General features: G+C 53.8%; 58 protein-coding genes and 2 pseudogenes (1 of these 60 cut by a window edge). 22 read left to right on the plus strand and 38 right to left on the minus strand.

Annotated features, from left to right (window positions below; all coding sequences use genetic code 11):
* Positions 1-421: 421 nt before the first annotated feature.
* The 5 genes from QN215_RS09540 to QN215_RS09560 are packed head-to-tail and all read right to left on the minus strand — an operon-like array spanning position 422 to position 4365.
* Positions 422-1228 carry an ABC transporter permease gene (locus QN215_RS09540; protein WP_273202362.1) on the minus strand — a complete coding sequence of 269 codons (807 nt, stop codon included), beginning with the start codon at positions 1226-1228 and terminating at the stop codon, positions 422-424.
* The gene (locus QN215_RS09545) at positions 1225-1929 is read right to left on the minus strand and encodes an ATP-binding cassette domain-containing protein (protein ID WP_369344053.1); all 705 of its coding nucleotides are present in this window, start codon (positions 1927-1929) and stop codon (positions 1225-1227) included. The genes QN215_RS09540 and QN215_RS09545 overlap by 4 nt, the downstream gene beginning before the upstream one ends.
* Positions 1926-2960 carry a sensor histidine kinase gene (locus tag QN215_RS09550; RefSeq protein ID WP_369344054.1) on the minus strand — a complete coding sequence of 345 codons (1035 nt, stop codon included), beginning with the start codon at positions 2958-2960 and terminating at the stop codon, positions 1926-1928. Before QN215_RS09550 ends, QN215_RS09545 begins: the two co-directional genes overlap by 4 nt.
* Positions 2957-3688, minus strand: a complete 732-nt coding sequence (locus tag QN215_RS09555; protein WP_331343301.1) for a response regulator transcription factor — start codon at positions 3686-3688, stop codon at positions 2957-2959. The genes QN215_RS09550 and QN215_RS09555 overlap by 4 nt, the downstream gene beginning before the upstream one ends.
* A 26-nt stretch (positions 3689-3714) precedes the next feature.
* Positions 3715-4365 carry a DedA family protein gene (locus tag QN215_RS09560; RefSeq protein WP_369344055.1) on the minus strand — a complete coding sequence of 217 codons (651 nt, stop codon included), beginning with the start codon at positions 4363-4365 and terminating at the stop codon, positions 3715-3717.
* A 153-nt stretch (positions 4366-4518) separates the two neighbouring features.
* Between QN215_RS09560 and QN215_RS09565 the strand changes: the two genes are divergently transcribed.
* The 12 genes and pseudogenes from QN215_RS09565 (at position 4519) to QN215_RS09620 (ending at position 17195) form a co-directional block, all read left to right on the plus strand.
* On the plus strand, positions 4519-5211 hold the full coding sequence (locus QN215_RS09565; protein WP_369344056.1) for a phosphatase PAP2 family protein: 693 nt from the start codon (positions 4519-4521) through the stop codon (positions 5209-5211).
* 703 nt (positions 5212-5914) lie between these two features.
* On the plus strand, positions 5915-6352 hold the full coding sequence (locus QN215_RS09570; protein ID WP_369344057.1) for a transposase: 438 nt from the start codon (positions 5915-5917) through the stop codon (positions 6350-6352).
* A gap of 57 nt (positions 6353-6409) precedes the next feature.
* Positions 6410-7156, plus strand: coding sequence for an IS3 family transposase (locus QN215_RS09575; RefSeq protein ID WP_369344058.1), 747 nt, complete (start codon positions 6410-6412; stop codon positions 7154-7156).
* Positions 7157-7471: 315 nt separating this feature from the next.
* A pseudogene (locus QN215_RS10100) lies at positions 7472-7834 on the plus strand (IS30 family transposase); the annotation flags it as partial.
* 570 nt (positions 7835-8404) lie between these two features.
* Positions 8405-9649 carry a tyrosine-type recombinase/integrase gene (locus tag QN215_RS09585; RefSeq protein ID WP_369344059.1) on the plus strand — a complete coding sequence of 415 codons (1245 nt, stop codon included), beginning with the start codon at positions 8405-8407 and terminating at the stop codon, positions 9647-9649.
* Between the two features lie 334 nt (positions 9650-9983).
* Complete coding sequence (locus QN215_RS09590) at positions 9984-10118, plus strand: hypothetical protein (protein ID WP_369344060.1); 135 nt, start codon at positions 9984-9986, stop codon at positions 10116-10118.
* Between the two features lie 442 nt (positions 10119-10560).
* Positions 10561-10725: a hypothetical protein gene (locus tag QN215_RS09595; protein WP_369344061.1), complete on the plus strand. Its 165-nt coding sequence runs from the start codon at positions 10561-10563 to the stop codon at positions 10723-10725.
* Between the two features lie 1267 nt (positions 10726-11992).
* Positions 11993-12136: a hypothetical protein gene (locus tag QN215_RS09600; protein WP_369344062.1), complete on the plus strand. Its 144-nt coding sequence runs from the start codon at positions 11993-11995 to the stop codon at positions 12134-12136.
* A 159-nt stretch (positions 12137-12295) separates the two neighbouring features.
* Positions 12296-12481 (plus strand): type II toxin-antitoxin system RelB/DinJ family antitoxin, encoded by a 186-nt coding sequence (locus QN215_RS09605; RefSeq protein WP_369344063.1) that lies wholly within the window; start codon positions 12296-12298, stop codon positions 12479-12481.
* A complete protein-coding gene (locus QN215_RS09610) occupies positions 12481-14559 on the plus strand; it encodes a class I SAM-dependent DNA methyltransferase (protein ID WP_369344064.1) in 2079 nt (692 codons plus the stop codon). Before QN215_RS09605 ends, QN215_RS09610 begins: the two co-directional genes overlap by 1 nt.
* Positions 14556-15581 carry a restriction endonuclease subunit S gene (locus tag QN215_RS09615; RefSeq protein ID WP_369344065.1) on the plus strand — a complete coding sequence of 342 codons (1026 nt, stop codon included), beginning with the start codon at positions 14556-14558 and terminating at the stop codon, positions 15579-15581. Before QN215_RS09610 ends, QN215_RS09615 begins: the two co-directional genes overlap by 4 nt.
* A 267-nt stretch (positions 15582-15848) precedes the next feature.
* Entirely contained in the window at positions 15849-17195 is a 1347-nt protein-coding gene (locus tag QN215_RS09620) for an IS3 family transposase (protein ID WP_369344066.1), read from the plus strand.
* Between the two features lie 208 nt (positions 17196-17403).
* Here the strand turns inward: QN215_RS09620 and QN215_RS09625 are convergent, their stop codons facing one another.
* From QN215_RS09625 to QN215_RS09645, 5 genes are all read right to left on the minus strand, one after another.
* A complete protein-coding gene (locus tag QN215_RS09625) occupies positions 17404-17601 on the minus strand; it encodes a hypothetical protein (protein ID WP_404978494.1) in 198 nt (65 codons plus the stop codon).
* Entirely contained in the window at positions 17537-17713 is a 177-nt protein-coding gene (locus QN215_RS09630) for a hypothetical protein (RefSeq protein WP_369344068.1), read from the minus strand. The genes QN215_RS09625 and QN215_RS09630 overlap by 65 nt, the downstream gene beginning before the upstream one ends.
* A gap of 127 nt (positions 17714-17840) precedes the next feature.
* Positions 17841-18173, minus strand: a complete 333-nt coding sequence (locus QN215_RS09635; protein ID WP_369344070.1) for a hypothetical protein — start codon at positions 18171-18173, stop codon at positions 17841-17843.
* Between the two features lie 17 nt (positions 18174-18190).
* Positions 18191-18451 (minus strand): hypothetical protein, encoded by a 261-nt coding sequence (locus QN215_RS09640; protein ID WP_369344071.1) that lies wholly within the window; start codon positions 18449-18451, stop codon positions 18191-18193.
* A gap of 182 nt (positions 18452-18633) precedes the next feature.
* Positions 18634-19572 (minus strand): NAD-dependent epimerase/dehydratase family protein, encoded by a 939-nt coding sequence (locus QN215_RS09645; protein WP_369344072.1) that lies wholly within the window; start codon positions 19570-19572, stop codon positions 18634-18636.
* Between the two features lie 106 nt (positions 19573-19678).
* On the opposite strand from QN215_RS09645, the gene QN215_RS09650 reads away from it, so the two are divergent.
* Positions 19679-20017 (plus strand): winged helix-turn-helix transcriptional regulator, encoded by a 339-nt coding sequence (locus QN215_RS09650; RefSeq protein ID WP_369344073.1) that lies wholly within the window; start codon positions 19679-19681, stop codon positions 20015-20017.
* Positions 20018-20363: 346 nt separating this feature from the next.
* On the opposite strand, the gene QN215_RS09655 is transcribed toward QN215_RS09650, so the two are convergent.
* The 5 genes from QN215_RS09655 to QN215_RS09675 all read right to left on the minus strand — a co-directional run bounded on the left by QN215_RS09655 (position 20364) and on the right by QN215_RS09675 (position 23096).
* Complete coding sequence (locus tag QN215_RS09655; RefSeq protein WP_369344074.1) at positions 20364-20723, minus strand: MerR family transcriptional regulator; 360 nt, start codon at positions 20721-20723, stop codon at positions 20364-20366.
* Between the two features lie 788 nt (positions 20724-21511).
* The gene (locus QN215_RS09660; RefSeq protein WP_369344075.1) at positions 21512-21874 is read right to left on the minus strand and encodes a DUF488 domain-containing protein; all 363 of its coding nucleotides are present in this window, start codon (positions 21872-21874) and stop codon (positions 21512-21514) included.
* 277 nt (positions 21875-22151) lie between these two features.
* Positions 22152-22634, minus strand: a complete 483-nt coding sequence (locus QN215_RS09665; protein ID WP_369344076.1) for a cysteine hydrolase family protein — start codon at positions 22632-22634, stop codon at positions 22152-22154.
* Positions 22565-22795: a hypothetical protein gene (locus QN215_RS09670; RefSeq protein WP_369345138.1), complete on the minus strand. Its 231-nt coding sequence runs from the start codon at positions 22793-22795 to the stop codon at positions 22565-22567. The genes QN215_RS09665 and QN215_RS09670 overlap by 70 nt, the downstream gene beginning before the upstream one ends.
* Positions 22796-22952: 157 nt before the next feature.
* Complete coding sequence (locus tag QN215_RS09675; RefSeq protein WP_369344077.1) at positions 22953-23096, minus strand: hypothetical protein; 144 nt, start codon at positions 23094-23096, stop codon at positions 22953-22955.
* Positions 23097-23269: 173 nt separating this feature from the next.
* On the opposite strand from QN215_RS09675, the gene QN215_RS09680 reads away from it, so the two are divergent.
* Positions 23270-25159: an InlB B-repeat-containing protein gene (locus tag QN215_RS09680; RefSeq protein WP_369344078.1), complete on the plus strand. Its 1890-nt coding sequence runs from the start codon at positions 23270-23272 to the stop codon at positions 25157-25159.
* 73 nt (positions 25160-25232) lie between these two features.
* Here the strand turns inward: QN215_RS09680 and QN215_RS09685 are convergent, their stop codons facing one another.
* Together QN215_RS09685 and QN215_RS09690 are read right to left on the minus strand one after the other, a co-directional pair.
* The gene (locus tag QN215_RS09685) at positions 25233-25604 is read right to left on the minus strand and encodes a hypothetical protein (RefSeq protein WP_369344079.1); all 372 of its coding nucleotides are present in this window, start codon (positions 25602-25604) and stop codon (positions 25233-25235) included.
* Between the two features lie 2 nt (positions 25605-25606).
* Positions 25607-26026, minus strand: coding sequence for a helix-turn-helix domain-containing protein (locus QN215_RS09690; RefSeq protein ID WP_369344080.1), 420 nt, complete (start codon positions 26024-26026; stop codon positions 25607-25609).
* Between the two features lie 170 nt (positions 26027-26196).
* Between QN215_RS09690 and QN215_RS09695 the strand changes: the two genes are divergently transcribed.
* Both QN215_RS09695 and QN215_RS09700 read left to right on the plus strand, forming a co-directional pair.
* Positions 26197-26679: a MerR family transcriptional regulator gene (locus QN215_RS09695; protein ID WP_369344081.1), complete on the plus strand. Its 483-nt coding sequence runs from the start codon at positions 26197-26199 to the stop codon at positions 26677-26679.
* Positions 26660-27829: an MFS transporter gene (locus QN215_RS09700; protein ID WP_369344082.1), complete on the plus strand. Its 1170-nt coding sequence runs from the start codon at positions 26660-26662 to the stop codon at positions 27827-27829. Before QN215_RS09695 ends, QN215_RS09700 begins: the two co-directional genes overlap by 20 nt.
* 9 nt (positions 27830-27838) lie before the next feature.
* Here QN215_RS09700 and QN215_RS09705 read toward each other — a convergent pair whose 3' ends face one another.
* On the minus strand, positions 27839-28702 hold the full coding sequence (locus tag QN215_RS09705; protein ID WP_369344083.1) for a class I SAM-dependent methyltransferase: 864 nt from the start codon (positions 28700-28702) through the stop codon (positions 27839-27841).
* 142 nt (positions 28703-28844) lie between these two features.
* Positions 28845-29114: a CopG family transcriptional regulator gene (locus tag QN215_RS09710; RefSeq protein ID WP_369344084.1), complete on the minus strand. Its 270-nt coding sequence runs from the start codon at positions 29112-29114 to the stop codon at positions 28845-28847.
* 55 nt (positions 29115-29169) lie between these two features.
* Between QN215_RS09710 and QN215_RS09715 the strand changes: the two genes are divergently transcribed.
* The gene (locus tag QN215_RS09715) at positions 29170-29976 is read left to right on the plus strand and encodes a sugar O-acetyltransferase (protein ID WP_369344085.1); all 807 of its coding nucleotides are present in this window, start codon (positions 29170-29172) and stop codon (positions 29974-29976) included.
* A 179-nt stretch (positions 29977-30155) separates the two neighbouring features.
* On the opposite strand, the gene QN215_RS09720 is transcribed toward QN215_RS09715, so the two are convergent.
* Together QN215_RS09720 and QN215_RS09725 are read right to left on the minus strand one after the other, a co-directional pair.
* Complete coding sequence (locus QN215_RS09720) at positions 30156-31076, minus strand: nucleotidyl transferase AbiEii/AbiGii toxin family protein (protein ID WP_369344086.1); 921 nt, start codon at positions 31074-31076, stop codon at positions 30156-30158.
* 23 nt (positions 31077-31099) lie between these two features.
* Positions 31100-31984 (minus strand): type IV toxin-antitoxin system AbiEi family antitoxin domain-containing protein, encoded by an 885-nt coding sequence (locus QN215_RS09725; protein WP_369344087.1) that lies wholly within the window; start codon positions 31982-31984, stop codon positions 31100-31102.
* 250 nt (positions 31985-32234) lie between these two features.
* Here QN215_RS09725 and QN215_RS09730 point away from each other — a divergent pair, with 250 nt between their 5' ends.
* Positions 32235-32678 (plus strand): YjdF family protein, encoded by a 444-nt coding sequence (locus QN215_RS09730; RefSeq protein WP_369344088.1) that lies wholly within the window; start codon positions 32235-32237, stop codon positions 32676-32678.
* A 178-nt stretch (positions 32679-32856) separates the two neighbouring features.
* Here the strand turns inward: QN215_RS09730 and QN215_RS09735 are convergent, their stop codons facing one another.
* The 3 genes from QN215_RS09735 to QN215_RS09745 all read right to left on the minus strand — a co-directional run bounded on the left by QN215_RS09735 (position 32857) and on the right by QN215_RS09745 (position 35129).
* Positions 32857-33201 (minus strand): hypothetical protein, encoded by a 345-nt coding sequence (locus tag QN215_RS09735; RefSeq protein ID WP_369344089.1) that lies wholly within the window; start codon positions 33199-33201, stop codon positions 32857-32859.
* Positions 33202-33228: 27 nt separating this feature from the next.
* Complete coding sequence (locus tag QN215_RS09740) at positions 33229-33489, minus strand: hypothetical protein (protein WP_369344090.1); 261 nt, start codon at positions 33487-33489, stop codon at positions 33229-33231.
* A 122-nt stretch (positions 33490-33611) separates the two neighbouring features.
* Entirely contained in the window at positions 33612-35129 is a 1518-nt protein-coding gene (locus tag QN215_RS09745) for an MDR family MFS transporter (RefSeq protein ID WP_369344091.1), read from the minus strand.
* A 71-nt stretch (positions 35130-35200) separates the two neighbouring features.
* Here QN215_RS09745 and QN215_RS09750 point away from each other — a divergent pair, with 71 nt between their 5' ends.
* Positions 35201-35806, plus strand: a complete 606-nt coding sequence (locus QN215_RS09750; protein WP_369344092.1) for a TetR/AcrR family transcriptional regulator — start codon at positions 35201-35203, stop codon at positions 35804-35806.
* Between the two features lie 40 nt (positions 35807-35846).
* Here the strand turns inward: QN215_RS09750 and QN215_RS09755 are convergent, their stop codons facing one another.
* The 6 genes and pseudogenes from QN215_RS09755 to QN215_RS09780 all read right to left on the minus strand — a co-directional run bounded on the left by QN215_RS09755 (position 35847) and on the right by QN215_RS09780 (position 46574).
* Entirely contained in the window at positions 35847-36779 is a 933-nt protein-coding gene (locus tag QN215_RS09755; protein WP_369344093.1) for a lytic transglycosylase domain-containing protein, read from the minus strand.
* Between the two features lie 178 nt (positions 36780-36957).
* Positions 36958-37800, minus strand: a pseudogene (locus tag QN215_RS09760) (anchored repeat-type ABC transporter permease subunit); the annotation flags it as partial.
* The gene (locus QN215_RS09765; RefSeq protein WP_369344094.1) at positions 37797-38630 is read right to left on the minus strand and encodes an anchored repeat-type ABC transporter ATP-binding subunit; all 834 of its coding nucleotides are present in this window, start codon (positions 38628-38630) and stop codon (positions 37797-37799) included. The pseudogene QN215_RS09760 and the gene QN215_RS09765, both read right to left, overlap by 4 nt.
* Positions 38627-39736: a choice-of-anchor M domain-containing protein gene (locus QN215_RS09770; protein WP_369344095.1), complete on the minus strand. Its 1110-nt coding sequence runs from the start codon at positions 39734-39736 to the stop codon at positions 38627-38629. Before QN215_RS09770 ends, QN215_RS09765 begins: the two co-directional genes overlap by 4 nt.
* Positions 39733-41313: an anchored repeat ABC transporter, substrate-binding protein gene (locus QN215_RS09775; RefSeq protein ID WP_369344096.1), complete on the minus strand. Its 1581-nt coding sequence runs from the start codon at positions 41311-41313 to the stop codon at positions 39733-39735. Before QN215_RS09775 ends, QN215_RS09770 begins: the two co-directional genes overlap by 4 nt.
* A 92-nt stretch (positions 41314-41405) precedes the next feature.
* Positions 41406-46574 carry a TIGR03773 family transporter-associated surface protein gene (locus QN215_RS09780; RefSeq protein ID WP_369344097.1) on the minus strand — a complete coding sequence of 1723 codons (5169 nt, stop codon included), beginning with the start codon at positions 46572-46574 and terminating at the stop codon, positions 41406-41408.
* 172 nt (positions 46575-46746) lie between these two features.
* Here QN215_RS09780 and QN215_RS09785 point away from each other — a divergent pair, with 172 nt between their 5' ends.
* The 3 genes from QN215_RS09785 (at position 46747) to QN215_RS09795 (ending at position 49080) form a co-directional block, all read left to right on the plus strand.
* Positions 46747-46914, plus strand: coding sequence for a hypothetical protein (locus tag QN215_RS09785; RefSeq protein ID WP_369344098.1), 168 nt, complete (start codon positions 46747-46749; stop codon positions 46912-46914).
* A gap of 434 nt (positions 46915-47348) precedes the next feature.
* Positions 47349-47807, plus strand: coding sequence for a hypothetical protein (locus tag QN215_RS09790; protein WP_369344099.1), 459 nt, complete (start codon positions 47349-47351; stop codon positions 47805-47807).
* An 85-nt stretch (positions 47808-47892) separates the two neighbouring features.
* Positions 47893-49080: a HipA domain-containing protein gene (locus tag QN215_RS09795; protein WP_369344100.1), complete on the plus strand. Its 1188-nt coding sequence runs from the start codon at positions 47893-47895 to the stop codon at positions 49078-49080.
* A 196-nt stretch (positions 49081-49276) separates the two neighbouring features.
* Here the strand turns inward: QN215_RS09795 and QN215_RS09800 are convergent, their stop codons facing one another.
* The 8 genes from QN215_RS09800 to QN215_RS09835 all read right to left on the minus strand — a co-directional run.
* Complete coding sequence (locus QN215_RS09800; RefSeq protein WP_369345134.1) at positions 49277-50143, minus strand: PTS transporter subunit IIC; 867 nt, start codon at positions 50141-50143, stop codon at positions 49277-49279.
* Positions 50061-50537, minus strand: coding sequence for a PTS transporter subunit IIC (locus QN215_RS09805; RefSeq protein WP_369344101.1), 477 nt, complete (start codon positions 50535-50537; stop codon positions 50061-50063). The genes QN215_RS09800 and QN215_RS09805 overlap by 83 nt, the downstream gene beginning before the upstream one ends.
* A 235-nt stretch (positions 50538-50772) precedes the next feature.
* Positions 50773-52305, minus strand: coding sequence for a xylulokinase (gene xylB, locus QN215_RS09810; RefSeq protein WP_369344102.1), 1533 nt, complete (start codon positions 52303-52305; stop codon positions 50773-50775).
* A gap of 383 nt (positions 52306-52688) precedes the next feature.
* On the minus strand, positions 52689-53300 hold the full coding sequence (locus QN215_RS09815) for an SIS domain-containing protein (protein WP_369344103.1): 612 nt from the start codon (positions 53298-53300) through the stop codon (positions 52689-52691).
* Positions 53301-53658: 358 nt separating this feature from the next.
* Positions 53659-55185 (minus strand): sugar ABC transporter ATP-binding protein, encoded by a 1527-nt coding sequence (locus tag QN215_RS09820; RefSeq protein WP_369344104.1) that lies wholly within the window; start codon positions 55183-55185, stop codon positions 53659-53661.
* The gene (locus QN215_RS09825; RefSeq protein WP_369344105.1) at positions 55185-56183 is read right to left on the minus strand and encodes a substrate-binding domain-containing protein; all 999 of its coding nucleotides are present in this window, start codon (positions 56181-56183) and stop codon (positions 55185-55187) included. The genes QN215_RS09820 and QN215_RS09825 overlap by 1 nt, the downstream gene beginning before the upstream one ends.
* A 33-nt stretch (positions 56184-56216) precedes the next feature.
* Positions 56217-57257: an ABC transporter permease gene (locus tag QN215_RS09830; RefSeq protein ID WP_369344106.1), complete on the minus strand. Its 1041-nt coding sequence runs from the start codon at positions 57255-57257 to the stop codon at positions 56217-56219.
* A 285-nt stretch (positions 57258-57542) separates the two neighbouring features.
* On the minus strand, positions 57543-57671 hold the end of the coding sequence (locus QN215_RS09835) for an MIP/aquaporin family protein (protein ID WP_369344107.1). 579 nt of this gene lie beyond the right edge of the window; only the last 129 of its 708 coding nucleotides appear in the window; its start codon lies off the right edge, out of view; it ends in the stop codon at positions 57543-57545.

Here is a 57671-nt window from a genome sequence, read left to right on the forward strand (position 1 = left end):
ATGTAGTGCACGAGCGGTATTGTTCTCGGCATCGAAGTTGCGTTATAAATGTTTCGAAACGGTATCATTCATAAACAATGCTTGACCATTATTAATCACGGCGAATGTTCGGTGATACTTTATGGGCAATCTCCTTAGCATATCAATATTGTTTAAGAATGGTTTTAGCCAATTTTTAATGGTCATATGGTTGTTGACTGATTTGTCAATTTCATCCTGATCGAGATGTTCAACCCTGATCATAGATGCATTGAGCTCAGCATGTTCCATTATTGGAGAGGAGGGGCGCTCAGTCAAAGATTGATGAGTATTTATTGCTTTAGGGATTCTTGGAGAATTGATCGAAGTCCTCGACGCGGCTTGCAACTTGGCCGTTGACATTGTTCCGGCATAATGTTGGTTTGGGAGCAGGATTGACTGTTTAGACCGTGCGTGGCTCGAACTGGTCAAGTTCGGTGAAGCAGCGTCTGTATATCAGTATCATGATCAGGGTGTCTCCGATTATGGTGATCGAGCTGAGTGCGGCAAGGACGACGAACTGGTATTTTGCCGCTTCGAGTGGATCTCCTCCTGCCATGATCTGGCCCGCCATCATTCCCGGTATGAGTACGATGCCGCTTGAAGCAAGCTGTGCGATCGTAGGGATGAGACCCAGTTTCGCCGAGGCGATGATTGATGGTTTCGCTGCCTCGAAGGGGGTCGCACCCATGCTGAGGTAGACCTCAACCTCATATTCCCGGGCTTTCATATCGGAGAAGAATCGGCTCATAGCAACGGCGATTGCGGCGACGAGATTGCCAAGCATCATGCCGGTCACAGGAATCAGAATCTGCGGGGCGTACCATGGCGATGGCGCGATGATGAGTTCGCTGACGACGCTGTCGACGATGAGCACACTCACCATCAAGGTCAGCAGCACTGGCATCACCAGGCCTCGCGGAATTCCATCTGCACGGGTGAGCGTGATCTGCACGGCGGCGATGACCATGAAAACCATCAGTGCCAGGACAATCCACGGGTTGTTGGCTTCGATGACGTATTTGATGATGTAGCCCATGGCCAGTAGCTGCAGTAGTGAGCGCAGGGTCGACCAGATCATGGATTTCGCCATTCCCAGTCTCATGACGACGGTCAGGATGGCAGCCAGGGCGACCAGCAGAAAAGTCACGGAGAGTCCGAATATGTTGATGTCATACACGGCGCCTGCAGTATGCGAAGCGATAATCATTCCATCTCCTGTCGTGACAGCCTGCCATGTGCGAGGCTAAGAATCCTGGAGGCCCGTCCATCTGAATTTCTGTGCCGGACTCGCAACACCGCCATTCCCGTGTGAGTTGCCGCGTTTTGCAGCATGGCGCCGACCTTGTCGGAACTATCTGGATCTAACCCCGCATCCACCTCGTCACTGAGCAGGACTTTCGGCTGGAGCATCAGGCTGCGCAGCAGACACACCCGTGCCTGCTGCCCAACGGATAGCATTGCGGGGTTGCGGACAAGCTCCACATCATCCAACCCCAGTTCGTCCAACCCATTTCTGATCTGCTTGGCAACAGGCTTTGCCGTTTGCGGTCTCAAGCCTTTAGCGTTCCTGTTGATGGAAAAGCCGAAGGGAAGCAGCACCGCATCAAGAACGGTATCAGAAGTCAGCACAGGCCTTTGGGGGAGATATACGACATTGCGCCTCCAGCTTTCGGGTGTGAAGCTGCTGCTGTCTCTCCCCTCGAGTGTCAGCTTCGCTGAAGCATGTGGGTCAAGCAGTGCCAATGCCATGAGCACATGTGATTTGCCCGAACCAGAGGGTCCCGTGAGATCGACGATCTCGCCTCGCTCAAGATGAAGAGACAGGTTGGAGAACAGGGTTTTCCCGTTCTGTTGTGATGAATCCTGTTTAAACACGCAAGACAGGGCATTCGCCGAGAAGTAGCTCACTTGTTGTTTCCTTTCGATTCGGTCGGATCGACTGTCAATCGCAGCGTAATCTCCATCGTCGTTCCGGATGATGATGTTGAAAGAACACGAATGGTTCCTTGGTAGCGGGACAAGATATCGCGCGTCAGGGCCAGTCCCAGACCATACCCTTGGTGTTCGGATTCCGCATCGGAACGTGCAAAGCGCGCGAACCACTGTTCGGGATTTCCTTCCATTCCCGTTCCTTGGTCCCGAACCGTCACGACTGCTTTGTCTTGTGCAGCATGCAGTGTCACTTCTATGTTCGTGTGATGCGGTGAATGGACGATTGCATTGTCAAGCACGGCGACAAGACAACGTTCGATTCCCGTTTCTTCGCACAAGACGAGAACGGTGGCTGAGGGTGATGCGAAATGGATCGCAACCTCACGCTGCTCAGCAAGCACATCGATTGACTCTAGGGCGTGTGTGATTGCCTGGGATAGATTCACTGCGTGCGGGCTGGTAGCGCCGCGTGCCGCCAGCAATAGGTCGTTGATGATGATGTCCATTCGTGACACGTCATTTGTCAATTCCTTCAGCAGAGGATCGATGGGTTTTCCGAGTCGCAGGCGACGCTCGATGAGTTCGCTACGAGCGTTGATTATTGCAAGTGGCGTTTTCAATTCGTGACTCGCGTCTGCTACGAAGTTACGTTGCAGCCGTATGGCCTGATCCAACGGCCTGATCTCTTCGCGGGATAGAAACCATGCAACCATCCCTGTGGTGATGATGATTCCAGCGACAAAGAGAATGATGAAGATTATTGCCTTTTCGGAGTCTATGATCAAGCTGCCGTGGAAGAGAGCTCCCGAGGTTACGTCGTTGGGGCTGAAGCCGCGTTCGCTGAGTTCATGTCGCGAACCTAGAATGACGCCAATGACCAGCAGAAGTGCTCCGAGAATCGCAATTGCACTCATTGCCAGCATCATCCGTATGCTGATTGATCGTATGGCTTTCATCCCGGATGTCTTGCGCTCGACCTGTGCATCTGATTCGTTATTAAATCTCATATGGGGTCGCTTTCCATGGGATTGCCGAGGCAATATCCCTTTCCTCGAACTGTCATGATCAATCCTTTGACTGTCTTCTGTCTGATATAGGAAACATAGGTATCAATGGTTCCCTCCCCAGCATCACGGCTGAAAGCAGCCATGAGCAATTCTTTTCTTGTGAAGACCCGGTCAGGATTGATGCACAGCGCCTTCAGCAATGAAGCTTCCGCAGGAGATAACTGGATGTTTATTCCCGACGGCGACTCGATGAGCCCTCGGTGCTCCTTGAATGTCCAATCGCCAATCGCGTGACTCTGCTGCTGTGCCTGATATCCGCGCAGCAATGATCGTATGCGTGCGTTGAGTTCCTCGAAACGGAATGGTTTGGAAAGATAATCATTGGCACCTGCATCCAATCCTGAGACGATCTCTTCCGTACTTGAAAGAGCGGTGAGCATCAGCATGGGAACGGTGATGCCTTCCCTCCGTGCCGAACGCACAAAATCCAACCCATCCATATCAGGCAGTCGTCGATCGACAATCACTGCATCATAGGGATTCATGCCAAACTCGTGGATGGCTGCCTTTCCCGTTGTAACCCAATGCGCACGGTAATCGTCCTCAAGGAGTTCCATGAGAATCCCTCCCATCTGCGGATCGTCCTCAATGAGCAGAAGGCTGGGTTGGAGCAGCTTGATCGGGTCTGACAATGCGTACCGGTTGTGACTATCATCAAGTTCATTCATATTTCAGCCCTCCACCGATGACGGTATTACTTCGTTTCGATTTCTTCACTTCTTGACGGCCAAGACGTAAAAGCCTTGAATGCCAATGGAAGAATCGAAATGAGCAAGATGCACAAGCACACTATTTCGATATGATTCGATATCAGCGGGATACGACCAAGAGCATACCCCATGCTTGGAAGTGCAACGCCCCAGATAACTGCCCCGACAAGGTTCGCGATGATGAAACGGCGATGATTGAAATGCGTCATGCCTATGATGAAGGGAACAAAGGTTCTCAATATGGGCACGAATCTCGCCAGGATGATCGCCCGGCTGCCGTAATCATCGAAGAAGCGCTGTGCTCGCTTGATGCGATTTCTATTTTTCCCCTGCACCCAGGATTTAATCCGGCGAATGTTTCCGCTGTGCTTCCCGGTCTCATACCCGGCTTGGTCTCCGGTGAAGGCAGCCACCGATACTATGAGACAGATGATCCACAATGGCATTCCTGATACGGGTGAGTCAGCCAGCGTCATTGACGCGGGAACCATGCCAAGCAGGAAAACTAGGGAATCTCCGGGAAGAAAAAATCCTATCAGCAGACCGGATTCTGCGAAGATGATGAATGAGCAGGCTGCAAGTGCCCAATGCCCTGCTGCTGCAATAACGAATGCCGGGCTAAGAAAAGATAGCATGTTCAAGTCCTTCTTGAGTACCTTTTATACTGTCACCGACATAATCCCAGTATGGAGCTAAGCAAACGCTAAGAATTGAATGCCAGACAGTGCAGTCACGTACAGAAATGATTCTTGGAGAATTCTTGGTATTTCAATGCAACACTTGAACGCATGAATAATCCTTTCGTCATGTCGTTGTCTCGGCTGCCTTGGACCAGGCGGCTGCTCCTCTTAGTGACAGCATTGGCTCTCATTTGCATCATTCCTATCGGAGACGCATTGAAAAGAAGTCAGTCTATCACGAATCACGAGATGAAGATACTTGAACAATTCCAAAAAGCTCCACATTTGTTGCTGGCTATCTCAACAGGCTTTGGACAGGCTTTCTCGATCGCGGGGACTGCACTGATAGTTTCACTTTCTCTGCTCTATTTGGTTTGGACCCAGCGTGGCTGGGTCCAACCTTTGAGGGGTGCCATAATCGCCGTCACTCCAATGATGGTGACGCTCGTGGTAAAGGTTATCGTCAATCGTAGCCGTCCAGGAACATCCCTCGGGAATCTGGAGAACGATCCAAGCTTTCCAAGCGGGCATGTCGCGGCTTCGATATGCTGCGTGGCGCTGCTGTTTCTGATCATGCAGTTGCGTCATGTCCGCGAATCGTCAAGAGGGAACAGATATTTTCTGAGGCTCGCCGTATCGGTGATTCTGATGCTCATTCCAGTGATGACTGCAGTCTCCAGACTGATATTGGGCGTCCACTATCCCAGCGATGTAGTGGCTTCTCTGATTCTCAACGCCCTGCTGGCAGCAAGCATGGGAGTCATAACACAACAAGAGATAATGGCAGGTCCACTGCATTAATATCGATGGATAAAACGACACAACCGACAAAATTATCTTAAGATCTCAGGTGAAACTAACAGAGTAGTACATTATACGGTGATAATCATATCCAGCCAAAGCGGAATTCAATTTAACTACGTATAACCTACATGCATTCTTGATATGTTTCATCCCCCGCTTCTAAATCGAATCTGGATGATGAGGTTCGATGCAAATCCACATGTAGCCGTTGGATCCGCTGGCTGCTGTTTACCAGACATTAAGAACAGGGATATCTGGGTCTGAATCTTGGCTGATTCGACTCCTTACTTTACTCAAGTGCGCTATTTCTGCCTGCCAGCTTCTTACGGGCGTCAGTGGTTCTCACTGCTCTTTTCCACCCATCTTTCGGAATGGTTCACCATCGTACTCAGAACTGGCTATCTCATATTTCTTAGTATCAATATTCTCTTTATTCTTCATCTTCCATTGTTTTTGAGTGGACCAATCTGTTTTCCAACGTGGTGATGCCCTCATTGGTAACATCTGGTGAATTGCTCTGGATTCCTCGTGTATGAGTTCTGACCAATCCTGTGAGAGGAAGAACTGGCATCAGGAAACCAGGCGACGGTGGCTTTCCCTGTTGCCAGAACAAAGCCATAGTAATAGTCATGATCACTGCCAAATGTGATATGGACTGGTTTTTGTTCCTGATTTCCCCTAGATAGGGAATGATGGGATTATGAGCATACAATTTAGCGATGAGTTCAAGGATCGGGCCGTGAGATTGTTGGCCGAGTCGTGGGAGAATTATTCGTCGCAGACGAAGGCGCTGCAGGGTGTGGCCAGGAGCCTCTGGGTCGCCACGCAGTCGCTGCGCCGCTGGCAGGAACAGGCCGATGCGAACGGTACGGCCGGTCCTGGCGAGTCTGCGGAGTTGAAACGGCTGCGCTGGGAGAATGCGGAGCTACGTCGCAGCAACGAGATACTTTCCTCGGCCTCGGTTTTTTCGCCTCAAGGCTCGACCCTACACGGCGTTGATGGTAGCGTACATCGACCGTCATCGCGCACGGTTCGGGGTCGGGCCAATCTGCTGGACGTTGAGGGTCTCGTTGGATGGCGGGTTCATCACGTCTCGCGCGTACTGGCAGACGAAGGCACATACCGTCTCCACCGGTAAGGGCTCGTCACGAGACGCTGGCGCGTGGCATTGGCGGGCATGCACGCGCACCGGTTCATGGCGGTGTACGGGTACAGGAAAGTGCATCGTCAGCTGATCCGTCAGGGTTGGATTGGAATCGGGCGCGACCAGGTGCTGCATGTCATACTCTCCCTTGGGATTCAAGGCATACGTCGGGGTCGGATCCCTATCCCCACGCGGTCCGTGAGGAGTACGGGCGGGCGCCCGGACCTAGTGGAGCGCCGGTTCAGCGCAGCCGCTCCCGGTCGTCTGCATGTGGCTGATATCACCTACGTGCATCTGAGCGATGGAAGTTTCGCTTATGTGGCGTTCGTGACCGACGCTTACGCCAGAAGGATTGTGGGCTGGGCCGTGAGCGCGAGCCAGCCCACCAAGGATCTGCCCCTGCTCACGTTGGACCAGTCCACCGGCTGGGCAGCCCGGCACGGTGATACGCGTGGACTCGTGCATCACTCGAATCACGGCACCCAGTACATCAGTGTTCTCTACGGCTCGCACCTTAACGAGCATGACATCCTCGCGTCCACCGGCAGCGTGGGTGACTCCTACGACAACGCCCTCGGGGAAACTGTCAACAGTGCGTACAAGACCGAGCTGATCCATCGCGGCAGGCCCATCGACCGCGTGAAGGCACTGGAACAAGCCACCTTCCAGTGGGCGTTCTGGTGGAGCCAGAAACGTTTTCATGAAACTCTGAACTACCTGACACCAGCCGAAGTGGAAGCACGTTACTATAAATCACAAGTGATACCAATCACCCCAAAAACCAATAAAACAGTGTGAACAAAATCCAGTCCACTTCAAATGGCTTAAAAGATCGGTTTGGTTCTAGTGGTGGTTGCGGCATCTGTCTTTCTGGGAGGAATGGATGTCGCAATACGAGTATCGGGGCTCGGTCTATCCGCCCCGGCGTGCGATGTGCCAGGCAAGACGCGCCCACTATGTTGAGCTGTTGAATCAGGGTATGAACTTCACCCAGGCTGCCCGCATGGTCGGGGTGTCCAAACGCACGGGAAAGCTTGGCGCAAGGGGCGAGCCAGAAGCACTGACAGGAACGAACGGCCCCGGGTCGACTGGTATCGTCATGACATGGACCAGCCCGACCGCCATGACGCCCAGAGCGTGCAGCACGCCAGTATCGCCAAGATGCGTCACCTGCCCAAGCTCCTGCGCAACACCCTGACACCTGGGGCGAACTCGCCCTGCACCGCACAATCAGCACCAGCCTGGGCATGCAGGTCTACTTCTCCCGACCTGCACAGCCCCTGGCAGCGCGGCACCAACGAGAACACCAACGGACTAATGCGCCAATACTTTCCCAAAGGCACCGACCTGAGCATCTACCCCGAGAAATATCTCGACGCCGTCGCCGAGGAGCTCAACGACCGCCCGAGAAAAACCCTCGACTACATGAAACCCAACGAAAAAATCATCGAACTCATCAACCAAACCGCATATTAGAAACCACCAACACACCACCAACCGTTACAACCACCACTAGAAACCGCCGGGCTGCGGCCTTTTTCTGGGAGGCGTCGAAGTAAGATGGACACGATGCTGCGGCTACCGCCGTTTGTCTCAAGCCCGGTGCTTGTGATAATTGGCATGACACTATCGGCGAACAATGCACTCGTGCTATAAGCCTTCCCTGAGTGTATGGGGGCATACCGTATCTACCGTTCAAGAAACAGTCACGAGTCATCGGCATTGATTGCTCCGTCCTCATTGATGTGGTAATTGGCGGGGTAAAGGAGAATGTAGTCCATACTTTTGCTTGTACTTTCAAGCATCTACACAGAATCTTTGCACTCTCCCTAGCTCCACAGTCAGGGTTTTCGTTGTTTTGCCGAAAGCCCTTCTTTTGTGCGATTTCCGTTGGCATTTCGCCGTTTTAGTCTTTTTTCGAGTTGTCGTTTGGTCGTATGTTTCCGCAGCTTTCCGTATGATTGTGGTCTAGATAGGTGCATGGTTAGGTGCACCCGAATGGGCGGACAGCGAGGTACGTTATGGCCAGACGCAAAGAGCAACGCAATGACTGGGGGCACGATCCTCACACGCAAGAACGCCCGTGGCGAGGTGACGGCCTATCAGGCGAGGTATGTGCATCCTTTGAATGCGTCGAAACGGGTGCAGCGGAATTTCAAACCCGATCAGAAACTTCGCGCCGAGAACTGGCTGGAGGACGAGCACCGGCTGGTGACCGCCCACGAACTCGGCAAAGCCACATGGACACATCCTAGCGAACGCGAACATGCCGAAAAACAATCATCCGTAATATTCTCCGAGTATGCCAAGTCGTTTCTTGACGGGTATCTTGGGGCGGATGGCAAGGCGCTCACATCGTCCTCGTTGCGAAAGAAGCGTGAGGCCATAGTCCACCTGAACCGGTATTTCGGCGGCACGCGTCTGGTGGATATCGATGCCAAATCTGTCAACACCTGGCTTGACGGCGAATATGTGGATGGTATCCATGCTCTGCGTCGCGCTTATCAGGTGTTCAAGGCCATCATGAAGCAGGCGAGCACGGCACATGACGGGCAGCCGTCGATCATCGAACGCAATCCCTGCACCCGCGCCAACCTTCGTCTGCCCAAATCGAAGCAGGCGCTGATACCAGCGGCAACGGCGAACGAGTTGCAAACCATCTACGAGCAGATGCCGGAGTATTCACACATCTCGATATACCTGGGCGCGGTGTTTGGCCTGCGCATCAGCGAGATCTGCGCCTTGCAACGGCGGGATATCGATATCACCCACCGATGCCTCTACGTGCGGCACTCGATAGGCCGGAGCGCAGGCGACAAGGGAGCCTTAGTGCTTAAGGAGCCTAAAACCGAGTCCAGTGCAGACTACCAGATCATCCCGGAAGCCTTCATCCCTATCCTGCAACACCACATGACCGCGCATTGTGCCAAGGAAGCCGACGCGCAGCTCATCACGCCACGCACCACGGCGATCATGAACCCCAACAGTCTGCGAGGACAGTTCGAGAAAGCCCGGATGACAGCCAACCGACCCGACCTGCACTTCCACGCCCTGAGGGCCACCGCCATCACCGCAGCCGCCCAACAAGGAGGGACCCCCAAAGAGGTGCAACGCTACGGCCGTCACGCCGACGCGGAGATCAGCCTTGCCCTTTCCAACGCGCCACCGAGGAAGGGTCCACCAGCCTCGCCGACCGTGTCTTCGAGGCCCTGGTCACACTCGACATCCAACACACGGAACGCACCAGCGCAACTGTCAAAGCGGAACTCAGCCAAGCCAAGAACGCTCTAGAAGCGCTGAAACGCCAAAGGCAAGAACTCGAACGCCGCATCAGTGATCTGCAACAGGAACTCGCCAAACACGCCAACCAGCCCGAACCACCCGACGATCCCACATAGGAGACTGTGAACGGAGCGAAACATGCCCCCCCCCCTCAAACAGGCAAACGAGCATCGCCATGCGACCTATAACCGAAACCCTTACCATTCCTTAGACGATGAGCATATTGGAATGCTCATGTTCCTATGCGGAGAAGCTCGTGAATACCCTTGCTTGTGAGTACACGACGACACAATATTAGCTGTTGTAAGTTCAAGAGGATTCGGCCATGAGCAGTGAGATCGCAATGAAGAAACATAAGATCAGCAAGCGCCTGCCGGTGGTCATTTGCGTATGTGCGGTTATGGTCATGTGCTTGGGTGTAGGAGGTGAAGTGCTCTCCTACAAGAGACTCAAGGGCGCAAAGCCCGCCTGTCTGTAGGTGCAAACACTACTAGATCAGCCTTCGCAAGGTCATTGATTCGACCACGGAGCTGAATGCTTCCGCTGACAAACAGGTCAAAGATGAGAAGACTCGTACCGACCTGAGTGCCTCAATTAAGAAGGCCACTGAGGTTCTGGGCATTAAGCTCAAGCAGACCAATCCTTCTGGACTCAAGGAATAGCGTTCAGCCACTGATGAGGTGACTGTCCAACAGAAGAAGCTTGATTCGGCCAGTACCAACCTTCATGATTCGTCTCTTGAGGTCTACAAGTCTGTCTATACGTTCAAGATTGATGTTGCAAACGCTGACTGTAAGTTATCAGAGGACACATACATCGGCGCCAAGAGCAAAGCCAACAACATACTTGGTTCCTCTGAGGGTATTAGCGATACAACCCAAAAGGCCATCAATGACGCCATTACTTAGGGAGATAAGGACGTGGACGCCAAGGCTTCATCGTTGAACAAAGACAAGTTGGATGCCTATTTCAAGGGTTTGACCGCGTTCTCGAAGGAGTTCAAGTTCAACGATGTCGATTCTGTCAATTCCAGCGCTAAGACGATGAAAGCCGATGCTGACAAGTTGGACACAGGCTTCTTCTGAGCATCAGGCGTAGTCAAGCCGCAGCCCAGGTACAAGCACAGGCACAGTCTTCACGCAGTCGATCGAATTTTTCATCTACCACATCCCGTTCAACTTCAGGGAATCAAGGCAGTCAATTGTCATCTAATGGAGCATACTCGTGCGGTATCTCGTCGGGGATTGGTTCTAGCAGTATGAGTTATGAGGAGATGCTTGAGCTTGCATGCGGTTCTGGTGGTGGCGAAATGTCGTGCCAGGTTGTGGCCACTTGCAAGTAACTGCATGTAGCCTAAAATTAGAGAGCCTTCTCTTCTTCACTTAAAGGGATGAGTGCCATTCCTCCAGTATTGCTTCACGCAGCTCTTCGTTTTATTCGTCAGTGAGATTCTCTGAATCGAAACCCCATTCACGCAATATCACTGGTGTCCTTTTATTAATTGGGCTCTGTTAAACTAGAATTAGCATAAGTCCATTCATATGCCCAATCTTATAGTTACATTGTAATTACAGCATTGGATGTGGTGATGATAAGACTCGCAGCCACTGTGCGACGGCAGCTCAAGGGCATGAACCATGCAAAGCAGTAGAACGCGGTGCGTGAATTGCGCGAAGTTATCTACAAAAAGGTCTACAAAACCATCACCGCTCACAGTGACGACAATCCGGCATGCCCGTATTGCTGTTCTGTCACAATCGTGAAAGGGGACAGAATTCGAACGGTTCGTAATGCTGGCAGCGAAAGGACTGCATTCGCGCGTTCTTACAGACCAGAAGTACGCTGATCGAGCGCTCGAAGCTGTCTGTCACCAAGTGGATGATGTATGTGGAGTGCTTTCGTGGATTGCCTGGCATTGCATGAATGCGCGTTGCGCTGTGAGATTTCGTTGCGTATAACGTGGCTTATGAGCCGCCGACTGCTTGCATGATTGGAACGCTACCTGCCGAGATGCGCGGCAACCGCTGGCATGTTCATGCAGTTGGATGAAACGTATCTGCGGGAGAGCCTCAAAAGCAACCATATGAAAGGCGGATTTCGTCTATCTCGCCCGGCTCAATATCGAGGCAGACCTCTGCACCGGCGCGGATTGTCGAAAGAGCAGATATATGTAATGACCGGAGTTGCTGACCCGGACATGGCATTCGCCGTACTGATCGGGCGAGGACTCATCTTCAAATAGCGAGCCGTCGCATCCCTCGGGGTCGGATCGGTCGTGGAACGCATATTTAGGCAGATGAAGCACCGGCACATCAGGGCTCGATGCAAGAGGTACATACACGCTTCGAATAGGTGAAAGCGAAATCGCGTCACGTCAATCATGTCAACACGCTGCACCACAATCTTAACGGGTTCCTCACCGAGTTCAGAGGCGTGAGCATCTACAAAGCTTCTGACAAGGTTCCTCCGGCAGCGCTCGTTTCGTACCAGTCGTAGCGACAGCATTATCCGGCAGTTGGATGCTCAACCATGCCCCAGCATCACCCGCGACTGAAGTAATGTCATGCCGCCGCACATGGCCTACTGGGACATGACAACATAGAACATGCACGTACACTGTGCATATCAAGAAAGTCGAACGATAAGGATAGCGTCATGTCGAACACGCCGACCACGACCATGTGCCTCGACCCCGAACTGAAGAACGAAGCTATGAGAGTATTGAAACCGTTATGGCTGAACATGACCGGAGTCGTAACCCTCTTACTCAAAGCCGTTGTCAGAGAGAACGGACTACCATTCGGCGTGACACTCGGCAACAAAGAGAAGGATGGTGACTGATGGCTGGAAATCAGAGCGCTGAGGCGCTGTCGGTGCAGAGGCTCATCAATGAGGTGCTAGTGCAGAAACTCGGCATCCCTGCACACAATATCGTCAACGACATGGCTTTCCCCCACCACACAGGAATCCGGCGACCGGATATAACCATCTCCAACGAGCCATATGAAGACTCGAATGATGAGGAACGTTTTGTCAACAACCTCATCTGTTATCTCGAAGCGAAGGATATCCACTGCAAGCTAGATGATGCCGACTGGAAAAACGCCATAAACCAATGCATGGTAAAGGCACCCGAACTCGGACTTCACTATTTCGGCGTAACTAACTGCCGTTACACCTACTTCTATAATCTTAATGGAAAGCGTCTCTCCCTCAACGGGAACCCTATATCCGAGCCGCAGGCGATGGACGTGCTGCGCCTCATCAAACACCAGACCGGCCAAGACAACAACATCACCGACATCCAGATGGGCGTGGACACCCTTACGGCAGTGTCGGAGGCGGTGTTCGACAGCAAGCTCTGGCAGTTGAAGAATATCTATCGTGGAATTGATTTTGAAAACAACAACAAAAAGATTGACTTCACCATTGGCATGGTCTCGATGGAATACTATGAAGAAAAAGCCGGCTTGGACGGCCGTCACGATGAATCTTTGACATGGTGGTCGACTGCAAGAAACGTGGCTGAGAAGACCCGAGCCGCAACAATTCTGGCATATATCACACGGATCACCGGTGACGATTCGGAATTTAAGGAATTCGCCGATTCTGTTAATGTTGTCAGGGAATACATTTCAGGGGCATCGCCGTTAGTGAGAGCGAGCCAACTGGGTGAAATATATAACACCGTTGATTCAATGTCGCCTTTGCATGGAACTGGTTTCGATTTGTTTGGAGCGGTTTATGAGGCGTTCGCTAATTCCAAGGAGAAGAAAGATTTCGGCGAGTATTTCACGAGCCGCCATTACGCGCATATCTTCGCCAAGCTCTTGTTCGGTCAATCCGAAAGATTCAATACGGACGCAAAGTTCACCGTCATAGACCCATTCTGCGGAACAGGAGGGATGCTGACCGAAGCTTACAAGGTACTGCGCACTAATTTCGAACACAGCAACACCTTCACCTCAGAAGCCAAAACGTTCCTTTCGACTGAATGCTTCTACGGTATTGACATACGCAAGGACAATGCATCAAGGTCACGGCTTAATATGTTTCTTGTTGGAGACGGTCACAACCATATCTATGACGACAACTCCTTCGTTCCCGTAAAAATCAACGGCAAGCACGTCATTGAGAAAATGGGGGGAACCTATAATTACGTCATCACCAACCCACCATATGGACAGGGTACGGTTCTCGCGGACACATCGTTTCTTTCAAGTCGACGCATGGAAATAGCCGCGATTTGCAGAGTAATAGATCTGCTTAGGATAAACGGCGAGGGGTGTATCATAACGCCTGACGGTATACTCGAAAACCCCTCGTTCAAGGCATTCCGCAAAGAGATTCTGATGACATGCGAAATTACGCACATCGTCTCACTCCCCAAGTTCGCGTTTGCCCCTTATACGAAGGAAAAGACCTACGCCGTTTTCATCAAGAAACGTTACAATCGTGTTCGTCCCTCAATCCAAGGAAACGGTCAGGATCCATCGCATCAAAACGGCATGTTCCAGACCAACCCTATTTGGATGTACATACTTGACTACGACGGTTTCGCCAATTCCGACAAACGCTACCCGACCAGACTCAGAGGCAAGGAACAGAAATGGGAGCACGATGAAATCTCAAGCTGGGTTGACACTGATGGCAACGAACGTATCTCCCAACTAGAAGACTGCTGGAGACACAACAAGGATGATGCAGCGTCAGGAGGAGAGACCTGGACTGCGCCCGACGGGGAAGAAGTGACCGCGCGCAAATGCGGTTATATCGATATCGAGAATGTGACTGATGACGAGTTCCTGACGCTTCTACCGGAAAAATGGCTGAGACCTTACGATCCCCCGTATGTGACACCCAGTGAGATGGAGCAAGAACTTGACGGGATTATGAGAGCCTTGAAGAACATAGCATGAAACTCAACGACATATTCGCTCCTATTGTAAAGGGTGATTTCGGGCTCACCGACGAAGTGATATACCAATCCTTCGGAGGTGACGGAGAAACCATAGCATTGTACGGCGGCAACCAGTCGCACAGCGTTCCGACACGTTGGGTGAAAACCGGTTGCATCACCACAAAAGGCAAACACATACGCACATTTGCAGATGCTGGGATCATCCTTAGTCTTGACGGCAGTGCGGGTAGCATGACCTACAAGAAAGGCGATGAGACGTTCGCTCTGAACCATCACGCGGGGTTCCTGAAACCTTTACTGCAATCGAGAACAATATGCAATCCAGAGTTCTTCGCTATATTCTTCCAAAACCGCCTACGGGCAACGGCTGTCAGCGACGGATCAAAAACCCTTTCAATACAGCAGTTGGTTCAGTTCACCTTTTCCCTGCCGCCTCTAGACATCCAGCATCATCTATTGCAAAAATACCAGCTCATATCAGCTAGATTGAAAGTTTACGACGACTTCGCGACGAGGATCGACGACGCATTAGACAAGCAGGTCAGCTCTGAATATCTTCAATACCAAGCAAAAGAAATTCCAATCTCTGAGCTACTGGACTGCATGAGCGGCAATACTGGATTGACGGAGGAGCTCATCTACAGCAAGAGCAACTTTGGAGGAACCAGATACCAAGTGCTGACCGCTTCAACGATTCCCGACACGGCTATGGGGTATATACCAAAGTGCACGATTTCTACGGCGTCCGGGAGAACGAAGGAACTGAATACGTTCGAAGGCAAGGAAGGTTTGCTTGTTGTCCGCAAAGGCAAGGCGGGCGGTACGAGATACCTTCCTGAAGGCAAATACGTGATAAACGATGACGCATATATTGTTTCGGTCAAGAATGACTGCCCGTATCAGATTGACCTGCGTTGGCTTGCGATAGCCTGCAAAACCGATTTCCTCGCCTATGCTTCAAACTCCGATAATGGTACATGGAACAAGACCGGTTTCTTCAACAATGTTACTTACTATTAACATACCTAGCATCGCTGAACAGGAGCATCTGGTTGATATAGTTTCGAAGGCCACTGAATACAGGCAAAGGGTGGATGAGGTCAGGCGAAAACTGGACATCCTACTCGACAAGGAAATTGATGTGCCTAAGTAAAGGTAGATTTTGAAGTAAAGCGTCTTGAACAAAAAATACGGCTCTGTTCGAGACGCTTTACTATTCCGAGGGTTATAGGCAAAAAGGGGGTTCGGACTGTTTTCTGGTCGAAATTGGAGGATCAGTTGAAGGTCATGCACACGGCTGAGCAGAAACGGGTCGCAGTGGCCACGTATCGGCGTCATAAGTCGTATGCGAAGACGTTGCGATTGTTGGGCTATCCCTCGCGCCACGTGTTGTTCGACTGGGTGCGGGGCAGCAGGCCGGGCAGAAAGAAGCCGATCGCCCGTTCGGCGTATCGCAGTTACTCGGTGACGGTCAAGCTTGAGGCCGTCAATCGCATGCTTGCGGGGGAACCGGTCGTTGATGTCGCCGCGGGTCTGGATGTGGCCAACCATATGCTGTTGTATAAGTGGATGCATGCATGGCATCTGGGCGGCGAGGAGGGATTGATGACCAGATCGGAGCGCAAGCAGCGCGAGGGGTACAGGACCCGCGCCCAGCCTGAGGCGTCGCTGCCTGATGATCCGGTCGAGCTGCGCCGCCTGTCCGCTCGGCTGCTGGTCGGCAAGGCCGTGCTCGAAAAGGAGCTTGACCTGGTAAAAAAAGACGCGGGCGTCATCCCGGGACAACTGACAAACACCAGCAAGACGATAATCATCCAGTCTCTGAGAGACCGTCTTGCATTGACGATGCTGCTTGACTCGACGGGACTGAGGGCAAACAGCTATCAATATGCCAGAACGGCCCTGGCACGTCCTGATAGGCTGGCCGGACTGCGCGCGAGCGTGCATGAGATCGCGCGCTCGTCCGGGTTCACGTACGGGTCCCCGCGCGTCTGGATGGCGCTGAAGCGGGCGGGCATCGTTGTTTCCGAGAAGGTGGTGCGCCGTGTGATGAAGCAGGAGCGCATCCCCGTGCATTACGCGCATCGCAAGTGGCACTATTCGAGCTACGAGGGCGAGAGCACGCCGGCTCCCAAGGACCTCGTCAAACGCGACTTCCATGCCAGGGAACCGAACCGGCTATGGCTGACCGATGTATCCGAGTTCGCGGCACGCAACGGCAAGGTCTATCTCAGTCCGATCATTGATTGCCATGACGGCAAGGCCGTATCGTTCACGACAGGCCGTTGCCCCGATAAGAGGCTGACCCAGTCCATGCTCGAACAGGCCATCGGCACGCTGCCCACGCAGCGCACGAATCCGCTGATCATACATTCCGACGGGGGCGGGCACTATCGTGCCGCGGAATGGATCGAGACCCTGAACGCCGCAGGCGTCACCCGCTCGATGAGCCGCAAGGGCTGCTCTCCCGACAACGCCACGTGCGAGGGATTCTTCGGACGCATGAAGACCGAGATGTTCCACGAGCGCACGTGGAACACCATGAGCGAACTGGAAACTGCGATCCATTGGTACATGGACTTCATATTACAACCACCGCATCAAGACCAGCCTCGGTGGCGTCACCATACATGAACACCGAAAACAGCTAGAATCAACATCAACGGACTAAACCAACCAGAAAACAGTCCGAACCCCCTTTATTCCTATAACCCGAAAATGGCTTTTAGACAGTGTTGACCGGTTTAATAGGACATCTAATAGGACAGATTGGTGCCCTATGGGTCGCACAAGGTCTTTTGGGGGCTATAGGCACGAAAGTGTGTGGAAAATTGAAGTGGACTCAATTGGGCACTCTCACTGCGCAACAACCATGATGACACAGCTCAACTTGACAGGACAAAACATACTGCCCTCTTGCTCTGGCGGTCTGGAGTCCCGCGTTGGTGCGTTCCCTTATCATGGCGGCGAAAACGTTAAAGATGGGCGCGTTTCCCGACGTGGTGGTGTCCATGTTCTCGGTCAGACTCCTGAACCTCACTCCCCTGGATCGCAGCAGGCTTATGAGATTCAGCGCGGTTCTGCACGCTACAGCCAAGCCGATCGAGCTTCCACACGACGAGTGTGTCCCCTTCGTGGATGGTGTCGAGCATATGGTGCAGACCGGGCCGGTGTGTCTTCGCGCAGGACGCATGGTCGGGGTGAACATCCGTTCGCAGCCGGTCTGCAATGCCTCGTTCTAATCCAGGATGGACACGCTGGCACTGCCCATGATCATGGTCAAGCGGCCTGCAAACGGTGGTGCTGACGCTTCATCTCCTGCTCGACGAGCATGCGCAGATACTCGGACTTGTTGCGCATGCCCGACCGCTTGCGCTGCTCGTCCACGAAGGCAGCCATCGAACGCGGCGCCTTGAACTGCAACTGCACACTCTCCTCGCCACGTTCTTCGCTCAGCCGCGGACGACCCACGAACAGCTCGTGCGCCTCTCGCGCGGTGTCCGCCCCGGTCGCCAGCATGAGGTCACTGTCAACGTCGCGTCCCAACGATTCGTGAGTGGATGCGACGACATCACCGTCATCCCACCGCCACGTTTCATCCTGCAATGCCATCAGACACTCCCAATCTATCAATCCTTGTCCCAGAAATTGCCTTGTTCGGCGTTCACATGGAACACCACGATGCCCTGCCCCGGGATGATCTTCATCATGACCTCAATGCTCGGCACCAGCGGGTCACCATGATGCCGTCCGGTCAGCTTCACGTACCGCGCCCCGCCATGCTCCCGAGCCTCACGACGAATCGGATGCTCCACGGCATACACCACGTCACGAATCGAAAACCCATGACGCTCAGCAGCCCTGGCGAACACCACTCCTCGGTAACCCATGAAAATATCGTAATACAATATCGCAATACCGGCAAGACCTTGCGTGAATTATCCCATGCGTTCAACCGAAAACATCTACACTGATACCTGCACGTGTTTATATACACGTTCCGGCATGAAAAACGGCCCGGATCGGCAGGCCGTGGGACTGTGTAGAAAACCCTCGTTTACTGAACATGCGTTTACCGGATGTTGCTGTTTCCGGGATTTGTCTGGATGTCGGCTGTTACCGCCTCCAGCAGCGAGTATCGTGGCATGAATCCCTGGCGGCGCATTGCATTGTCATCCCAGATTCGTGTGGTCGAGAACACCTTGTATTCATATGGAGATATCCCTATTCCGCTGAGTTCGTTGCCTGTCAGATCAGGTTTGATGTCCCGTGTTGCCAGTGTTATGCCCGCCGCCCGTTCCATGGACTCCTTGATTTGCAGCCAGCTTGCGTCGAAGCCTTTTACCAGATATGTCCCCGTCAGGGCATGTTCCCCTATGAAGGCCATCGCTCTTCCCATGTCTCTGGCATCGATGAACGAAGTGCGATGCGCCCCTCCCTCAACCAGTGGGAAAGCGGCACTGGTGGCAGTGGCGAACAGTCTAGTGAAGAACGACTTGCGGTCACGGGATCCAATGACGCTGGACGGGCGGACAATGCTTACCCGCATTCCTGCCGCTTCGCCAACAGTACGCACCGTTTGCTCCCGATGCTCCTGGACCTGCTGCAGCGAGGAAGCAATGACGGGCTGGTAACTCTCGTCAATCACCCCGTCGTGTTCAAATCCGTAGAGGATGGTTGAGCTCAATTGTATGAAGTGCTGCACGCCCGCATCTGAAGCGCATTGCGCCAGTCGTTTCGAGATGGTGACCTCAACGTCGCCATATGCCGAGTCTGGACTGATGCCATTGGCTGCGGTGCAATTAAATATCACGTCGTTGCCTTTGAGGAGTGCCGTGAGCGTATCCATGTCTGCAAAATCCACTTCACGGACTGCGACTGCAAGGTCATTGAGGAATCCGGCATTGTCTGCAGTGCGCACGAGGGCCGTAACGTCGTGTCCTGCGCGTGCGAGCTGTTCCGTGACATGCCCACCTATGAACCCAGTTGCACCGGCCACCACCGCTTTCATCGACTCCTCCTTGGTAGATAGCAAACAGATAGCAACGAAATTACAGCAAGCAATAGACAAAGTATAGTACTATACTTTTGTATAGTAAGTTATCGAAGGAGGAAGCATGGAACAAGCGGGAATCTGCCAGATCTCTACGGTGGAAGCAGTCATGAATGTCATAGGAGGGAAATGGACCTTCCCCATCCTGTGCAACCTACTGAGAGGCGACTCACGCTTCACGGAAATCCAGCACCACCTCGATGGCATCAGTCCGAAGATGCTGTCACGAAGGCTACTCGAACTCACAGAAAACGGCATCATAACCAGGAACGTCATCCCCGAACTGCCGCCCAGGGTTGAATACCGACTCACAGCAAAGGGAAAGGACTTGCGGCCACTCTTTCAAGCCATAGGGACATGGGGCACCACATGGAACATCACAGAAACGTCAACAGCACAGTGAGACGTGTGAAACGTCAGGCAAATATTTGGCAATGATTCAACCATGGGCTGCTGCTTTCTCCACACCCCGACGAGGTATAAGTCTCCGCGATACTCTGATTCACAGTCATGATGTTTCGCAGTCATGTTGTTTCGCATGCAACGAGCAACCGGCAGAGCGTTCGCCCGCTTCTTTTTGTGCACATTTCTTCCGAAGTCCAGATTTTTTCCATCATCAGTGAATTGTTTGCCCGAACGCTCAGAAAAATAGATATCAGATAGCAGCCTGGAATGAGTTCTCTTTCCTCACGCACATACGCTGACGCAAGCCAAGTGACCGTTTACTGTCTGCGCGTATTTCTGAAGGCTTATTCCTGGGATTTTGCTTGATGCTGGTAGTGGATGATTTTGTGTTCCAGATAGTCGATTTGTTCGTTGAGCTCGCGCGACTGGCGCATGAGTCTGTCGTGGTGCTGAGTGAGCATTGTCAGACGCTGGCCGACGGTGGCATCACCTTGGTGCCGCATACGCGAGAACTCTTCTATATGTGCGAGGCTCATTCCTGTGGCTATGAGGCGCTGCACGAATTGTATCCATGCGACGTCTTTTTCGCTGTAATCCCGGTATCCATTGCCGTCGCGTCCAGGTTTGAGGATGCCTCGTTTCTCGTAGTAGCGCAGAGTCGATATTGGAACTTTCACCATTGCGCTGATCTCACTGACACGCATGGATGTCATCCCCGCATTTGCATTGAATCATGGTTCATAGTTTATTCTCCGACCTCTAGACATCACAATGAAGACAATGAAGCGTTGAGATGGAATATCATGGCCACACGATACGAACAAAGACCGGCTGCGCTGTCGCAAGTCGACGGCTCCCATGGCGAGCAGAAATCCTCCCGCGGTCCACCTTTCAACCAGAGAGCGTCGAAGGTAGCAGAACATTGTCATGGTCCCGTCGCAGAGATGAAACCCTTACTCATATGTTCCGCCATAACCAAGCCATCCCGAAGTGCTCCATTACTCATCGCCGACTCTCTCCAAAACCAACCCTTGCTCACCCACATCGGTATCGCCGACAAGGAATGATCAGCGCAAGAATCAGGGAAATATCAGAATGGAAGAGTGGTTCGACCGACGATTCGAAATCGCACAAACTGCAACCCGATGCCTCACCAAGGGCAAGGAGAGACCGGCCCGCAACAGCCAAACGTTTACCCTCGAGATGGTCGCCTTCGTTTTCGACTACTCAGCGACAGCAAGTCCATGTCTCAAGAACCATACTGGTTCTCCTGTGGCCTTTGAGACGCCCTTCTCTACTGCTACTTGGGAACGCATGAAGCAGATTTGGCTGAACGCTGGTCCCTCCAGGTCTTTTCTGGACGCTCTTGATGGTTCTACGATAGTATGAGACCGTCGCCTCTGGACCGAAAGCTCCGATGATTCCATCTCGCTGCATGATGGTCTCATCCTTCGCAGTCGCTATTCGACTGATCTCTTCGAATTCCTTGGATCTACCGCCGTTCCAACCACTCAACAAGAACCGCAGCATTACTGTGGCTGGCATCCTTGGCCGCAAAGAGCAGCAGGACATCCCTATCCTGTAACGCTTTCACACAGTCCTCGCGAAACGCGGCAGCATTGGGATTGGAGTCGAGCTCAACGATGTATCGGCTCCGAAAACCCTCGTATCTCTCAAGATCATGTCCGTACCATGAACGCAACTCAGTCGTAGGAGCAATGTCCTTAGCCCAAACGTCAAGCCTAGCCCGAAGTTTGCTCATCCCCCGCGGCCAGAGGCGATCGACGAGGACACGATATGCATGGATATCGGAATCCGACGAGTAGATGCGTCCGATCCTGATGACGTGATTCATTACAGTGCACTTTCCGGACGCGCGTAGTCAAATAACGCATGCAATTTGCGCGCCACATCTCCACTCTAACTAGAAACCAACGAGAAAGCGAGACCCACCTATATGCACACCAGCCGAAGCATCAGCCCGCAAAAAAATCAAAGCAAGCGCGCAGCGTAGAAGGAAACGACCACATGTAAGTATCCGCAGATTCCCTCACACTCACAATCCCACACTCAATGCGTTTAAGTAAGCCTTACATTTTCGAGTGATGATGATCGCGAATTGTGCTGTGGCATTACTCATGCGCTTTCTGGGACTGTAAATCACCACGAGAATTGGATGTTGAAGTGCTCCCGAGGATGTCGGCAGTCTGAACTGCACCGGCGAAATGCGGGAGTATCTGGTTGACGCAATACAGCGGCTGTTCCTGAGTGAACGCTGCCACGGCATCCGTGATAACCGATGCATTGTATCCCAGATCATGTGCAGATCTGATACTCGATTCGACGCAGACATGAAGGGCGAATCCCATGAAATACAGCTCACTGATATGTTGGGACTTAAGGTATTCATCCAGATCAGCCCCAGTGAATGCGCTGGATCCGGTTTTCCTGATAACCATTTCTCCGTCCGCAGGTGTGAAAGGTGGCGTAAATTCACTTGCCCGGGTTCCGGATTGCCAAGTTTGCGCTTTCTGAATCGCATATCTCATGCCGAATCGCGCAGGAGCAACTCCTGAGAGCCCTGGGTATCCGGGTTCAAAAAAAACATTCCACAATGTATGATATGAAAATTCTGTCCACGCGCATATTCCAAAACCTCTCGCGCGTTCGACAGCGCCGATGGCAGATAATCAGGCTCCAAACGGCCATACAACCGGCCTGTTTCAGACAGCCATTCATTTTGGAATTCAATCAAGATTACAGCAGGATTTGACATTCGTCCTCCAAAGAATCGGGCACAGCCCATGCACAAAGCAACGTATCAATATTCAACAGGCAGACCCTATACAAACCGGCAGTCTTTCCATAGCCAAATGCATGCATCGTCCTTCGGCAGTCCCTTCTGCATGCATCAGCTAGACACACAGCATCTTCTAGACAGCTCCACAGAAGAATGAAGCCCAGCATTGCGAAACGCCGAGAGAAAGCGACACGCCCGTGTCCGCATTCACAGACAGCTGGCCAAGCGTTTCGGCATCGCAGCAGAAAAGCATCAGGCCGAACGTCGATTTTCCCATATATCAGGCTAATGAGAACCATTACCGATAGCGTCATTTCATCAATCTAGATCCTGTCACAGCAAGCAAATTCATTGTTCTCATTCTGATAATTTGCAGAAAAACTTCGTAAATAAGTTAGTAAATTATACTTGATCGGTAATATTGCGAACGTGTTTAAAAAATTATCTAATATGAATAAATTGGTGCGTGCTTGCGTGGCATTGTGCGTGGCATGCGTTGTTGGGTTAACAGGTGGTGCGATATACAATCCTCTGGCTGTTGCAAGTGAAGCGGATGCTCAGGGTTTTTCCCTGCATTCTGGTGAAGGCAGTGATGCGGGTGGCACTCACGTCGCGATACAAGCTCCTAGGAATGTGAGGTTTACCAGGATTGATACTGGTTCTGATCATTCATTGGCATTGGGCAGCGACGGCAACACCTACGCATGGGGCGACAATGAATGTGGTCAGCTGGGCGACGGAACGACCACGAACCGGTCCACACCGGTACGCGTGAAAACCCCCGAAGGCGTGACATTCACCAACATTGATGGCGGTCTGAGTTTTTCAGTGGCGTTGGGCAGCGACGGCAACACCTACGCATGGGGCGACAATCAATATGATCAGCTGGGCGACGAGACGACCACGAACCACCTCACACCCATACGAGTACACACTCCCGCAGGCGTAACATTCACCAGCATTAATGCCGGTTGGTACCACACCTTGGCGTTGGGCAGCGACGGCAACACCTACGCATGGGGTCTCAATGCATATGGACAGTTGGGCGATGAGACAACAACTAATCGGTCCACACCGCTACGCGTGCACGCTCCCGCCGGAATAAAATTCACCAGCATCAAAGACGGCTTGGGCCAGTCCTTGGCATTGGGCAGCGACGGCAACACCTACGCATGGGGCCGCAATCAATATGGTCAGCTGGGCGACGGAACGACCACTAATAGATCCACACCGGTTCGAGTGAAAACCCCCGAAGGCGTGAGATTCACCAGCATCGATGGCGGTCTGGGCCATTCTGTGGCGTTGGGCAATGACGGGAACACATACGCATGGGGCTTTAATTACCGTGGTCAGCTGGGCGATGACACAACCACGAACCAACTCACACCGGTACGAGTACACACTCCTGCAGGCGTAACATTCACTAACATTCATGCTGGTATGGGTCATACGCTGGCATTGGGCAATGACGGCACCCTGTACGCATGGGGGTGGAATGGATATGGTCAGCTGGGCGACGGCACAACCACCAATCGCTATACACCAGTACGCGTGAATACTCCCAAAGGCGTGACATTCACCAGCATCGATGGCGGATATCGTCATTCGTTAGCGTTGGGTAGTGACGGCAACACCTACGCATGGGGCAGCAATGAATACGGCCCGTTGGGCGATGAAACAACCACCGATCGCTACACACCAGTACGTGTGAGCACTCCCGCGACGAAGGTTGTGAAAGTGTTGTTTGATGGTGTCGAGGGCAGTAATCTCATGTTTGATCAGGCATCAGGTCAGTGGCAGATCACCACACCAGCGCATACGCCTGGCACGGCGAACGTGAAGGTGCAGTGGACAGTAAGTGACGTTGCACAGCCGGACGCCTTGTTGTCATATACGTATATCGGCGTGAAGCATCATGTCTCCTTTGACGCTCAGAGTGGCTCTCAAGTTGATGCTCAGGATGTCGAGCAGGGCAAGACAGTGAACAAGCCAGCTGATCCTACACGTAAGGGTTACAGGTTTGTGCAGTGGACTAGCGATAAGGCCGGTAAGAACGCCTTTGATTTCAAGACACCCGTCACCGCAGATATCACCTTGTATGCGCAGTGGGTAAGCGTTGCTGCTTTCGGATCGGTGAATCCCACGACGAATCCCGGTATTTCAAGAACACCTTCTGCTCCGGCAGCTGGCAGCAGCGCCGTGAAGCCTTCTGGTGACACAGGCAGGAAGAGCGGCAATGCCTTGGCTTCCACCGGGAGCACGATAAGCGCTGTTGCTACTGCAATGCTGCTGTTCAGTGGTATTGGTGCGGCGCTTGTGTGGCGTCGTTGTCATGCATAACCAGAATCCAACAATGCAGTATGTAGCGCGCCGTTCTCATATGTGAAATGTAGAAGCGCGTAGATTATCCTCGTCATGATGACATGGCGGGGATAATTGGTTTTGCTGCGTTGCTCCGGTCAACCAGATCACGAGAATTCTCCACCCCGAGCACCAGCCGCTCATATTGCTCGCCTCTGAGTTGAATGACAACAGGGCATTCCGGCCTGGCAACATTCCAGAACGTCCTCTCCCCATTCTTGGAGAACACACCTGCCCACTTGCCGGGAACATGAAGACCGGGTGCACGCAAACCCTTAGTCTCGTCAAGAATGCCTGGATCCTCGGTCGCGCCCACAATATGCTCGATGGGTATCACCAGCTTAGTTTTAAACGACCACACTCTATCCAGGCCCTGCGGCTCAATCTGCAGCATCCGCCCGGCAATTGTCACCTTGTTTCCCATGGTTACCTTCCTTCACCATCGGCGACCACACGAATGTGCGCACGCCGTAACAGCGTCTTGCCTAGGAGCGAAGCGATGTCAACGATATCGACAGTCCCCTCATCCAATCCGAGGCGAGACACCTTCGCCAAATAATCCTCAACCAGCCCGCGAACCTCATGATCGCGACCCGACAGCTCCATCAGCGCCACCAAGACCAGATTGAGCACACCCGAATCTCGCGACTTCGAATTCGTCGCATCACGCAATGCAGCCACGAACATGCCCCTCTTGCTGCCGAACGCTCCGTACAAACTGCCCCGAAGCAGGCCTGTGGCTCTGACAAGTGCACCAATCGAAGCGCCCTCATACCCATGTATAAGGAAGACCTGGCGAGCATGAGCAAGGACCTCACCATCATCGAAGCTTCTATTACGACCCATGCTCAAAACGATACTATTAATTGACTGAATGGTCAAGAATAATAAGCGGTCGTCACCTTGCCCTGCACTATAAGGGCTCCCAGCATGGCTCACTGCAGTGCAGAGAATGTAACTGTGGGCGTGTCTGGCCTTTACCTAGAGTGCGCTCTAGGTCGTATCCTCTACCTGTGATGAAGCAATCAAAGCATTCCAGTATTCCCAGCCAGAGCGAGCTAGCGGCCAAGGCGAAACTTCTCGACGTACCTGCTACTCAGGTGATTCCCGACAAGTCCATCAGCGAAGTGCAAACGCTCACCAATCTGAGCATCGACACCCTTCGCTACTACGAAAAAATCGGCTTGATAGATTCCATAGCGCGCGATGCCAGCGGGCACAGGCTCTACAGCGACTTGGATGTGGAACGAATCAGATTCGTGCGCCGACTGCGCGCAACCGGCATGCCCGTATCGCGCATCACCCAGTACGTACAGCTGCGCGCCCAAGGGCCAGACACGGCGGACAGTCGTCTGCACATGTTGCTTGACCATCGTGAAAAGCTGCTTCGCATGCAGCAGGAACTGGCTGACAGCCTGAACCTGTTGGACAGCAAGATTCTCTATTATCGCCATCTCGTCGGGCACAAGGACACGGATCGTGGAACAACGAAACAATAGAAAAGGACTCGGAAGTTCCTGGATAGCGGCATGGTGTTTCACCATCATCATGGCATCGGTGACGGTGACCACGCCATTGTGGCAATACTACGAAAAACGATATGGCTTTGGGTCCACAGGAGTCAGCGTGGCATTCGGCGCCATGGCAGTCGGAGTGTTCATGGCGCTGCCACTGCTTGGCGGACTTTCCGATTCATGGGGAAGATTCCGCGTGATGAGCGTTGCCATCGTCATCGACCTCATGGCAACGGCAATACTCCTCATCCCGGGAATTGCACCACTACTGCTGGCTCGAGTTTTGCAAGGCTGTGCCGTAGCGCTCACGGTGTCATCGGCACCACCGGCAATCAGCGAAGGCTTGTCATATGACGGACGATCTCGTCCAGAGTTGACCGCTTCGATCTCGACCGTGGCCAACCTTGGCGGCCTCGGCTTCGGAAGCCTTCTGTCGGCCATCGTGGTCGCCGCTGTCGGCAACCCTTTCATCGCCCCATTCCTTGCATTCGCAATACTGCTTTGCGCATCGCTGATACCTTGCGCACGCATTGCCGCGAGCGAAGGAAACCGGCGCAGTTTCCATGTGAGATTGCCAAAGGTTCCTGACGGAGGTCTGCGATCATACCTCGGTGCCGGACTCTGCGGATTGGTCTCCTTCGCCGCTTTTTCGGTATACGCATCGCTGGGTCCCGGAATTCTCGCGGACACATTCGCCATGCGCTCGACATTTGCAGGTCCCATACTCTACTGCTCGGTTATGGCATGCAGCGCCGTAGGGCAGCTCGTTCTCATGCGCTTGCAGACAGCACGAAGGCGCATGACAGGAATGGGACTTTTCGTTGTTGGGTTTGCGCTGCTCTTCCTCGCGCTCTGTGAACACATGCTTATCGTTTTCATCATCGCCAGTCTGCTGCTCGGCCTAGGCTCGGGGCTTATCCTGGCTGAAGCCTCTCGCGTGGTAACCGCGCACTCTCACCGTGAAACCGCTGCCGCATCGCAGGCCGGTTTCTTTATGATGGGGTATGTTGGGATGATCATCCCAATCATCGTCCTCGCCTCACTGATAGGCGCGGTCGGAACCACCACCGCGTTTGCAATCACTGGCACTGTACTCTCTCTGCTCGCCGCCGCAGGCATGGCCGCAACCTCATGATTGCGCTTGTTACTGATTCTTTTTGGCCACAATGGAAAAGGTCAGAGGAATGCGGGGATATTGGTCAGGCATACGCCATCCGCCGTCATTCTCGTCTGCAGTCAACATTGGAAGGGATTGCCAATCCGCGACTTCATATTCTCCGATGTTTTCAATCGTCAGTCCGGCGTGGATTAGTGATTCTGTGATCTCGTGAAAATCATGCGCCCAGTTATGATTCCGTGTGTGCTCAATCTTCCCGGCCGAACCTTCGGTGTACGAGGAGTTGGAATCATATGAGGATTCGGTCCCACTGAAATAATCCTGCACAACGTTCAACCCCGAATTATCAAGCGCGAACAACAGTGGATGATCATCTCTGATCATGAAAACACCGCCCGGAACAAGAAGATTCGCTATGGACTGCGCCCACTCTGTCAAATCGGGCAGCCAGGTGATAGTTCCGACACTGGTAACGACCACATCGAAACGATGCTCAACCGGTGTCAATGCCTGATCGGAATGACGCGCATCACCCTGCACAAATCTCACTGGAACCTGGGCACGTTGAGCTATAGATCTTGCATAGGCCAATGCGACATCCGAAAAATCAAGTCCGCACACGCCTCTGGCTCCAAGTCGATACCAGCTCACCGTATCGAGTCCGATATGGCACTGCAAATGCAGAAGCCGCCGATTTTCTATGCCCTGCGAGCCGAGAAAAGGAGCAAGAACCGCATAGTCTCGTCTGACAACTGACGTTATTTCCTCAGTATTATTAATGAAGGAATCAATGTCACCGTATCCGCCATGCATATGAACGCTGGCTCTATCATTCCAGTTCTCAAGATTCTGATGCACGTCATCAGCATCGGACATATCTGTATGCACCATATGTAATTCCTTCATGCTCCCTTATACACAATGCACAAAAGCGTATTTCCATCCCCATACAAGCAAAGATACCCATGACTCAATCTCTACATTCGTTCACATCAGGCAGAGGTGTAGGTCATGCGGCAATGAGAGTGCGGTGTCAGACGAGCTTGCGGCGCAGGTACTCGCTGCGGCTGATGTGGAATCTCTCAGCGTCCCGCGTGATCCTGTCAAGGGTGGATTTGGGCAGGCGGAAGCTCACCGTGGCCATCTCCTCCTCGCTCTGCGCGAGGTGCAGACCGTAGTAGACCTTGTCAGTCAGCCTGTCGTCCACGGTCTCGGACTCGACCTGACCGGCGTCTTTCTCGACCTGCTCGCTGCTCATGCCGAATTTTCTCAGCAGCTCCACGTCGTGCTGGCTCATGCTCATCGTTGCCTCCTGATTCGTGCGATCTCCCTCATGAACTTCCTGGTGGGAGAGGTGAATGCGTGATAGATCAGCACCTCGCCGCCAGTATTGTGATAAGTATGTGGTACAAGCGTATTACATAAAAAGAGACTGCATTTGTATGCATCCCAACCACCAGCAACAGCAGCGAGCAGCAGCGAAGCATCAGATGGCAAGAAAAGCCAAGGTAAACGAACAGCGTAGAAGGAAACAACATACAATTACCATTGGTTGTTCAGTCAAGGAGGACATGATGAATGAGTTGGACAAGTGTATGGCAGGTGAGATTTACGATGCTCACGAACAGGTTTTTCTGAAATACAAAACAGACGCGCGACGGTTACTTGACGCTTATTCCCAGCTACCGTATGAGGCAAAGGCCGAGAAAACAAGAATACTGCATGAACTGCTCGGTTCAGTGGGCGATAACGTCACCATCGGCATGAGGTTCACCTGTGACTATGGGCGAAATATCCATCTGGGGTCCAATATTTCGGTCAATATGAATTGCACTTTTGTTGATTGCAACACGATCACCATTGGTTCTGACACCTTAATCGCATCCAATGTTCAACTCTATACGGCAACGCATCCAGCGGAGTTGGCTGAACGGCTGGTTGACGACTGGCACGCGGACAGCGGCCATTACCGCTGGAATACGTATGCGCGTCCAATCGAGATTGGTCGTGGCTGCTGGTTGGGTGGAGGCGTGATCGTGCTCCCGGGCGTGAAAATCGGTGACGGAACGGTAATTGGTGCCGGTGCAGTGGTAACGAAAGACATACCAGCAAACAGTATCGCTGTTGGCAACCCTGCACATGTGATTCGTACCATCAATCAGTAGCATCACTGGCAAAGCAATATACCAGCGAAAGGCCGCCAACGGTCTGGTGGAATTGCCTACCCTTGTACCTCTCATGAGCTGGTATCGTGTGAGGAGCTTCCAATCTCAAATCGCTTCATCATCCAGCTAGACCAGATTTTTTCCTATGAGAAATCCGCAGGATGTCTGCCACCGAGGTGTCACCGTTCCACCCAGGCCAACAATGCTGGATCCCATTCGAGTGGTGTCGCGGTGTCGCGTGCGTACAGGTTTTCTAACAGTCCTTGTATCAGGGTGTGTGCTTGCTCTATGGTCATGTCGTCCACTTTGGTTGTCTGTGCGGTTTGATGGAATTGTGCAGGCTTCCAAGATTTAGGTATTGCGAATTCGATAGGGTACGGCAGTTGACGTCGGACGCTTTCGCTTCTCAGTGATTCTTCGAGTGTACCGGCTTCGAAGCGTTGTGTGACGACGATGATCGCGAGGTCGACCAGATCCTTGATACGGCTGGATTCCCTCCCGTTGATCTTCTGCACCACGGCACACACCTTATCGGCGAACTGACAGGTGACCGGGTACAGGCGGTATGGATAAGTGGTCAGCCTGTCGATTGGCAGGCGGTTGACGGGTGTCAGCACATCGGCCCTGGGCATGGTTCCCTGATGAGCGACGAGGTCCACGTGTATCGGATTGAGGAGCTTGACACCAAGACGAGTGTTGAAAACCACCCGCCACCCATCCTGATACGGCTGATTGTCCGCTTGAAGGATCGGCGTCGCGGAAACGAATTCAAAGACGAAATGGTCGTGCAGGTCGATATCTGCCAGGCGTTTGAGTTCTTCGAGAGATTCTCGTGCATCGTATCCATTGCTGAACAGGTCCGCATCGAGGGTGCGTCGGGTCGAGGGGATGCGGGCGAGCATGGCACTACCTCCTTTGAGTACCCAGGTGCTCTCCTCCCCCTCGCTGAAGACCCTGCTGAGGAACCGGTCATAGTGAGCCTGTCTAATGAGGTCGCCTACCAGCCGTTTCGGATGGCGTGCATGCTCGGCTTTCGCGGCGCTTTTGATGGCCGCCTCGACCGCGATACCAGACGAGTAGGCGTAGGTGTCGTCGGTCATGATGTTGTCCTTTCTTCTGGGATTTACGATTCTTTGGGATCAGCATCGTCTGAAGTGTCGGCGGGGAAAGTACCGCTGATGCCGGGATTCTCCTTGTCTGATTGCATGCGTTCAACGAACAGTTGCGCGAATTCATGGATCTTCATCAGGGCATTCGCGATAGCCTCAGCGTTACTGTTTGAGAACGAATCATACGTGAAATTCGTAAGGGACTCGAAGCGGTCACTTAGCACTTGGGCTGCATTCCGGAGCGTTTCACTGATGCGGTCATCCACCGGTCCCATCAGCTGCGCAACCATCGACTTCCCGTCCTCGGGGGCGAAACCTTGACGTTTCGCCAGCGGTGCCAGTCGTCTGGCGAGCTTATCCCTGTCCAAATCCCCGGATCGGTGCACAAACTCTTTCAGCAGCATGTTCTGAATCAAGGAAAGGTCTGTTCCTATTTCCACCAGATCGGCCACAGTCTGTTCGAATATCGTCACCGGCAGACCATTGACTATTCGCACGGACTCGCTGGGATAGCGTCGTGTGCGCAGCTTGAGATCTGCTCTTTGTGTCTGTCGTCGCCGCGGCGTGGAGAACCGGTAGGGTTCGGGAACGAAATCACCAACCCCGAGCATCCATGCTGCGCTTTCAAGACAGACGATGGCCTCGTCAGGCACGTCACGCAGACGTGCCTCAGCGGTGCGTTTCGGATCGATGGACAGCCAGGCGGCATGCACGCCCTCGAAAGCGTCAGTCGGCACCCCCGCATCCTTGTATATACCGTGAGCCAAACGCTCGAAGATACCTGACCGTTCCATGCGTGACAGATCGAGTCTCGTCACACCAAGCATCTCGGCTTGCGAGGTCGTCACCATACCCCACTGGCCTGATGTGAGTGTGGCAAGCTTTGCGACTTTATTCATACTTGTATTGTATCTTTATCTGATACAATACAAGTACAAAGCATTCACGGACGAACTGCCATCATCGACCACAGCAACAGCGTTGCATTTGAAAATAGACAACAGCTCTACCCTTGCATCGCTCATGGGCTGGTATCGTGTGAGGTGAAGATAAAAACACAGTTCGGTACGGTAGTCCGGACGCGGTTTCCCGTCAGTATCCAGCCTCCTCGGCCGTCCAATCTTCTCGAATCATAGAGGAGGTTGTAGTATGCCTGAAAACGGGCGTAAGTTTTCAAAAGCTCAATCAACAGTATATTTTGACGGCTCGTTCTGGGTCTGTGTGTGCGAGCGCGAGAACGACGGGAAAATTCAGGTTTGTAGGATAGTGTTTGGCAGTGAACCAAAGGACTATGAGGTTCTTGATTATTTGCAGAAGCATTATTATTCGTTGGAGTTTAGTACTCCGATAAGTGTTTCCGACAGAAGCAGGAAAAGCTCTCGCAATGTGAATCCTAAGCGTCTGGAAAGAATGGCCGCTCGATCGATGCGACAACGTGGAATCAGCACAAAGGCACAGTTGGCGCTTTCTGCTGCAAGGGATGAGCACAAGAAGAACGACAAGATTCAGAACCGTCTGAGAAGAGTCGAAGCGGATAATCATCGACGCATGCTCAAGATTCAGAAAAGAAAACTCAAGCATCGCGGACACTGAAAAGGGTTCTAGAAACGGGCGATTGCAGTTCCACCGTTCAACTACTGTCGAAACGGCATCCAAAACATGACCATCACCCGAGCGACTGGACTCAATCACTTCGCGCTCAAGCTGCGGAACGCGGTCTGCAACTGCCATGCAATGCCATGCCATACTATGGCCATGCAATCACGCCACATCATGCGGTTTGCAAGCGACGATTATGCTTCTGCATGTCTCTAGCAATCAACTCTCGCATGTATTCGGACTGGTTGCCTTGGCTCTTGACATACTCAGCCATGTATGCCGGTGCCTTGAAGTGCAGCACCTCGCTCTTCTCCCTACCCCGTTCGGCAAGGCTCGGACGTCCAAGCAGCATATTCGCTGCATCCTGAGCAGTCGTGGCGCCCGTCCATTCCATCAGATCCTTGTCTGCCTGCGCCTGCGCCTCGGCCCCCGTAGTCTCCTCAGCTTGGGAATCATCCCAACGCCATACCTCGTCCTTGTGTGCCATCTCAGTGTCCTTTCGCCCGGTCTTCGTCATGTCTGCGCTCAATCCCTGTCCCAGAACTCAATCCTTGTCCCAAAAGTTGCCCTGCTCCGCATTGACATGGAATACGATCACTCGACCATCGGCCGCATGCTTCATCATCACCTCAATGCTCGGAACCAGTGGGTCGCCGTGATGTCTGCCAGTGAACTTGATATAGGTCTCACCGTCATGCTGCATCACACGTCTACGGATAATGTGCTGATAGGCGTATGTCACATCGTCCAGCTCGAACCCGTGTCTGGAGGCCGATGTGGCGAACACTATCATGGAAGCGGGCATGCCATAAATAGTATCACAAAAAGATGCTACCATTTATTGACCGAGTGATTACAAGATTCCTCTGAGAACTCATGCATGCGGACACCGCTTCAGACCAGTTGAATCAAGCACAGCAGCCCAACTCACAGCTCCGCGTCTTCCTCGTTGGCCAATTCCTCGGTTTTGGGTGTAGCTGGGGCTCCTGGCAACCAGAATGAGAGCACGAGGGCAAAGACCGTGAATCCGGTCGTCCACCAGAATGACGTTTGGAAGGCTCCGGAAGCCTGAGATGCCTGCGTGATGTTGCCTGCTGCAGATTCGAGGATGACGACAAGCACTGCGGCACCGAAGGAACCACCGACCTGCTGGCCGATTCTGCTGAACAGGCTGGCATCAGGCACTTCCTTGGGAGCAAGCCCCTGATATGCCACGGCCATCAACGGCAGAGTAACCGCTCCCAGCCCGATTCCTCGCACAAACAGGACGAAACCGATCCATATATAACTCGTGTTGGCATCAGCAAAGGCAAATGGCACAGTACCGAGGGTGAGAATCGCAAAACCGACCACCGTCACCCAGCGTGCACCGATTGAATCCGTGAGATTGCCTGCTATGGAACGGCTGGCGAAGGTGCCCAGCCCTTGGGGAATGAGCATAAGACCGGCCTGCAAGGGAGTCAGCCCACGCAAGGTTTGAAAGTACAACGGCAGCAGAAGCATGGCACCATACAGCGCAAATCCAGAAAGGAAGAGCAGCGATGATGCCGAGGCAAGCGGCCAGTGCTTGAGCAGTCGAATATCCACCAGAGCCTTTTCCCGACGAATCAATGCCCACCAGACAAAAGCCACCAGCAGTATCGCACCTCCGACGAGCGGAACCAGCACGTTTGCGGCACCAAAACCGCCAGCGGAACTCGCATTGCTGAGTCCGTAGAGCACACCGACCAGACCCGCCGCCATAAGGATGAAGCCTGGAATATCCAGCGGCGCGTTGTGCGTAGGACCATCTTTCGGCAAGGCGACAATCGCCAGAATGATACCCACCACGCAAAATGGCACATTCACCCAAAAGAGCCATGGCCATGCCAAATGGTCAAGAATGAGACCGCCCAGAACCGGTCCGAGAATTGGTCCCAAAATTGCGGGCATACTCACCACGGACATGATTTTCCCTATGTTGCGCCCATGTGCCGCCTGCATGACGAGCGTCAGCATCAACGGCATGAGTATGCCGCCGCCCACTCCCTGCAGACCGCGGAACACTATCAGCGCAGCGGCATTCCAAGACAACGAGGACAAGATCGAGGCGATCATGAAAATCACCAGACCCGTGATCCACAGACGTTTGCCACCAAATCTGCGTTGAGCCCAGCCGTCAAGAGGTATCGTTACACCGAGCATCAGCAAATATGCCGTGCTCACCCACTGGATAGTGCTCACCGGTGCGTTGAGTGCCACTGCCAAGGGCTTGATTGCCACCGAAATAATCGTAGTGCCAAACAAGACGGCAAGCCCGCCGATCAGCGTGGCCCAGACCGTGCTCCACACTCCGGGTTGCATAGACGACCCAGATACGCCTGACGACCCTGCTGCGCTTGTAGCCTTGTGCGCTGTGTTCGTATCGTCTGTGTCCGTGTCGTCTGAAACGGCTTGTTCTGCCATATTTTCTACCCCCATAAGAGTCATTGTGTATCTAACATGCGGAAGCCTATCACGCTACAATAGGAAACACAATGACTCCTAAAAATAATCATGGTGAAGGTGAACATCGCCGCCGTGGAACCGCCCTGGAACATTCGCTCCTCGACGCGGCGTGGCAGGTGCTGCTTGACGTGGGATATGACAATCTGACCTTCGACGCCGTGGCCCAGGCAGCTTCAACAAGCCGGGCAGTGCTGTATCGACGTTGGCCAGCCAAACCCGATCTGGCGCGAGCAGCCGTAATTCACGCTCTCAAAGGCACGCGGTTGCCCTGCCCCAACACCGGCAATCTCCGTGACGACCTCATTGGTGCATTGACGCAAATCAACGAGAAACGCATCCGCATCGGCATTGAACTCGAATCGAGACTCCTGAACTATTTCGGAGAAACCGCATTCAGCAACACCGCATCCCGCGACGCTCACAACCAGCAGAGTTCGCATATCAACACCATCCTGAACCGAGCCGTGGAGCGCGGAGACATCAATCCACAGCTTCTGACACCACGGGTGCGCGAACTACCGATTCAACTGTTTCGCGATGAAGTTCTCAGAACGCGCCGCCCAGTCCCGCACGAAGCCATCGAATCCATGATTGACGACATCGTCCTGCCCGTGCTGACACGACCGGCTCACTGAGCAGCAGCTTTTCGACAGAGCGGCACTCGGCTTCGACAGGTCAGTCCACATTGATGGTGGCGTAGTGTTGGGCCGCTTCAGCCACCCGATGATTGTAGTCAACAGAGGGATTGTAGGCGCTGATAGCACTGATCCAGTTCTTGGATTGAGTCAGATTTCCTCCGGTCTTGCACAAATACAAGCCTGCCGCGAGCGCAGCGTCGTCAATCTGGTTGATGTCCTGTTTGCCGTCACGGTTGCCATCTTGTGCGGCGCTCTTCCATGTTGCAGGAATGAACTGCATCGGCCCTACCGCGCGATCCCAGGTGGTGTCGCCGTCAATCTCGCCACGATCCGTATCCGGGGTACGGTTGTTTCCGTTGCCATCGAGGGCCACACCGATGATTGATGGAGCGACCGTCCCGTCTGCATGCAGTGTGGCGTTATTGGTGCTGCCATGTTCGGTTTCTACCTGACCGATGGCAGCGAGGGTGTTCCATCCCAGTCCGCATGAGGGATGGGTGCGAGACACGGCGATTGACGCTCCTGCATAGGCTTGCAGCGCGCGTTCGGGAATGCCGGACGATTTGGCGATTTTCGTCACCCATTCCTTGTCTGCAAGTTTCGCAATGGGTATGTTCTCTTGCTCACCGCCGTTGGCAGTCACATTGGCAGTACCGGATGCCGAGGGTGCTGCGCTGGTTGGCGCTGTTGTTGTAGCTTCCGTGTCCGTAGCTAGCGTGGCGCTGCTGCTTGCATGCCCTGCAGCGCTTGCCTGACTCTCGTCATTTTCTGGTGCATAAGTTGCGGCGAACAATGCTGCAAGAAGTGCGGCAATCCCCAATAATCCGAGCACACTCATGGTCGTTGGCCACGCTAGCCGCCGCCAGGGTATGGCAGCAGAAGTGTGGCGCGCGTTGTCCGGAGTGTACTCCGAGGCATTGGTTTCAGGTGTCGAAGGGAATAATGGAAAAGGATTCTGTGGATCAGTCATGGTCAGACCTTCTGGAAATACGATGTGAACGATGTGTGGAACGATGCTCCGATGGAATGGATTCGGTAGCACTCTGAGGAGCTTGAACACCTTGAGATATCTGAACACCCTGAGATGCCTGAACACTCTGCGATGCCTGAGCCTGTCTGAGTGTCGCGCGTGACCTATGTCCGTGTGTCACTGCGCGAATGACAACGCCTTGTTGTGGAGAAAACAGCCACGCGCACAGAAAAACTGCCGTCAACACCAGCACGATGGTGCCGCCTGTCGGAAAATCCCATGACCACGAAACGTACAGGCCGGTCAGTGCCGAACATGCGCCAATCACCGGAGCCACGACCATCATGATGCCCAGACGGTCAGTCAGCAGGCGTGCGGTTGCCGCCGGTGTCACCAGCAGAGCGAGCACGAGGATATTACCGATGGTTTGCACGCTTATCACGACCGCAAGCGTGACCAGCACGTAGAGAGCCAGATCGAGCCAGAATACCGCGAGTCCTTGTGCCCGTGCGGATTCACGATCCAAGGAGACGGTCACCAATTCCTTGTGAAGAAGGAATATGACCAGCAACACCACGAGCGAAGTACCCGCCACAATGTACAGATCCGACTCGGGAATTCCTGTTATCGAGCCGAAGAGGAACTGCTGCAAAGACCCTGCATATCCGGGCGATTGGGAGATAATGACAATGCCAAGCGCGAAGGCGGCGACGAACAGGATGCCGATGATGGAATCTTCTTTCAATCGTCGGTTCTGCGAAAACACGGCGACAAGAATCGCCGTAAGCACTCCGGCGACCGTTCCACCGAGCACGAGGTTGCCGGAAATCACAAATGCGACAGCCAAACCGGGGAATACGGCATGTGCCACGGCATCACCGATGAACGCCATGCCGCGCAGCACAACGTAGCAGCCCACTACCCCGCACACCATGGAAGACATCACCGCAACCGCTAATGCCTTGGGTAGGAACGCGAGATTTGGGTTGAACAAATCCATAAAGAAATCAACGGGACTCATGCGACCGCCTTCACCATGCGCAGCAATGCGGAGTCGCGCCCCACACCGAAGGTCGTCGTCCACGCATCAGGGTTCGATACCAATGCGGATGGGGTTCCGGCTGCGATAATCGTCGAATTCAGCAATGCCAGACGGTCAGCGCCTCCTATCGCACCAACAAGGTCATGCGTGGTCATCAACACGGCATGGCCTTCATGCGCGATATCGCGAAACAGACCGGCAAGCAGCTCTTGGGTCGGCATATCAAGTCCCGTATAAGGTTCATCCAGCAGCAGCACCGAAGGTTGCAGGGCGAGGGCGCGTGCCACCAGCACCCGCTGGCGTTGCCCGCCGGAAAGCTGACCTACCGGCCTGTCTGCAAGCGCCGTCATGCGCACACGATCAAGGGCATCAGCGACAGCTTCCCAAACGGCCGCATCAGGACGTTTGAACAACCCCAATTTTCCACACAGTCCTGTCGCCACCACGTTGGCAACGGAAATCGGAAAATCCCAGGCGAACTCGTGGCGTTGGGGAACATAGCCGATGGCGGCACGCCCAGGCTTGGCACTTCTCCCATCGACGAGCACCCGCCCGAACGCGGCACGCTGCAAACCGAGAACGGTACGCAACAATGTGGTTTTGCCCGCACCATTCGGTCCTATCAGCGCGAGCAGCTCACCCCGCTCAACGCTAAGGTTGACAGATTGCAGCACGCATCTGCCACCAAGTTCAACCGTCACATCGTCAAGACGCAGCGCGGCATGTGCATTGGCATGTGTTTTATTGTGTGCGGCAGGAAGCGATGCGGCCTGCGCTGTGGGGAATGCTGTATCCGTTGCTGCACTCATATGCCACCACCAACGCTTTGGTCGCCACCTGTTTCCGCCTCACTCTCGGCTTTGCGCCTTCGATCGTCGAGAATACGGCGTTTGGCCTTGTTTCCGCGCACTATCACCACGGTGAAACCTGCAACCAAGGCAATGAATACCACGATGATGGCTCCAATAAGCACGGCAACCAGCGCAGTGTTTGCAGGGGCACTGCCCTCCTGCCCGCTTTGTCCCGTAGCAGCCGAGCCACCGCTTTTGGTCTTGTCAGCACTGCCGTCAGCGCTCTCGTTGCCGCTAGCACCGCCACTGGCATCTGAGGAACCGGCATGGTCGGATTTTGCGGCGCTACTCCCCTGCCACTGTTGGGCGAATGCCTGATCTGCCGTGGTTGCCGTGCCCACTGCGAAGCGAATGTGCTGAGTGTCCGTCACATGGCTGCCGTCACGCAGCTCAGCTTCGGCGGTAAGTTCAACGAGATACACGCCGGGTTGCGTGAACACCCAGTTCGCGTGCGTATGCGTGTTGACATCCACCCAGATGGGCTGGGATTCGCTCTTGCGTGAATCCCACAACACTTGCGGCTCGCCAAAGGAGCCCGACTGCAGATAGGTCGTCATGATGCCCGGCCCCTGCACCCCCGTCAGCGACAGAGTGATGCCGCGTTCGATGGTGTTCATCACCTCGGGGTCTTGCGTATTCCACCCTATCCACACCACTTCGGGATTCTGCGTCTGCGGCACCACGTACACGTCACTGCCAGCCGCAGCACCCACAAACGAATAGGCAGGGTCTTCAGGAACGGCGAGTTTCGCCGCGTCGAGCACATGGAACACCGTTTCGTCGGGATAGCGCCACACGCTGGTGGCATTCGCGTCAGCCTTGGCCACATCATCGTGAATGAGGAAACGCCAAACCCCCTGGTCATATTTCGGTCCCATATCAATATGCCCGGTGACCAGTTCACGCTGACCGTGGACGATGGCAAGCTCGCCTATCGTCTGGTTCAGATTCGGGTCTTCACCATCCTCGGCGTATGCCAAAGCCGGTATGCCAAGAGCTGCAAGGCTGGTGAGAGTGGCCAGCAGCGCTGCAATACGACGTCGAAATGGATGCAGGTTCATCATGAAGTTTTCCTATCTGTCGAATCGGTGAGGCATTCATTGAGGCTGTCGGCGTTGAATCGCAGCATCTGCTCGTAGCTGTTGACCTCATTGGAGAAGGTGTCGCCATATATCGGGCACACGCGAATGCCTTCATCATTGGCAACCTGTTGCAAGGTTGATGATCTGCTGGCAAGGTTCGGTTCAAGAAACACAGCGGGCACTTGCAGGGAGCGGATGGTTTCGACCAGTTTGCGCCGGTCCGCCAGCGAAGGCTCCGTAGCAGGGTTGGGAGTGACGAATCCGGCAACGGAAAGACCATATGCATGGGCAAGATATCCGAAAGCATCATGAGTGGTCACCAGATACCGTCCCTGCTGAGGAATCTTGGCGAGTGCCGCCGACATGTAGTCATCCGTCGCTTCCAAGGTTTTCAGATACGCTTCGGCATGTGCCACGTATTGAGCGGTATGAGCTGGGTCAGCGCCGATAAGCGTGTCTCGTATGAGCTGCACATAGGCCATGCCGTTGCGAGCGTTCTGCCACAAATGCGGGTCAATCTCGCCATGTACATGCTTGCCGAGTACGGCTTGCGCGAGCTGATACACATGCTGTCCAGGACGGCCAAGGAAGGCGTATTGAGATCCTTTGGGAATTTCCGCCAACGCTTTGGCTGGCACATCCACAACGACCTGACTTGCCGGATATGCTTGCTGGGAGTGTTCGCCTCCGCCACCCGGATCGTAGCGAACTTCCAAGGCTGCCGAGTCAAGGTTCGCGGTCAAATCGGCATGCCCTTTGTCGAGTATCACCGGGTTCTTGATTCCAGTCTGCTTGGCAGCCTGAGTGGGGTTCACCCCCACGGCGAAGGTGTATGTTGCATGCCCCAAAGCCACGGGTTTGGCGGTATCGCTCACTTTGAGCTTGGCTTGCAGGTCGATGGTGTACACGCCTGGCTTGGTGAAGGCCCACGATAGATGCGTATGCGCGTCCGCAGGCAGCGACATGGTGTCGTCGCGATACCCCTGTGCCGCGTCAAAACCGTCGGAGGAGTCAAAATAGCGTTCCGTATTGCCAAAGGAACCCGTCAAATATGCGAATATATCGCCCGGGCCAGTGGCGTTCGTGGCAGAGAGCAGCACTTCGGAGGTGCGGGTTGCACCGTAGCGTTCCCCGCTGCCATGCGCCCGCAATCCAAGCCACACGGTGTCAAGGTTGACGTTCTCCACTAAGGGAATGATCTCGGCAGCGTATTTCACCGCTTCCTCAGCCAGAGACACGTTGATGGCATCTGAACGCAGGTTAGCATCAAGGGTTTTAATCACCGACTGTTCTTCCAACATTGCATAATTGGAAAATGCGACATCGGCATAGACGACATTTCGGGCGTCTCGCAATGTTGGCTCATAGGAATGTGGATCGCTGTTATCAGGTATGAGGGATACGGCATCTACATAATCACCGCCGACGTGTTCGACCATGTCCCGCAAAATCCCCGTCGTGGTGACCACCCGTAACCGTTCGCTATGCGCGGGCAAGGCTGGTCTGGCGGCGCACCCTGATACCAGCAGCACGCCACACAGCACACCCACCGTTGTCATCCACCGTGCGGCATATCGCACAGCAGCACAACGCGCAGCACAACGCACGACTGACCGCATCGCACACCGGACGACCGACCGCACGTCAACTGTTATGGCCGTGTTCGCCATGCCAATGACCCGTTGCGCTTACCCATCCACCACAGCACGCCCGCACCCGCAGCACCGCTGAGCAGCAGTAGCCCGAGTATCGTCAGCAGCAGTGGCACAGGATTGCCTTCTGTCAGTGCAGCCAAAGGACCGGCACCTTTTGCCCGAGGACCTTGTGCTGCATCAACGCGCTCGTCGGCCTGCTCGGTGTCATCGGCTTCGCCAGCAAGTGCGGAAGCCTGATCTGCCGCCTTTAATGCCGCTTCTTCTGCGAGTTTCTTGGCCCTTGCAGTACCGGCATCATCGGCGGTGAACACGAGTCGAGCTTGCGATGCTGTGTTGCAATCCGTCGTGGAGCTCATGGCCGATGCGGGGTCAACCGCACCCACCACAATCGTGAGGGTTTCAGTATCCGAAGATGTCTGACCGTTAGCAAGCGTGGCGGTCTGCGTCATCGAAATCCGGTATATGCCTTCCCTGCTGAACGCCCAGTTCGCATGTGCGTGAACGCCAAGAGGAATCCTGTAGCTGCCTGCGCCGTTGAATACCATCTGCTGCACTCCGCCGAACGCGCCAGCCAAATACACCTTCATTGACCCTGGACCATTCACCGAGTTGATGGTCCACGTAACCGGCCCGCGAGCGTTACCAGCATTCAGCGATTCCGTATTCCATCCCAGCCAAATAAGATTCGCTTGCTGCGTCTGCGGAATCTGCCACACACGCGAACCTGCCGCACCAATCTGCCCATAACCATTCGGCAATGTCACGACACTGGAGGGCTTCAGCCACAGAATCGTCCCCGCTGGCTCACGGTAAACCTTGGTTCCTGATGTGTCATCACCAATCAACGATTGCAAACTGCCATTGACGATGCGTGACGAGTAATCCACATGCCCAGAAGACAGCACCGTTGCGCCAACCACACACTGGCGTGCCGCCAACGTTGTGACAGGAGGAGTATTGTCACCAGACGTTAGCTGATCCTTCGGAGCATTCGGCACCGATGGAGGCGTAACGACCTTGACCTCACTCCACCCGATCAGGCTGCCGCCCTCGGATCTCACTTCAATGCGGTGCTCTCCCACAGGAGTATCTTTTGGCACTCGGAAACTCGCCACATGCTGAGCATCAACCGTCTGCTTGCCGAGGTTTGTAGGCGTTGAGTGCAGCCATCCGGTAACATCTTTGCCCGCATATCCTTGCGGCAACTGCACACGAAGTAGCTGGCCGGGATAGAATCCCTGCGCGCCATCAAGCACACGCAGACCGCCTCTATTGGCATCCGTCAACTCCTCGGTTGGCGTGGTATCCCCATCCGGTGCAGGCTGTTCATCCTGTCCGGTGAAGCAGTTGGCCGGGTCGGCTTGCATCACGTCGGCATGACCCACGGCCACGGCCAACACAAACGGGCTGGTAACCCGAGCACCGGAAGCCAGGGTCGTGGCACGTTCAAACGCCAAGCAATACGAACCCTCAGCACTAAACGCCCACGAACCATGAGCATGCGTGTTCTTAGGAATCGTGAACCTATCAGCATCAGACACGCCATCACGCGTATTAAACAGCACCTCAGGCTGACCAAATATGCCAAGCTGGTACAGCGCGAACTCGCCCGGACCAGACACGTTTGTCAAACGCCAATCCACGCCATTCGTCGCGTTCAAGGTAATCGACTCAGTTGACCAACCCGGCCACAACAACCCGGCCTGCTGGGTCTGCGTGACCTGATAGAACTGCGAACCCGCATTACCAAGGAACGACCACTGGCTACCAGACGGCACCTGAGCCTGAGCGCCAGGCAACAACTGCAACACCGTCTTCGTAGGATCACGCCATGTCTCAGAACCGCTGGTGGTGTCCTTCACCTGAGTCACCAGACGATTACCATCAAGCAGCGAAGCAATGTCAACATGCCCATCATTCAACACCGTCGCACCAGCAGCATTCACCGTCCCGTTAGCAACATTCCACACAGGCTGCGGCACAGGAACACCGGAATCATCGTCACCGCCAGAGCCATCACCCGCATCACCCGGCTCGTCGGTGTCACCAGGGTCGCTCGGGTCACCAGTATCTGAACCGGAACCATTGTTGTCGTCATCACCACCATCCGAACCGGAATCATCGCCAGTGTCAGAGCCATCGCCACCATCAGAGCCATCACCTGGATTATCGGTATCACCGTCACCACCCGTATCGCCTGGGTCACTAGGTTCGTCGGTGTCACCCGTATCACCTGGATCACCAGTCTCCGAACCGGAACCGTTGCCGTCATCGCCACCATTGTCACCGGTATCACTACCATCACCGGTATCACTACCATCGCCGGGCGTATCGGTGTCCTTGAAGCAGGTAGCAGGGTCGATGCTCGTCACATCGGTCTCGCCAACAGCAAGGGCAAGGGTGAACTTGTTGGACGCAGATTTGCCCGAAGCGAGTGTCGTGGCACGAGTGAACGCTAGGCAATACACTCCCTCCTCAGTGAATGCCCATGAGCCGTGCGCGTGCGTCATCTTCGGGATTTCAAATGAGTCCGCTGAGGTGATTCCGTCGCGAGTGTTGAAACGCACATCCACACCGCCCAACACTGTCGCGCTGGATGTGTAGAGAGCGAATTCACCGGGCCCGGAAGCGTTGTCTAGACTCCACGTCACACCGCTTTGAATGGCCGACTCCGCGATCTCATCGGTAGACCAGCCCGGCCACAGCAACCCATCGTACTGGACTTCACTCACTTGCCAGATCGAACTGCCAGGCTCGCCCAGGAAGGAATACGCTTCATCTTCAGGCAGCACCGTCTTGGAGTCAGGGAGTAGCTGTAATACGGTTTCGTTCGTGTCACGGTATATTGCAGTGGACGAAGCGGTGGTGTCCTTGACCTTAGTAGTGAAGACTCCATCATCTATCCGGGAGGTGATGTCAACGTGACCATCGTTGAGGACTGTTGCCCCCGCTTGGTTGACCGTGCCGTTGCTTACATCCCATGCGGGCTTCGTCTCCTCACCGTCACCGCCATCTCCAGGGGTCGGGTCAGGCGTGCTACCTGCGTCCCCATCCGCGCACGTCTGCGTCAAAGTCGTCTCGTCATGCTCGTAGCCAGGCCCGTCAACAACAACCGTGAGAGTCTTCGACGTTGTTAACGTTTCGTTCAAGCCGTTGTCGATTGCCCACGTCATTGCAATGCAGTACTTGCCAGGAGTCGTCACCTTCCAGGTTGTTTGCCCTTGCGTTTGGGATTGCGCCTGGATGGCGGTCTTGCTGACGCCGGCTTCAGTGTTAAAGAGGTCCTTCGATCGATGCGTCGTAACCAGTTCACCAGGTCCGCTTACTGAGTCTATCGTCCATGAAATGCCTTTGGGCGCTTCCTGGCGTGTAACGCCAGTGGCATCCCAGTCCAGACTGGGTGGATAGGTTCGCGATATCTTGCCCAGTCCCGATACTGCGAAGGCACCCCTGAATCCCGTATCTGGAAGGGTTCTGTGGAAAATCACTGAGTCGACATCATGTCTCAGTCCAAGGGTGGTACGATATGCGTCATCCTCTCGAAGAGCTGTAACAGGTTTCCCGTCCTCGATACGTGTTTCGAATGTCCACCAGCCACCATCAGCGACACGCGGCTGAGATTCGGCCGAAGGGGCAGCCGGCTTCGGACTGTACGTCGGGTACTCCATGGTGCGGCTGCACGGCACCACTGTCGAGGGGTCAATGTCACTGCCGACGACATGCGTCAACAATCCGCTAGCCGACTGGTTCGTCCCGTCAGGAACCATTGCATCAACGGTAAAAGCCAGGCAATACACCCCAGGCGCAGTGAACCACCAGTCGTAGTGGGCGTGCGTGTTCAGCCGTTCCAGTATCGCAGAAGGGAGCCCAGTCCTCGTACTGTGATTTACGCCTGTTCCTGTCTTCGCTGAATAGTTCCCAGATTGTATGACATCTCCTGGCGCCGTCTGCCCAGTTGCGCCAGTGACAGCATCAAGGCGGATGCTGAGGAGTGCATCGGAACCGAGATAATCAAGCGTTGGCGATTGCGTGCTTAACCCAACCCAGGGAAGCCCAGAAATCTGGCTCACAGGGCTGCGCCAGACCGTCGCACCCGGTTCCGCCACGAAACTGTAGTCCGCAGTGTCGGTGTACGTGGAAGGCAAGGTCATCTTGCTGGCGTCATCGCTATAGAGGATGAAGTCATCCCAATCCATCCAGTCGTATTGCGGGCTGCTATGATGCGCGCGAAGCGCGAGGGTGTGCGTACCTTCATCGTCCGTGTCAATCTGCGGAGCAATGGCATCTATGTGCCCATCCCGTATGACGGTCACCTCGTCCTTAGGGTCTTCAGTGTCCTCAGTCTCGCCTGGAACTTCAGGATCTTCGGGTGCGGCAGCATCGTCAGGGGTGGTTCCGCAGGCCGCTGTGGCCGGAGTGCCGTCCCCAACGGCAATCCTGATCACCCCGGTCGCCGATAGGGGCGTCTGGTCCGCGGCAGTAGCCTCAGTCCTTACGGTGAGGCAGTACATTCCCTTCGCCGTAAACCGAGCCTGCATGATGTTCGAAGAGCGGGCAGACACTTGTGCAGGGCCTACACCCTGCGCCGAACCATCCGACTGAAGCCCGGTGCCGAACCGGAACGTCTCATCCGGTAAATCAGGCACAGGGTCCCCGTCGGCCCGCGCAGCGGGTATCCGATGCATCGAGACGTATCCTGGACTCTCACTGTCGACGATGCTTACACGTACGTTCTTGTCAGATGCAGACAGCTCAGTCAGCTTCGATGAGATGCCCGCTCGCGTAGCCACATTGAGGAGTATTGGCTTTGCTACACCTGACCGATCAGCGTACGCAGTTGTTTCCCACACCGTTGCTCCAGCACTGCCCAGCCAAGAGTAGTCTTCACCCTCCGGAATTGTGCTCTGCTGACTTGACGGTACACGCAGCACGTCATCACCGGTTTTCGAAAAAACCGACACACTTGGACTCAATCCAACCGACCAGATGCCAGCTGCGTCGAACCCCGTTTGGATAATCGCATTAGTCAGTTCAGTAGCTGAGCTCGGCGCAGGGATATCCCCATCGGCTTGAGATAACGCATGCGCTGGAACAGCCAGCAAGAGCGCGCCGATCATGGCAGAGACAACGGCAACGGCAACGGCAAGCGTCCGTAACAGCTTCATATGAGCAACTTTCTATGGTTGGAACAACATTGAGACAGATCAAAGACAACAACTTTCAGGGCGGGGCCAAGAGAGCCCCACCCCGATAGCGTATAAATGTGCTAGTTTTCGACGATAAACAGGACGTTGAGAATCTAGCGGAGATAGACCACAATCAGATCGCCCGATGGCCATGGCAGCATACATTGCTCGCATGGATATCGCGAAAATCGTCCGGTCAGAGAACGATGCCGAGCATCTGATTGGAATAGCCATAGCGCACCCGGACGCAACCGATATGTTGCTGCCGCACCGCAGTCTTGGTGCATGGGCCGAAGTGTTGAACGCAGCTTGGCGCTGACGAGTATTCGCCCGCATCGTTCTCCTCGCTTCTACGGCATTCCTCACATCCGAATGCCAGCTCACCACTTCTCTTGTTTTCTAGAAGTCGATAACCTTCTCTATTTGATAACAGTTATCATAACCATTTTCATACACAATAACCACACTTCACCACACTGTCAAATTTTGCATTTCCCTGCCGGCCCCTCTACCAAGCACCCCACCACCCGCTGCACCAAGCCCACAATGTCGAAAATTGTTTACCAAAAATTGCTGACGGAAATTGCCCCGCTGAGGTCCGAAAATTCCGATTGTCAGCACTCACGAAAATGAGCAATCAGACCTAGCGGTATAACTAATCGCCCTAGGGTATTGCCCAGACCGAAACTCTTTGCTGACTTTCGGATGGAATAGAATAATTAGAGTGGCTTTTATAGTGTAAAGGAGGCCGTCATGAAGTATGTAACGGGATTGCATGCGTTGAATTTGGGAGATCGCACGGTTACGCCCGGCGACTGGCATTTCAGCGCGTTGGATTGGCGACATCCATTCACATTGGAGGCTGATTCGTCTCCCTTTGCTTCTTGGCGCATCGGTTTACAGGATGTGCCAGGCATGGGAATCGTACCCACAGCCGACCATATTCGCGCATGCGTGGACTTGATTGAGCAAGGCCATTACGGTGAGGCGCAGGGAATGCGTGAGGACTATATCGACGACGACTCGTTTTCGCCAGAGATTATGCGTATGATCTGGAAGTTGCGTAATCGTGACGAGTGGCCTTTAATCGACCAGTTCATGGGACGCGAGTATCAGTGTCAGTGGCTGGACTTCAAACAGTCCCAGAATACGAACACAACACAGGCCATGACACAACTCCGCGTTCTTTCCCCTCTTCCCCATCGCAAGTGACACCGCCCCAGGCGTAACCCGTACCCATGCTGTGTTGGCTTTGTATGGCATACGATTGGGTTATCTGACATGGTAGGAGGCTGCGATGGTCATCGAGCAGAGGCAACTGCTGTGCCGCGACCGTTCTGTGCTTGCTTTCAGCATTGATACGGATTCGGGTCGCGCTGTAGGCAATGGCAGGGTTCTTGATTCCGCACGCCTGCCTTTAGAATTCATCTCACACGGAAAATTGTCCGTATTCGCTTCTGCTATAGACGCTTGGTGGTTTGCACGCGCAATACCTGGAACAAGAGATCATATTCGCGCAAGTCTTGAGTCGATTGGCTTGCATTCGGCGCAAGAACTATTGAATCGCTCATTCGGCCTCAGCCTCTCGGACCAGTTCTGGGTGCGCCCATCAGACAGCAATGTCCGTTGGCAGGATGTGAACTTTTTTACCAACCCTTTTGACGAGGACTTGGGCAAAGCACTCTTCTCCCCATACTCTTCCTCAGCTCACTTGAATTTCAATTCTCCTGACGCAACCAGTGGCGGCGATTTGCCGAAACGCTGGGCCATCGACCCATCAAGCAACACCCGAGTGCTCATTAAGGGTGGCAGATACAATCAGGAACCCTTGAATGAGCATATTGCTTCAGACCTGTGTGCCAGATTGGGCGTGGATCATGTGCAATACCGCCTTGCCGAATCCGACAATCGACTCGTCAGCGTGTGCGATGAAATGTTGTCTGACAATGAAGAACTGCTGTCCGCAGGGCAGGTAATCAATGCCTTCAAAGCTGATAATCAACTCAGCCGCAAGAGCCAATGGATTGCCTCCGCCGCTGCTTTAGGCGCAGCCGAGGAAGAGCTTGCGAAAGCGACTGACGATTTCATTCTTGTCGATTACCTTATGCGCAACACGGATCGGCACTACGGCAATTTCGGCCTTATCCGCAATGTCGAATCGCTACAGCTTCGCCCAGCACCGATATATGACACTGGCGCGTCCTTGTGGGCCGGGCAATTGCAGATGGATAATCGCGATTACATATCCCTGCCGTTTTTCGCATCCCAAGGCAAACCGACTGCAAGACGCCAGTTGCGTCTGCTGTCCAAAGACTCATGGAAAGGCATTGACATGAGCCTGCTGGCGGATTGGCCATCGTATGTGGCACAGGAACTCTCCCGTTACGATCAACTCTCACCCAGCAGAATCGCTACCATCGAACATGCGGTAGCCGGACGAGTGGAACACATCAGATATGAGCGCAACACCGCACTCAGTTCGTAACACCGCGCTCAGTTCGTAACACTTAGCCCCGCAGACCGGAGCTTTCAGCCTTCAGCCCGCAGCCATTCGCCCGCAACACGGGAATCATACGCTAAGCACACTGGGCTGATATGCATGATGCGCTGACATATATCCATACATATCAGCGCATCATGCAACAGAACTCATAAACTTGAGTTCTCACAACTCACATAGCTCACACTATTGAGTTGAAAAGCTGTCCGACCTTGACGGCAACCCATCCAATCCACGAGCTTGCGGCACCCGTCATGCTGCCGATTCCAGAGAAATCAGCAGGCAGCTTGATGTTTGCCATAGTTGCGGACTGCGTGAAGAATGGCGAGATATCTGAACCGACGTAGAGAATCACGATGATGCTCAGCGTACCGACAATCAGCATCTTGAACATGTTCTGCCGCACGAACGGCGTGACCAGAGCAAGGATGAATGTCAGCGAAGCCAAATCTGCGAAAGGCAGCATGGAGTTGCCCGGCAGAATCAGTGCGAGCACGATAGCGATCGGGATAAGCAGCAGGCCGGTTGCCAACACGGAAGGATTGCCAATAAGCAACGCAGTATCCATACCAATGTAGAACTCGCGATCCGGGAACCACACCTTCAACTGCTTTTCAGCAGCATCGCGGACGGTTATCAGTCCTTCGATCAGCACGTCGATCATCTTAGGCAGCAACACCATAGCCGCAGCCACGTTGACGGACAGGCTCAGCACCTTGTCGGGGCTGTATCCTGCGAGTATGCCGATAACCAAGCCAAGTATGAATCCAAGGACAACGGGTTCGCCAAAGGCTCCGAAGCGCTTCTGAATCTTCTCGGCGTTGAATTCGACCTTGCGCAATCCTGGGATTCTATCAACCACCCAGTTGACCATGATGGCTATAGGAGTCCATGCCAGTCCTGCAACATGGGGGAATGAGATGCCCTTGAGATTGTATTGCTTCTGAATGTAAGGCGCTGCCAGATCAGCGACTTTGAGCACCACCGCAAAAATAATCCAGCTGAACGCCACTGCAAACCAGAAGTTCTTTGTTACCGCATAGACCAAAGCGCCAACCTGAAGGAAATTCCAGTAGTTGAAAATCCACATCCACGGTCTTCGTGAACTTCAGAAACAGCATCAAAGCATTGATGGCGATGAAACCAATGACGGTGACAGCCATGATAGGAGTTCCCCAGCCGATGGTCGATGCCGTTGGCCAGCCGACATCCACGACATTCAAATGCATGCCCAGACGATTAACCATGGCCTTCGATGCTGGCCCAAGATTGGTAAGCAGCAGATTGATGACCATGCTCACGCCGACAAATCCCACGCCGACCGTCATGCCAGCCTTGAAGGATTTACCTATGCCCAGCTTGAAAATAAGTCCAACGACGAAGAATATTATCGGCATCATCACAGCAGCCCCAAGGCTGACAATGGTGTTGATGAAATTCATGATTCCCCCACTTTTCCCCCAATGACCAACCTTGGTCACTGATTATTGGCACCCAACCATTAATCACAATGCACATTATTCGGTGATAATCCGGGTCATAGGCATCCCAACAATGCCCATAACCCGAATCGTGAGCTGCACAGCCCCATAAACCCTGTGCCTATCACCACAACTTGCTCGTCAACTATTCAGTTATGTTCCTGCACTTCAGTCTAGTGCAGCTCTTTGCGACACGTTACGCCGCTACTGGCTGCTTCGCATGCGTTGATGGATGTCCCTTTGATTCCACTTTCGCGCAGCGATCCAAGCCACGCCATGTGGAAGCGGCAGCGTACCGTTCACGCAATTCGTCCAGATGACGTCCTGTTCTGGGCGAAGCCACGACCTCAGCCTGCGGCTTCCAAGCATCGCGAACCTCGGTGACCTTAGCGCCCGAGAGCACTGCGGCAGCTTGAATGCTCGCTCCGCGGCAGGCCGCTTCCGTGATGCCCGTATCGACAACCTCGCGTCCGGCAAGATCCGCAATGGTTCCTGCAAGCGCAATCGAATTTGAGCCACCACCGGCAAGGCGGATGGAACCCTCTGATGGAACTCCTGCATCAACCAAAGCCCTACGGCCATCGTCCAAGCCCAACGCGATGCCTTCAATAAATGCCAAAGCCAGTGATTCTCTGGTATCAGATGAGGTGAGTCCTGCGATCGTTCCTGTTGCCTTAGGAAGATTCGGGGTACGTTCGCCATCGAGATACGGCACGAAAACAGGTCGGTCGGCTCTGCTGTGAGCAGCCATGGCCAAACCGTTAAGCTCATTGAAGTTAACGCCGAGCCAGCTGCGTGCAGTATCCAGCGCCTTGGCGCAATTCAGTACGCAGACCAGTGGAAGCCAGCCGCCTGTGGCATCTGCCACACCATTGACATAGCCCTTCGGGTCATAAACAGGATGGTCGGATGGTGTAAACACCACGCCTGAAGTTCCGAGTGAGAGCACAAGCTCGCCCTGTCCAACTCCAAGACCCAGGGCTGTACTGTGCGAATCGCCGCAGCCCGGACCAACTGGAATGCCTTTTGGCAGTCCCAGAGCCCATGCAGCTTCGTCGGTGAGTCCGCCTGCGCGCTCATTCGGTGCCAAGACATCTGGCAGGACGAGCTGATCGCCGGTCGGTCCATTGCCATTGACTGCAAGGGTAATCAAGTCACGCAGGTATTCGTTGTGCTCGGAATTGAAGTAACCGGTGCCGGATGCCTCAGAACGGTCAGTCACATATCTGCCGCACAAACGGAAGGTCAGATAATCGTGAGGCAGCATGATTGCGTCAGCCTGAGCCCACAATTCCGGCTCATTGTCGGCAACATAGGCAACCTTGGAGAGGGTGAAAGCTGCAGTGGGCAGTGAACCCACCTTGTTGATCCACTCTTCCTTGCCGATGGTATCTTGCAACCAGTCGCAGTATGGTGCCGTGGTGGTGTCGTTCCACAGCTTGACCTGGCGAATGACCTCTTTGTTCTTGTTGAGAATAACCAAGCCGTGGCACTGCGCGTCAACTGAAACAGCGGCGACATCGGTTGGCTTTCTTCCGATAGGCAGTTCAGCGATGGCATTCTTCGTTGCCTTCACCAGCGCTTCCCACCATGAGTTTGCATTCTGCTCGCTGACTGGTGGAGTTGCCGGTGGATGTGGTGCTCTGCCTGAACTAATCAGAGTGCCTTCATCGGCATCTCTGAATTCTACCTTGCATGATTGCGTTGAGGAATCTACCCCCATGACCATTCTTGACATCGCTGTCACTGATCCTTTCCACCCTAAGTCAAGTGAACATCATTGCGTGGAGTTCCCTTTTACATCACACATTGCTTCACTTATCGCAGGTTCTCGATCCAACTCTTGAATTCTAGAACGACTGCATGTATAAAACGGCTATTTTATTGGAAAACACGCACCCCGAGACACCATTGTCAAAACAATGTACATGGTACGAAGCAAATGAATCCGTCACAACACTCCACAACACCCTACGGCACCACACACATGGAACCGTATATCGGTCGGAAAAGGCGCTGGGGGCATATCGCGAGAAATACCAGCAGCGCCGATTTTCCGAACCACTTCAATTATTCGATTAACAAGTTAATCGATGAATCTGTTATTGACCCTCAGTCCTCATGGGCCTTCAGGCGATCACCAACATCGCCAGAAGGATGGTTCTCAAGGAATTGTCCCTTGGAGAAGTGAGAAATCTCCATGATGGCGATAGCCACCGCGTCGAAGGTTGCGATAACGCCCAAGGTGCTCGTTGTCGCCAACATGTTAAAGGTGTCAGCCTCATGATCGACATGAACGTAGACGACCAAATCCGCCGCTTTTGCCAGAGGAGATTCGGTCTTCTCAGTCACCGTGACGATGGTGCAGCCCTTCTCCTGAAGGTTAGGGGTAAAGGCGAGCAACTCGCGGGTGGTTCCACCCTTGGTGATGATAATCACCGTGTCGTTTGCCCCTACTGCGCCCAAAGAGCCATTGGTTGCATCGGCTGGGCTCAGGAAGAATGCAGGCACACCGATAACATTGAGAGTGTGCATGGTCTTCTTTGCTGCCATTGCAGATGTGCCGCATCCGGTGAGCAGAATATTTCCCTTGCGATTGACGATAATGTCAATCAGCTTGGTAATTTGCTCAGAGTCAAGCGTCTTCGTCAGCTTTGCAATTTCCTCGCCTTCGAGTGTCAGCGTCTTGGTGATACTGCTGGTTACATCAGCCACGCTTACCATACAAGCGTCCTTTCATATTTGGTCGCCTCGATGCGTAAGCATTCGTACAAGCATCATTACGACCTGCTTGAAGTTCAACAAATATACTAGTGAAGATAACATTTTGTTGCATTATAACCACTATTTATGCTCATATGGTCGATTATACGCTCATATGAAACATTCTGGTCAACTCCGGCCACCAACTGATATAAGCCGCAAGCTGTCTCGTTAACACGGTGGTGCAATCAGTGGCTGAAAGCTCTGCCACTGATTGCACCATACACTTACTGCACTGATCGTTGACCGCTGGCTACTGGCTACCGACCACTAACCACCGACCATCATCGCAGCAGCCGCATTCCTCACGGATGCTGAATCATGCAACCGCCCACGCAGTTTCACGCAGTATCGCAGGTGTTACCTGATTAATCGGAGTCGGGTTTGCAGCACAGCTACCCTCGCTGACCACAATCACTTCATCCGAGATGTCACAGATTTCGTCTTCCTCGCTGGAGACGACAATCACCGTGAGTCCCTGGTCATGGGCAAGCGATTTGGTGAGACGGTGTATCTCTGCCTTGACAGCAAGGTCAACACCTTTGGTTGGTTCATCGAGCAGCACGATCTGCGGTTCCTGCGCCAACACTCTGGCAAAAAGCACTTTCTGCTGATTACCACCAGAGAGACTGGCAACCGGCCCTGTTCTATTGCCTTTTACTCGTAGCTCGTCCATCAGTCCCGTAGCATATTTGTATGCCTTGGGCTTCTGAAGGAACCCCCACTGCCTGAAGCGACTGAGCACCGGAAGAATCACATTCGTGGGTGAATCCAGCCCTGGAACTATGCCATCGATTTTGCGTTCCTCACTGAGATATGCAATACCGTTGCGCTGAGCTACCTGTGGGCTGTTCCGTGTCACCTTCCGACCCTTGATAGTTATCGACCCTCCGCTGACGCGATCCAGTCCGGCAATGGCACGAAGAATTTCCGTACGTCCTGAACCAACGAGTCCATAGAGACCAAGTATGTGGCCAGCATGGGCATCGAGGTTGACATTGCCGAGTTTCGAGGATTTGAGACCACGAACGGTGACCGTAGCCTCTCCGGTCTTCGCAGGCGGAGCTTCCCGTTGGACAGGAGTATCTGCCAGAGCAGCGGCCTCATCGCCGGCGATTGCTCGAATCACGTCAGTGCGCGACACGTCCGCCACCGCCTGATTGATTCTCACCTCGCCATCGACCAGAGCCACGACTCGCGTTGCGACGGCATACAGCTCTTCGAGCTTGTGATCCACGAAGATAATGCCTAACCCGTCATCTGCGAGGGATCGCACCACTTCGAGGAAGCTATCGACCTGATCTCCTTCAAGACTGGTCGTAGGTTCGTCAAGCATGAGATACTTCGCGTTGCTTCTTGTGGCAATGGCAATCTCCAGGAGCTGGCGTGTTGCCACTGGGTAGTCGCCGACTCGACGGTCTGGATCCAGCTTAAGACCGAAGCGCTTGCCGACATCGCGAGCAATCTCACGCATTTCATCACGCTTCAGCAGACCTGCCTTGGTGAGTTCGTCTCCGAGGAATACGTTTTGCGTAACCGTGAGATTTGGCAGCAATGACAGTTCCTGATACACCGTGCCTATGCCGACTTCCAGCGCTTCTGCGGGCGAAGAGAATGAGTGCACGGTACCGTCGATGCTGATGGTGCCAGAATCAGGCCGGTCTGCACCGGCAATCATCCTCATCAATGTAGACTTTCCTGCACCATTGTGGCCGACCAAGCCCACGACTTCACCTGGTTTGACCGTTACCGACACTCCTTTAAGAACCGCCACACCTGAGTAGCGCTTCACAATGCCATCAACGCGCAAACCTTGAGCGGGTGCACCCTTTGTTGTATCTGACATCAGCCAACCAAGCCTGCTGCTGGGGTTTCACCTGCTCGGAAGGCCTTGAGATCCTTCAGAATCGTTGCCTTAGGTGTTTTGCCATCGATGTACTCTACAATCTGCCCAATCACGTCAGCGCCGTCTTGTCCCGGTTGCTGGGCAACGCAGCCTACATAAGGACCGCTCAGCGGTTCTTCCGGTGCACAGAATCCATAGAGCTTAACCTTGCTGTTGCCTTGTAGAGCTTGCAAGGTTCCATAGACGGAGGGAGCTGTGTTGGCAAAGATCACGTTGATATCAGGGTGACCAGAGAGTAGCTCGGTGGCGGCTTTCAATGAGTCGTCCATCTTTACGTTTCCATCAACCTCGTCGACAACCTTGGCATTGGGATCACTCGCTATAGCTTTCTTGAAGCCTTCGTCTCGCAGTCTCGGTGCTGTCTCGTCCGGCTCGTTTACGAATCCGATACGCAAATCGGCGTCCTTACCGAAATCTTCCAACACCATATCGGCAATCGTTTGCCCACCGGCAACGTTGTCCGCACCCAAGTACTGGGTCACAAATGCGTTCTGTGCCTTCAACGATTCTTCGTCAACCTTGGCGTTCACCGTGAATACGGGCACATTTACATCATTGGCTGCCTTCACGATAGCGGCGGCAGGCTCGGATTTCACAGGGTTAAGAGCCAATGCGCAAGGCTTCTTTTGCAGCATTGCCTGAACTTGTGCGAGCTGCGCAGCATCGTCGTCATCGGCAATCTGCACTTCGATCTTGAAGCCAGCGTCCTTGCCAGCCTTTTCAAAACCTTGCTTCATTGACACATAAAATGGATTCGTGAGATTCGGCAACGCTACAGCCACGTATGGCGAATCAACTTCACAGGCTGCGGGACGAGCGGTTTTGTCGCCACCATTCGAAGTAGATCCCGTTCCCGTATCAAAACCGCTGCTGCATCCGCTAAGAAGAAGAGTGAGTGAGGCGAGTGCTGCCGCACCCATCAGTAGATGTCGTCGCATGGTAAATTCTCTTTTCTCTTTAATATGATGTGTTTATTGGGCTGTGGCTGGTGCTGTGGCCACGTTGTCTGGTGAAGCGGGAACGGCTGGCGCTGCATGCTTGTTATCCGTGCCGCCTCTCAGCCGCGCCAAAATCTCGCTGATGGAAATCTGACGTCGATACGTGTCGAGGATGACACCGACCAGAATGATCAGACCGATAACCAATGGCTGCCAGTAGCTGTCTACACCGACAACGTTCATGCCATTGGACACCGTGGCAATCAGCACAGCTCCCAGAAGTGCTCCAGGAATACTGCCTATGCCACCGAACAGGCTCACGCCACCAACCACCGCTGCGGCAATCGAGTAAAACAGCTCATTGCCTGACCCTGCGCTGGGGTAACCGACCATGAGACGGCTGGTGATGATCAGACCGCCCATCGCCGCGCAGATGCCGCTGATGACGTATACCATAACGGTGACACGATCTATGCGGATACCTGCAAGTCGACTGGTCTCAGCGTTCCCGCCAACGGAATAGATATGCACGCCGGTTGCCGTGAGCTTGAGCAGAACGGTAAAGAATGTTGCTGCTATACCGGCCAACAGCACCGGCATTGGAATGCCCAGCAATGAGCTGCGTCCGATTATCGCGAACATGGGGTCAGCAACATTCACGGAGCTGGCTCCAGTAAGAATCAGCGGGATACTTGCCGCGACACCGAACGTTGCAAACGTCACGATGAACGGTGGCAGCTTGATGTAATGAATAATGAAACCGTTAAAGGCGCCAACTAAAGCGCCGACTGTGATGGCAGCCAACGCGCCAAGCCACCACGGTGCCCCGGCCTTGATTGTCAGGGCGGCTATCATTCCGGTCAATGCCACAGTCGAACCAGTTGACAAATCTATGCCGCCGGTAAGCAGCACAAAAGTCTGGCCGAGTGCAAGGAACGCAATCACCGCGCCGTTGAGCAGCAATAATTGTGCGTTCTCAAGTGTTCGAAAAGTGGGGGACATTACGCTTAATATGACAGCGACCAGAACGACCACCGCCGCGATACCCATCTCCTCGGGGATACGTCGTCGCATTCCTGCCTCCTTGCAGTAGACAAACGATTGCGAGCGCTTATGCGCTTCACACCGTGTGGAAATCTCCTACGGAGACCTCATAATTTTCACACGCTTTATAATTGTACGCTTTGTATGTTTTTCTGCCTAGTTGGAGAGTTGCTTGCAGCACATGAGCGTCGGCGGTAACAAATGAGCAAAATTTGCGTTCGTTTTTAACAGATGGTCAATCCACTGACAATATTCTCAAAACACCCGTCTGTGCCTGAGTTCTGAAGCGATGGTGACAGCGAAGATGCCGAACCGTCATATGGAGGACTGCAGCACGTATGACATTCCGACACCGCCCATAGCACCGATCAGCGGTCCGACGACAGGCACCCAGGCATACTTCCACCCTGCCGTGGGGTACCCTCGCGTGCGAAACAGCAGCGA

It is taken from the genome of Bifidobacterium sp. WK041_4_12 (genome assembly GCF_041080795.1).
GTDB lineage: Bacteria > Actinomycetota > Actinomycetes > Actinomycetales > Bifidobacteriaceae > Bombiscardovia > Bombiscardovia aquikefiricola.

Coding starts and splice junctions, on each gene's coding strand:
- QN215_RS09540 (WP_273202362.1), bottom strand. CDS start 1,228: ATGATTATCGCTTCGCATACTGCAGGCGCCGTGTATGACATCAACATA.
- QN215_RS09550 (WP_369344054.1), bottom strand. CDS start 2,960: ATGAGATTTAATAACGAATCAGATGCACAGGTCGAGCGCAAGACATCC.
- QN215_RS09555 (WP_331343301.1), bottom strand. CDS start 3,688: ATGAATGAACTTGATGATAGTCACAACCGGTACGCATTGTCAGACCCG.
- QN215_RS09560 (WP_369344055.1), bottom strand. CDS start 4,365: ATGCTATCTTTTCTTAGCCCGGCATTCGTTATTGCAGCAGCAGGGCAT.
- QN215_RS09565 (WP_369344056.1), top strand. CDS start 4,519: ATGAATAATCCTTTCGTCATGTCGTTGTCTCGGCTGCCTTGGACCAGG.
- QN215_RS09570 (WP_369344057.1), top strand. CDS start 5,915: ATGAGCATACAATTTAGCGATGAGTTCAAGGATCGGGCCGTGAGATTG.
- QN215_RS09575 (WP_369344058.1), top strand. CDS start 6,410: ATGGCGGTGTACGGGTACAGGAAAGTGCATCGTCAGCTGATCCGTCAG.
- QN215_RS09585 (WP_369344059.1), top strand. CDS start 8,405: ATGACTGGGGGCACGATCCTCACACGCAAGAACGCCCGTGGCGAGGTG.
- QN215_RS09590 (WP_369344060.1), top strand. CDS start 9,984: ATGAAGAAACATAAGATCAGCAAGCGCCTGCCGGTGGTCATTTGCGTA.
- QN215_RS09605 (WP_369344063.1), top strand. CDS start 12,296: ATGTCGAACACGCCGACCACGACCATGTGCCTCGACCCCGAACTGAAG.
- QN215_RS09610 (WP_369344064.1), top strand. CDS start 12,481: ATGGCTGGAAATCAGAGCGCTGAGGCGCTGTCGGTGCAGAGGCTCATC.
- QN215_RS09615 (WP_369344065.1), top strand. CDS start 14,556: ATGAAACTCAACGACATATTCGCTCCTATTGTAAAGGGTGATTTCGGG.
- QN215_RS09620 (WP_369344066.1), top strand. CDS start 15,849: ATGCACACGGCTGAGCAGAAACGGGTCGCAGTGGCCACGTATCGGCGT.
- QN215_RS09630 (WP_369344068.1), bottom strand. CDS start 17,713: ATGCTCGACACCATCCACGAAGGGGACACACTCGTCGTGTGGAAGCTC.
- QN215_RS09635 (WP_369344070.1), bottom strand. CDS start 18,173: ATGGCATTGCAGGATGAAACGTGGCGGTGGGATGACGGTGATGTCGTC.
- QN215_RS09640 (WP_369344071.1), bottom strand. CDS start 18,451: ATGGGTTACCGAGGAGTGGTGTTCGCCAGGGCTGCTGAGCGTCATGGG.
- QN215_RS09645 (WP_369344072.1), bottom strand. CDS start 19,572: ATGAAAGCGGTGGTGGCCGGTGCAACTGGGTTCATAGGTGGGCATGTC.
- QN215_RS09650 (WP_369344073.1), top strand. CDS start 19,679: ATGGAACAAGCGGGAATCTGCCAGATCTCTACGGTGGAAGCAGTCATG.
- QN215_RS09655 (WP_369344074.1), bottom strand. CDS start 20,723: ATGCGTGTCAGTGAGATCAGCGCAATGGTGAAAGTTCCAATATCGACT.
- QN215_RS09660 (WP_369344075.1), bottom strand. CDS start 21,874: ATGAATCACGTCATCAGGATCGGACGCATCTACTCGTCGGATTCCGAT.
- QN215_RS09670 (WP_369345138.1), bottom strand. CDS start 22,795: ATGTCAAATCCTGCTGTAATCTTGATTGAATTCCAAAATGAATGGCTG.
- QN215_RS09675 (WP_369344077.1), bottom strand. CDS start 23,096: ATGGGAAAATCGACGTTCGGCCTGATGCTTTTCTGCTGCGATGCCGAA.
- QN215_RS09680 (WP_369344078.1), top strand. CDS start 23,270: ATGAATAAATTGGTGCGTGCTTGCGTGGCATTGTGCGTGGCATGCGTT.
- QN215_RS09685 (WP_369344079.1), bottom strand. CDS start 25,604: ATGGGAAACAAGGTGACAATTGCCGGGCGGATGCTGCAGATTGAGCCG.
- QN215_RS09690 (WP_369344080.1), bottom strand. CDS start 26,026: ATGGGTCGTAATAGAAGCTTCGATGATGGTGAGGTCCTTGCTCATGCT.
- QN215_RS09695 (WP_369344081.1), top strand. CDS start 26,197: ATGAAGCAATCAAAGCATTCCAGTATTCCCAGCCAGAGCGAGCTAGCG.
- QN215_RS09705 (WP_369344083.1), bottom strand. CDS start 28,702: ATGGTGCATACAGATATGTCCGATGCTGATGACGTGCATCAGAATCTT.
- QN215_RS09710 (WP_369344084.1), bottom strand. CDS start 29,114: ATGAGCATGAGCCAGCACGACGTGGAGCTGCTGAGAAAATTCGGCATG.
- QN215_RS09715 (WP_369344085.1), top strand. CDS start 29,170: ATGCGTGATAGATCAGCACCTCGCCGCCAGTATTGTGATAAGTATGTG.
- QN215_RS09720 (WP_369344086.1), bottom strand. CDS start 31,076: ATGACCGACGACACCTACGCCTACTCGTCTGGTATCGCGGTCGAGGCG.
- QN215_RS09725 (WP_369344087.1), bottom strand. CDS start 31,984: ATGAATAAAGTCGCAAAGCTTGCCACACTCACATCAGGCCAGTGGGGT.
- QN215_RS09730 (WP_369344088.1), top strand. CDS start 32,235: ATGCCTGAAAACGGGCGTAAGTTTTCAAAAGCTCAATCAACAGTATAT.
- QN215_RS09735 (WP_369344089.1), bottom strand. CDS start 33,201: ATGACGAAGACCGGGCGAAAGGACACTGAGATGGCACACAAGGACGAG.
- QN215_RS09740 (WP_369344090.1), bottom strand. CDS start 33,489: ATGCCCGCTTCCATGATAGTGTTCGCCACATCGGCCTCCAGACACGGG.
- QN215_RS09745 (WP_369344091.1), bottom strand. CDS start 35,129: ATGGCAGAACAAGCCGTTTCAGACGACACGGACACAGACGATACGAAC.
- QN215_RS09750 (WP_369344092.1), top strand. CDS start 35,201: ATGACTCCTAAAAATAATCATGGTGAAGGTGAACATCGCCGCCGTGGA.
- QN215_RS09755 (WP_369344093.1), bottom strand. CDS start 36,779: ATGACTGATCCACAGAATCCTTTTCCATTATTCCCTTCGACACCTGAA.
- QN215_RS09765 (WP_369344094.1), bottom strand. CDS start 38,630: ATGAGTGCAGCAACGGATACAGCATTCCCCACAGCGCAGGCCGCATCG.
- QN215_RS09770 (WP_369344095.1), bottom strand. CDS start 39,736: ATGATGAACCTGCATCCATTTCGACGTCGTATTGCAGCGCTGCTGGCC.
- QN215_RS09775 (WP_369344096.1), bottom strand. CDS start 41,313: ATGACAACGGTGGGTGTGCTGTGTGGCGTGCTGCTGGTATCAGGGTGC.
- QN215_RS09780 (WP_369344097.1), bottom strand. CDS start 46,574: ATGAAGCTGTTACGGACGCTTGCCGTTGCCGTTGCCGTTGTCTCTGCC.
- QN215_RS09785 (WP_369344098.1), top strand. CDS start 46,747: ATGGCAGCATACATTGCTCGCATGGATATCGCGAAAATCGTCCGGTCA.
- QN215_RS09790 (WP_369344099.1), top strand. CDS start 47,349: ATGAAGTATGTAACGGGATTGCATGCGTTGAATTTGGGAGATCGCACG.
- QN215_RS09795 (WP_369344100.1), top strand. CDS start 47,893: ATGGTCATCGAGCAGAGGCAACTGCTGTGCCGCGACCGTTCTGTGCTT.
- QN215_RS09805 (WP_369344101.1), bottom strand. CDS start 50,537: ATGAATTTCATCAACACCATTGTCAGCCTTGGGGCTGCTGTGATGATG.
- xylB (WP_369344102.1), bottom strand. CDS start 52,305: ATGGTCATGGGGGTAGATTCCTCAACGCAATCATGCAAGGTAGAATTC.
- QN215_RS09815 (WP_369344103.1), bottom strand. CDS start 53,300: ATGGTAAGCGTGGCTGATGTAACCAGCAGTATCACCAAGACGCTGACA.
- QN215_RS09820 (WP_369344104.1), bottom strand. CDS start 55,185: ATGTCAGATACAACAAAGGGTGCACCCGCTCAAGGTTTGCGCGTTGAT.
- QN215_RS09825 (WP_369344105.1), bottom strand. CDS start 56,183: ATGCGACGACATCTACTGATGGGTGCGGCAGCACTCGCCTCACTCACT.
- QN215_RS09830 (WP_369344106.1), bottom strand. CDS start 57,257: ATGCGACGACGTATCCCCGAGGAGATGGGTATCGCGGCGGTGGTCGTT.